This is a genomic window from Kaistella yonginensis, from assembly GCF_030409525.1.
Classification (GTDB): Bacteria; Bacteroidota; Bacteroidia; order Flavobacteriales; family Weeksellaceae; genus Kaistella; species Kaistella yonginensis.
The window spans coordinates 57,672-107,491 of record NZ_JAUFQB010000061.1 but is presented as its reverse complement, the minus strand read 5'-3'; the positions used below and the strand labels follow the sequence as shown (position 1 = coordinate 107,491).

Below are 49,820 nucleotides of genomic sequence, written 5' to 3'. Positions count from 1 at the left end.
ATTTACGGATAATATTCTATATATCAAACACTTAAATACATAAAAAAGTGCTTTTTTATGTATTTTATTTCTATTACATTTGGTTGTGCAACAAGCACAAGGTATTTCTACAAGCGGGTTTGAAGTTTTCATTGAAGATTTTTTTGTTTAATTAAGATTTTTGCAAGTAGAAAAATTTTGAATTTTTATCCCCGCTTGCAGAAATACCCAACCGTTAGCAGAAATCGTAACCAACTTTGCGCTTTAACTGACAGAAACATAATGTAACTTTGAAAATAAAGTTAACGATGAAAAATTATTTTTGAAGAGAAAACTTTCAAACAAAAATAAATAAATTTGTAAATAGCCAAATAAATGGAGGCAGTTCCTTTACAGTGCCATCTTCTATTTACAGGCCAAATTGGATTAAAATAAGAGGATATTTACAAGAAACTGAATCAATAACGTCGTTAGGATGTCATTAAAAGAATATATATCAAAGATTTGTTTTATTATATTTGGAATGCTTATAATATTTCCAATCACTCTAAATATTATAACAGTAATTATAAGCTTTTTTATTAATCCTTCATGGGATTTCTTTAAAAATATAATTATTTGGCCAATTGTCGGAACATTACAGTGGATTGCAGAATTATTAGATTTAAGGAAGTTATTATTAACACTATTGTTTTTAATTCCATTTGTTTTATCGACATACTACTTACAAAAGCTAAGGAATTTTTATTATATTTCATTCTATGTGCTTCTAATAAGTTTAATAATTTTTAGAAGAAGTATATATTATTATTTATTGAATCAAAACAATACAATCCATTTGGAACAGATCATAGCAGGCATAATTTCGATTTTTATTAATTCAATTATTTTTTATCGCTTGCTTAAAAAATATTTATGGGAATCTAAGTAAAACGCCTTCTGCTAATACCTAAGCTTTCGTTTTGTCTGAAAGACAAGAAACCCAAAGTGTTCAACGAAGGTAAATTTTGAATTGAATATTGCTCACTTCCAAAGTGAGTTTTCATCAAAGATTTTAGCGTTTAATTCAGTTTTTAGCAAGTTGAAAGCTTTGCCTTCTTTAGTCCGCAAACTCGCAAAGCCTGATAATAGTGGCTGCAAGCGTAACAAACAATCAGTTCAAAAATTATGGCACTATTTGACTTCCTTAAATTCCCAAAAAATAAAAATTCAATTTTTAATAATATTGGTGAATTTTCCTATATCGAATTTGATGGTACCAAAAAATTATAAAGGAATAATTATTTCAAGTATCAATGAAAATATTGAATGACTATTTCAAATTACAGGAAATGAAATTACCAATTAAAAAATTGGTTACTTTCAGAATATTGAAAATAACTGGAAATCATTAGTAAAACAATTAAAAAATCATAATTCTCAAATTAACTTTGAAAATTTTAAGGTCGTTCATATTGTGATTCAGGACTTCGGCTACCAGATGTAAAACAGATGCAATGAACACTGGAGCAATCGTTTTAAAAAAGAAGTTGATCTAACTTTTAATCAAACTTATGTAAAATTTGCGTGCATATGTTTGAAAGCTTCTCATCCTTTTTCTTCAAAAGAAATGTCTATATTTGTTAAGGGTTGGTATTTAATTATCGGCACAAAATAAAACCGGAACTCGCTGTAACAGCCCATAAAAATTCACACCAGCTTATATGGATCTTAAAAAAATATTTAGAAACAATCAAAACTGGGTGCAAGACAAATTAGATCTTGATGCTAATTATTTTAACAATCTATCAAAAGTTCAACACCCTGAAATTCTTTACATCGGCTGCTCAGATAGCAGGGTTCCGCCAGAAGATATAATGGGCGTTTCTTGCGGTGAAGCATTTGTTCTTCGGAACATTGCCAACGTGGTTCCTAACTCCGATTTAAGCTCCATGTCCGTCATTGATTACGCGGTTTCACATCTTAAGGTGAATCACATCGTTATTTGCGGGCATTACTACTGTGGCGCTGTGAAAGCTGCCATACAATCAACCGATTTAGGGGTTCTGAATCCGTGGTTAAAAAATATCCGCGATGTATATCTTCTTCACAAAATAGAATTAAATGCAATTAATGATGAGGAAAATCGCTATAAACGGTTAGTAGAACTTAATGTTTTAGAACAATGCGTAAATGTTATAAAAATTGGCGAAGTACAAAAAGCCTATCGCGATCGAGGAATGTCTGTTCACGGGTGGGTTTACGACATTCATTCGGGTCTTCTTATCGATTTGAAAATTGATGTCGCAAGTATTTTAAAACACGTTCGGGAAATATACCGATTTGAATAATTGATACAAGAGACCTCCAAAAGATCGGGCCCAATTTTTTAAGTTTCTCACTGTTCATCAAGTTGATAACAAATAGAAAGTTTTCGTATTTTTATCTCGGCTCCAGAAATATCAAACTGTGGTTTTCAACCAAAAGAAATTACAGTGTCGCGGATTAGCAATTCCTGACTCGAAATCTCCTATTTACAATCTTAAATTAGCCTAAAAACCTTGTCAAAGTTACTACCACTGTGCTTTAAAACTTTAACAAAATGAAAATTAATTTTTCGTCAATAAAAAAATTATCAAACCAAAAAAACATGCTCAAAACAACCCTCACTTTTATACTCCTAATTTTTTCCTTTTCATGCGTCTTTTCGCAAAATGCTGCGGACGTAAATGAAAATATTCCGCAGGAAATTTCGGATGGACCTTACATTTTTATTGAACCCAATAATCTGGTGGAGAAAACGATTGTTGATGGTAAAGTTGTTTCCAAAATTTTAGATAAAAATGCTTTTGATACTGTTTTTACAGCAGAAACCGAGACTTTTAAAAACGTGAAAAATATTGCTGCATTGAGTGATATTCACGGACAATATGATTTGGCGGTGGAACTTTTGAAAAATAATAAAATCATAGACAAAAACCTGAATTGGAATTTTGGAAAAGGTCATTTGGTGCTTGTGGGAGATATTTTTGATCGAGGAAGCAAGGTAAATGAGATGCTTTGGCTGCTCTATAAACTAGAAAATCAAGCGAAAAAGAAAGGTGGAAAAGTCCATTTTCTCCTCGGAAATCACGAATATATGGTGCTTCATCAAGATTTAAGATACATCAACGAAAAATACAAAACCACTTCCACTTTGCTGAATTTACCTTATGACAAATTGTACAGCAATAAAACCGTTCTAGGAAGATGGTTGCGCTCCAAACCCACGATGATAAAAATAAATAACAGTGTTTTCGTACACGGTGGGATTTCCAAAGATTTTCTGGCTCAAAAAAATTTCAATATCGATGAAATCAATGATACCATGAGAAAATCCATTGATAGAAGTAAAAAAGAAATGAAATCCACCAATTTCTACGATGAATATTATGGAAAAAAAAGTCTGATTTGGTACCGTGGTTATTTTAATGACAACTTGCAAGACACCGAAATTTCCGAGATTTTAAACCACATAAAATCCGAGCATATCATCGTTGGACATTGTTCGAATGAAGAGGTGGTTCAATTGTTTGATGGCAAAATTTACGGCGTAGATTCTAGCATCAAAAAAGGAAAATACGGCGAAATCTTGTTCATAGAAAATAACCAATATTCTCGTAGAATGTTAGACGGACAAAGAAAACCTTTCACTGGAAACGCTGCTTTGAAGGTTGACATTGATTAAGTTCTATATTTAATTTGCTTAGAAAAATTCTCATTTCCCAGTTTAAGACTTTTCCTATTTCCGTAGGAAGGAAAAAGTTACGGTGAAATCTTCTACTCTTTCAAAAATAATCCTATTTTTATCTGACAAAAAATTCAGTTTAAAATAAATTGAAAAAAAGAAAAATAGTTGCAATTTCCAAGAAAATATTTTTTGAAAACTGAAATGCCAAATACCAAAATCACTTTTATCATTCACGCCAAATTACGAAGAATTTCTTCGCTTAAGTCGGCGATTGAAACCATGTTTGCAACTGGTTATGAAGTAAATTTTAAAAGTACTACCAAAACTTTTGGAGCAAAAAATTCTGCCATTGAAGCGATTGAAGACGGATCAGAAATCATCATCATTTGTGGTGGCGATGGCAGCATTAATGAAACGGTAAATGGTTTTTTAGAAACCGGGCATTCTCACCACATCAATTTTGGGGTTTTACCGCTCGGAACAGGCAATGATTTTGCGAGATCATTAGGCGTCAATAAAAACATTGAGGCCTTGAAATTACTGATTGAAAATCGAAAATTCATCGATGTTTCTGTCTTTAGAATGAATTTTACCGATAAAAATACACAACAAAACAGTCGATATTATGTAAACATTGCCGACATTGGCTTGGGCGGCTTTGTGGTGAAAAACGTGAGTATGAGTTCTAAAATCCTGGGTGCCAGCGGAACTTATTTCACCGCCATTATTTCTTCTTTTCTACAATTTAAAAAACAGCCGGTGCAATTGACGAGCGATTCTTTGGAATGGACAGGAAATGTAATGAGTTTGTGTATGGCCAACGGAAAATACTTTGGCAACGGAATGTGCGTTTCTCCCGAGGCCAATATTACAGACGACCGACTGCAGCTAACCCTTCTGGGAAATGTAAGCATTTGGGACTACCTAAAAAATATGAGCAAGATAAAAAAAGGCAAAAAAATACCGCACCCAGAAATTTTGTATACCGCCGTTAAACAATGTAACATCATTTCAAAAGGAATTCCTTGCCCGATTGATATGGATGGTGAATTTATTGGCTTTACTCCCTTGGAAGTGAGGTTGGCGGATAAAAAGATTAGTTTTTATGGAAATGCGAATTCTGTTGCAGAAAATTGATTATTCAATAACTTTAGTTTTAGAAAATTCAGATGGAGTCTTTCCAAGATTTTTAAACTAATTTTGACTGAATTAAAAAGATGATAATTGTTGCACATCTCTTTGAGCTTGCGTGAACCGATATTATTTTATGCGCTCTAAAAATAAACACAGGTAGAAACTAACAAAAAATATTGGGTTGAAACTTTTTCCGATGGCACGCAGTCGAGATTATTTTATAAATGGACAAATCCTACTGCATTTGAATTGCAATTTATTGAAAGCACAAACCTTTCCAGAAAAAACTTCAGTAAAAAAGGCGATCAATACCATTACCAAATCATTAACAAAGAAAATAATTATTACTGTTTGATGGTTACAATTCCTGGGCAAGCAGAAATGCTAAAATTCAAATTATTTCAAGAATATTAAACCCAGAAAAGCCGGCTGAACAAAACATTTCAGAAATTTTCAACAGGCTTTTCTAAGTCTTGGGATCATCATTTTAAGTCTAGACTCGCCTTAATTATGATGATGCTCTGCCAAATAATTCGCAAGGACTTTATCCATCAATTCCTCTTTGGTCAAATGATGAAAGATGGTTTTAACTTGTTGCCTCACCTCCTCTGGAAGCTCGCGGTTGGGTTTTGTTTTAAAAACTTTTTTCGCCCAAACCAAGGTATTGTTCCATTCAATGGCTTCGGCATCTGCTTTTTTAACTTTTTTAAATTGTATTCCTAATTCTTCTTCAAACCCCGGAATTTCCTTCACTTCCTCTTGCTGAATAATCGTCATGGAAAGTCCATTCGCCCCTGCTCTACCCGTTCTACCACTGCGATGCACGTAAGCTTCAGGAGTATCTGGCAAATGGTAATTCACCACATACGCCAATTCTTTTACATCAATTCCTCTGGCTACTAAATCGGTTGCAACCAAAATATCGATATATCCTTCCCGAAATTGTTCCATAATACGATCCCGAATTGCTTGGGTCAAACTTCCGTGCAACGCTCCCGAAGAAATTTTACGAATCGCGAGATTTTTCGCAAGCTTATTTACGGCTGCTTTGGTTTTACAAAAGATAATTCCTCTTCCCCCTTCTTGCGAGTTTAAAAAATGCAAAAGGACATCTAATTTCTCAATCGGCTCTACTACAATAAACTGGTGATCAATCCCTTCATGTCCTATATTTGCGCGATCTGAATTGATGGAAACTGCGTTTTTCGACATATAATTATGAACGACCTCTTTCAATTCACCCGGCATAGTCGCACTGAATAAATAGGTTCGTCGATTTTTTGGCATGGCTTTCAAAATCGGCATCAAATCTTCTTTTAAGGCTTGAAACATTTCATCCGCTTCATCTAAGACCAGGTTTTTTAAAGAGCTAAGATCCAAGGCTTCTTTTTCTAACAAATCTAAAAACCGACCGGGCGTTGCCACAATAATATGAGCGGGAGATTTCAACGCTTCCATTTGTGATTTCACGGTATTTCCGCCGGTTAGCAAAACAATGGAAACCTCCGGAATATATTTGGCAAAATCTTTAAGATTATTAAAAATCTGCTGGCTCAGTTCCCGAGTGGGCGACAAAATAACCGTCTGTGTATTGCTGTTTTCTACCTCCACTAACTGAATCAGCGGCAAGCCGAAAGCGGCGGTTTTACCTGTTCCTGTTTTGGCAAGCGCCACTAAATCTTCCTTTTGATCAATGATAACAGGAATTACCTCTTCCTGAATTTCAGTGGCAACTGTTATTTCTAAATCATTTAAAGCTTTTTGAAGATGATGAATAATTCCTAAATCTGAGATGAGTCTGGACATGTTATTTTTTTGCAAAGATAACCACAGTTTTCGTGAATCGTTGGTTCTGTTCTAATAATTAGACTATTTATTAAAAATTCCAAAGGAATAAAGCAAGGTCTATTCTAGTTCAATCTAAAGCATGTGTTGCGTTTCTATACAAAATAAAAAAACATAATCCGCCGCTGTATTCTTGAAAAACACTGTAACTCTTTTAAAATTTATTATCTTTAATGCGAAAAAAGTCGGTGTTTCCTACGGATATTTAAAACGACTGAACTCCACCTTATTTATGCATTTGATTTACTATCTTTTATCATCGGTAGGTATTGTCGCCAGTTTGCTGCCATTGATTCCAAATCAGCACTGGTTTTTTCGGGTGTGGGAATTTGGCCGGATTCAGGTGGTTGCTTTTCAACTAGTCATTTTACTTTTGGGACTGGTTTTTTTCGATGAGAAAACGCTCCTATTTTGGGCAATTTCGGCAACGAGTTTAGGATTTATTATCAATCATGTCATCATTTTAATTCCATATACTTTTATCTACAAAAAAAACCGCTGCCCAATCTTGCGCATGTTGCCGATCCCATTTCGATTATTTCGGTCAATGTTTATCAGTTTAATGAAGATTATCATCAATTAATTTCCTTAGTAAAGGAGGTAAAACCTGATATTTTACTCACCATCGAATCAAATCAAGTCTGGGAAAATGCGTTGACTGAAATTGAAAGTGAGTATCCAAATTATAAAAAAGTAGCTTTAGAAAACACGTATGGAATTCATTTTTACACCAAACTTCAAGTTAAAAATATTAAAGTCCATTATTTTATAGCAGATGATTTACCGAGTATTGAAGCGTCTTTGCTCACTGAAAATGGCGAATCTTTCACGTTCTTCGGTGTTCACCCGCCACCACCAAGTCCCACAGAAGAAGAGACCTCGAAAGAGCGAGATGGCGAATTATTGGCGGTTGCTAAACAGGTAAAAAAAACCGCCGGTCCGATCATCGTCGTTGGTGATTTTAATAATGTGGCTTGGGCGCGTTCTTCTATTTTATTCCGGAAAACTTCAGAATTGATAGACCCGCGCATCGGCCGAGGATTTGTGGCAACTTTCCATGCAAACTATAAACTTCTTCGTTTCCCCATTGATTTGTTTTTCCATTCCGCTGATGTTTTCATTGAAGATTTTAAAACCTTGCGAAATATTGGCAGCGACCATTTACCACTCTATTGCTCATTTTTTATTAAGGAAAAGGAAGAAAAAAGGCAAAAAGAAGAATTAGAATCGCTCGAACATGAGGAGGAAAATGAAGTAGAAGAACTCATTGAAAAAGGCATTGCAGAAGAAGGTAATCGAAATTCCGTCGCCACTGAATGATTACAAGTTTTAATTACAGTCAAGTTTTATTATACTGAATAGTAGACTAAAACACGATATAAGATTGATGGTGACCGAATTAGCGAGTAACACCTTCGGGAAACTTCACGCGGTCTGGTGCTTGGTTCAATATGGGCAAGGCCAATTTTAAAATACGATTTCTGCGGCCAGTGGTATCTCTGGGTTCCACGGGATAAGATACAACCGCTTCCATCCAAGCATAAACATTATTTCTGAAATAAACAGCCGGCTCCCACTGCTTGTGTTTTTTCAGATCATATTTCGGATATTTTTCGCTGAAATCACGCTTTGCTGCATCCAGAAGGCATTCTTCTACGAATTGTAAATCGCTCGCATAGGCAATTTGAATGGCGGTTTCATTCCATATAAACGGAATTTGTGGTCCAGAATAATTAATGATTTCTTCCCTTAAAATCAAACTGTTGGGAAAGCGGATAGTTCTGCCACTTCGTCGGTCATTTCCCAAATAATCACCACTACACTCCAAAATAGAAGTGTCTAAATAATTGATTTCTACCACATCACCCCGAAAACCTTTAATCTGAATTCGGTCGCCTACCAAATAAGACCGTCTGAAGACCAAATAAATCCAGGCGATAAAAGAAGCAATTGGTGCTTGTAACGCAAATCCTAAGACCAGGGAAATTAAACCAAAACTCACCGCTGCGGCATATAGATTTTGAAATAAAAAAGATGCTGCGACAATTAAACTAAAGACGATGGCCAGAAACCGAACAATTCGCAACAGATTATAGCGGTCTCCTTCGATATGATTTTGACTGTAAATAAGCCGCTCTATCAATTTACTAAGGAGAAAAATAATGGAAATAAGAAATAAACTTAAGCTCAGTTTTCTAATAAATGGAATATATTGATTCCAAGATTTAAAAATATCTAAATTAATAAGATAGTAGATTGCGATCAGTACGACTGCCACGACAGAGTAAATGATGATCCATTTTTTATTATTGTAATTTTCCATAAATTGTTTGTTCAAAATAAATATCAAAATAATAGATGGTCTATTATTAGAGCGTTTAAAGTTAAAAAAAGATCTACAAAAAACAGTGTTGTCGCAAGTCTTTGTTGAAATAAATAAATCCCATCGGTGATCACACAAATTTTATTTTATAAAGACACTCCTCAGTTTTAAATAGAATCTGGCTGAATAATGTACGCAATTTTTAAAAAATCGTTTATCAATAAGGTTTCTACCTAAAATTTGACCTCCAATGTAGCCAAGGTTACAGTAGATTAAGGAAATCTTTGCTATTTTTAACCCAAATTACAGAATATGACTATTAAACAATTTGAATACAAACCCCTCGCCCATTATTCTTACGCAATTATAAGCGACGGAAAGATGGCGGTTATCGATCCTGAGCGAAATCCCGCGCAATATTATGACTTTGCAAAAGCCAACAATGCCAAAATTGTGGCGGTGCTGGAAACACATCCGCATGCAGATTTTGTGAGCTCGCATTTACAAATTCACAAAGAAACAGGAGCGACCATTTACAACAGTGAAAAATTGGGTGCCGATTACCCACATGAATTTTTTGATGATGGTGATACCATAGAATTAGGAAAGGTTATTTTGAAAGCCATCAACACCCCGGGTCATTCACCAGACAGCATTACCATTGTCGCTACAGATGGGAATGAAACCGCGCTTTTTACTGGCGACACCCTTTTTATTGGCGATGTAGGTCGGCCAGATTTGCGCGAAAAAGTTGGAAACATGCAAGCCAAAAGAGAAGAACTGGCGGAGATGATGTACGAAACCATGCAGCATAAATTCACCGATCTACCCGATGAAGCGATTGTTTATCCAGCACACGGTGCGGGTTCATTATGTGGAAAAAACTTGAGCGAAGCTGCCAGCAGCACTTTGGGTGATGAAAGAAAATTCAACTGGGCTTTTAAAGAAAAATCAAAAGAAAAATTCATCGAAACCATTTTAGATGGTCAACCTTTTATCCCGCATTATTTTGGGTTTAATGTTGACACCAATAAAGTGGGTGCGGCTAATTTACAACCTTCAATTGACCTCATTCCTTTTAGGGAAAACACATCAGCCGAAGGTTTAATCGTGGATATTCGTAACGAAGCTGACTTTAAAAAAGGTCATCTAGAAGGCAGTATTAATATCCAAATATTTACGGAAGATGCAAAATTTGAAACGTGGCTAGGATCGATTATTGAACCCAATGAACCTTTCACTTTGGTCATCGACAAAAAAGAAAATAAAGACGAAATTTTGCACCGCGTCGCAAAAATCGGATATGAAAAGCAGGTACGCCAAGTGATTACGCTAGCAGAGAAGCAGCATGTAACTTCAGACCGTTTAGATTTGGCCGATTTTAAAAATCATCCGGAAAAGTACACCATCGTCGACATCCGTAACCAAAGTGAAATTGATCAAGAAAAATTCTTTAAAAAAGCCTTGTCTCATCCACTTAACGAACTGCGTGAAACAGCGAAAAATATTCCGACCGATAAACCAATCGTAGTGCACTGTGCGGGTGGATATCGAAGTGCTTCTGGCAGCAGTGTTTTGGAAAAGGAATTGAAAAATGTTCCTGTTTATGATTTAAGTGAGGCTGTCAATGATTTTAAATAAACCCTTTAAGGATTACCTTTTCGTAACGATTCAAATATTGCTTTTTGCAGCGTACTTTTTAACAATACCGATCGCAACCGTTGAGTTTCCAGCGTGGCTGCGTTATTCAGGCTTGGGATTATTCGGTGCTTCATCGGTTTTTGCAGTGGTTGCACTTCTCCAATTAAGTACAAATCTTTCCCCTTTTCCCTCCCCAAAGGAATCGGGGCAATTGGTAACGAAAGGAGTATTTCGTATTTCAAGACATCCAATTTATACCGCCCTAATTTTTATGAGCATAGGTTTTGGCGTTGAGCAGGTTTCAATATTTAAAATTATTATAGGACTTTTACTTTTAACATTATTCTACTTTAAATCCAACTATGAAGAAAGTCTGCTCCTAAAAAAGTTCCCAGAATATAAAGATTACAAAAACAACACAAGAAGATTTATATAAAATTATGAAACAACAACCAGAAAATTTTTGGAATGAGAGATATGCCAGCGAAGCGTATGCCTATGGAATCTTACCCAACTCATTTTTTAAAAAACAGTTGGACCAATTAAAGCCAGGCAAGATTCTTTTACCTGCTGAAGGCGAAGGACGCAATGCAGTATATGCCGCGACCCAAAGTTGGAAAGCTCTTGCATTTGACATTAGTGACAGTGGCAGAAAAAAATCCTTGGATCTGGCTGATAAACATCAAGTTAATATTGAATATCTCGTCAGCGATGTGATGAATTTTCAGACCGAGAATCAGGTTGATGTTTTGGCTTTAATTTATGCGCATTTCCCGCCAAACATTCGGAAAGAAGCGCATCAACATTTATTAAAATTTTTAAAACCTGGTGGAACAATTATTTTTGAAGGTTTTGCAAAAGAGCAGATAGAAAACACTTCGGGCGGCCCTCAAAATATCGACATGTTATATTCCATTGATGAAATAAAAAAAGAGTTTCAAGACCTGCAATTTACTTTACTGGAAACGAAAAGCATCGATTTGCAAGAAGGAGAATTTCACCAAGGAAAAGCAGAAGTCATCCGCTTTGTTGGTAAAAAAAATTAAGGGGTTTTGTTCCTGAAAAAAGGAGAAAACCAGATGTTTTGTCCTTTTTATTTCTACACCAAGCGCACACTTTTTAAATGCTTTGGGCTAAACTTTGGATGTTTTCTTAAAAATTCCTTCATCACTTCCACCGCTTTTTTTGGATGTTCTTTTCGGTTTTTGCCATATTTTTTTGCCACGCCTTGCGTCGTAACAAAACTCACGGTATACGTTTTCTTCAATTCCAGATGCGAACCTTGATAATAAATTTCCTGAATGCGGTGTCCGTTTGGGTTTTCAATACGTATATTGATTTGCAAACCATAAATTCTTTTTACATAACCGCCCATCTGACCCATCGGATCACTGCAAAAAGTACGTTCCAGATTCTCTTCCAGCATTTCCTTAATTTCTAATCCAGTGAGTTCTACGGTAGAAACAGGCGGGTTCATTGGGGCAATATTGTACAAATCATTTTCGGTAATTTTCCCAATGCCAATGGGTGCACCGTAACGCCAACCGTTTGAAAATGCGATCTCTGTTTTGGTTGCGTAGGCAATCGCTTTAAGTAAAAATTGATCCATCGTAGAATTGATGGTGTTATAGCGGTGAAGAATTTCATCAGTTTCACCTAATTCAACGTTTAGAATTTTTTCATAAGGCGCCAAAATTTCTTGAACCAAATGATCAACTTGCGCGCTTTTCGCAAGCTTGCGATTGACTTTTATCAATTCATAATCGCAGGATTTAATTTTCTTATCTTCAACCGCAATTGTAAAATTACCAACAAAAGCACCGTGACAACCGCACTGCACAATTCGAGTACCATTCACTTCAATAGGTTCGTAGATTCGGTTATGGGTATGTGCGCTGAGACAAAAATCAATACCATTTACCTTTTTTAACAATGCTATATCCTGCGGAAAACCGTTATGGGAAAGCATTACGATTAAATCAGCACCTTCGCTTTTCAAAGTTTTAGTGTACTTTGCAACTTCCTCAATCCCAGAGGTAAACTTGAGGCCAGTACTCATTTTTGCCGGCATTACTTTATCTACAATCATTGCACTTATACCGATAACGCCAATTTTAACACCTTCCATTTCGAACATTGCCGTAGGTTGCAAAAAATGGGATCCATCTTTATTAAAAACATTACAGCCCAAAATTGGAAAGTTCAACTGCAAACCTATTTTCTTTAACTGATCTGGTCCATAAGCAAAGTCCCAATGCCCCACCAAAGCATCGGGTTTTAAAGTATTTAAAATAGGGATCAAGGATTCACCTTTAGAATCTACAACGGGTTTTGTCCCATGCAAAGTATCACCACCATCAAAAAGTAAAGTGTTAGGATTATCTTTTCGTAAGACTTCTACTAGGCCTTCAATATACGCGTAACCACCAGCAGTTTCAACAATTTCACCGCTTTCATCGTAAAACAATTCGGAATGTGGTGCGAGATAACCGTGAACATCATTTATAAATAAAAGGTTAAGTTTCATGAATTATTTGTTTTAAATTTTAGGTGATTTTGATAAAATTTACTGCAAACTTTTTAAGAATGCTTTAAATTTTTTATTGTCGTAATCAGCCATTCCCTTGTGGGTCAGTGCTAAATTTCCGGCCGCATCGATCACGTAGGTTGTGGGAATTGCAGAACTCTCATACATTGCTGGCAATGGGCTCGCAAGCGCATAGATAGGCAGATTGAAACCTTTACGTTTATTAAAAGCTTTGGCTTTTTCAAAATCATCATCTAAGGAAAGCATGACGAATGCAACTTCATCACCCATTTCTTCGTGTAGCTGAGCGATATTTGGCATTTCTGCAATACAAGGCGGACACCAAGTTGCCCAGAAATTTAGAAAAATTACTTTGCCTTTTAAATCTTCTAAGGAGACGACCTTCCCATCAATGTCTAACAGTTGCAAATTAAAATCTGCGGCTTGAATATTGGCCATCGGTTGATTTTGAGTGGCTTCTGTTGGACTAACAACTTCAACCTTTGGATTCATAATACCCGTCGCAAGCAAACCCCGTTGTATAAATCCTATAACTTCGGTATGAAGACCAGTCATATATAAGGTCATTACTACGACCGCAAGTACGCCATATTGTATCAATGATTTCTTTTTATTGTCTTCCATTTTATTTTTTAATAGTTTAAACTTCTAAATCTCTTTCTCTGAAATTGAAAATTAGGCAGAATTCTGTTTTTTGCAACTTTTATTGCGTTTGGACCTTTTGACTAATCAACTTTAAATCAATTTAAAGAAGCTAATATGAAAATAAAGTCCGACGAAACAATCACTTGCTTCGTAAAATAAATAGAGTAATCGTTATAAATTTCGCTCAATATTCAAAAGCGATAAGGACTGATTGCCATTTTCAATTCACAGAATAGCACAAACATAGTGCATTGCTTTCCCAATGATTGTAACATTGATTACACAAGTTAACCACTTGCGCTTTTCTTTCAGCGAATCATCTAGAAAAATCTTTACAAATACTATTCCTAAAGTAAAAAATCGAGATTTATTAGTGCAAGCTCTTATCTTTGCAAAAATATTTTCAGAAGGAATATATCGCAGTTTCAATGGTTTTAGAAAAGCAAAAGAATGGAAAACAAAACAATTTGCTGGACGGTTTGTACAGAATGCCAAGGACTTGGTAAAAGAAAACGCAGGATCAAAAAGAGTTTGCGACTTCGCTATGAAAACGAATTAGCCGCCTTTGAAAAAACAAACCGAGAAAATACCGGTCCTATTCCTCCTACAGCGCAATCATATCCCTGCTCATCTTGTGCAGGATCGGGCTTAGTTCTTTCTGAAAAAAATCTTGTTACCAACCCTATCAAGTACCCGCACGTGGCGATAATTGGTGGCGGAATTGGTGGCGTTGCCCTTGCAGTAGCTTGCTTACACCGTGGCATTCCGTTTACGCTTTATGAACGAGACCAAAGTTTCAACCAACGATCACAAGGCTACGGTTTAACGCTCCAGCAGGCAAGCAAAGCCATCGACGGATTCGGAATTTTAAATTTAGAAAACGGCGTGGTTTCTACCCGACATATAGTGCATACCACCGACGGAGCAGTCGTGGGTGAATGGGGCATGCGAAAATGGCTTGAGGCAGAAACTGGCCAGAAGTCTTCTGTAAAACGCACCAATATTCATATCGCCAGACAATCCTTACGACTAGCGCTACTCGACCAACTTGGTGGCACAAAGGCGGTTAAATGGGGACATCAACTCATCGATTTTAAAGAAAATAATACCGGAAAAATCGAGCTCCATTTTGAAGTCGACGGCGCAATAAAAACGACAAAAGCCGACCTCGTTGTTGGAGCTGATGGAATCAGAAGTGCGGTTCGACACCTATTGATTGGCGATGAAGTTTCGCCGTTGCGTTACCTCGATTGTATGGTGATTCTTGGAATCTGCCCTTTGTCTGCGATCGAAGTTCTAGACCAATCCTTGCTGGATTCGGCCACAGTCTTTCAAACCGCCAATGGAAATGAGCGAATTTACGTGATGCCATTTGAAACTGATTCGGTGATGTGGCAATTGAGTTTTCCCATATCAGAAGCAGAAGCAAAAGACCTGAGTACAAACGGCTCCGAAGCGCTCAAAGAAGAAGCGATTCGCCGAACACCTTGGCACACTCCTATTCCACAAATAATTGCAGCCACAAAAGAGGTGCAAATTTCCGGTTATCCGGTTTATGATCGGGCTTTACTTTCTTCAGAATTAATAAAGGAATTTGGCAACGCAACATTAATCGGTGACGCTGCACATCCGATGAGTCCGTTTAAAGGTCAAGGTGCCAACCAAGCTTTGTTGGATGCTTTATCTTTGGCTCGGGAAATTTCCAAAGGGTGCAAACCCTTTTCATCATGGCGAAAAAAAGGACTCAGAGCATCTGTTCTAGAAAGTTTTGAATCAAAAATGCTCACCCGCAGTGCTACAAAAGTTGAAGATTCTGCCGCAGCTGCGCAATTCTTACATTCTGAAATTGCTTTGTACAAAGGTGATGAACCGCGAGGACGGGTTTTAAAGAGGAAAAATATTTGATATTTCTCTCTTGCTTTTTCCTTCAATCCAAAATGATGCAAAACAGGAAGCGGTCTTTTTAATAATTCTACTAAAGAAGATTTTAAAAGCTTATTTTATCAATATATTTGTTCAAATTAATAGATATGCAATTGGTCAAAGTAGGTCTCTGCGCTTTTGGAATGAGCGGAAAAGTATTTCATGCACCTTTTTTAAAACAACATCCGGGATTTTTTATGGCGGCTGTGGTTGAAAGGTCTAAAAATGAATCCAAAGCCCAATATCCTAACACCATCATTCACCGTTCTGTAGAGCAAATGCTAGCGGAAGAAGAGATCACCTTGGTGATTGTCAATACACCGGTTCAAACGCATTTCGAATATGTAAAAAAAGCCTTGGAAGCGGGAAAGAATGTTATTGTTGAAAAGCCATTCACCGTAAACGCTTCTGAAGCAGAACAATTGGTTACGCTTGCAAAAAAGCAAAATCTATTTCTAAGTGTTTATCAAAACCGCAGATATGATCGCGATTACCTCCAGGTTCGAAATATTTTAGACAGTGGAATATTAGGAAAGATGAAAGAGGTTGAAATCCGTTTCGATCGCTTCCGAACCGAAGCCAGCGGAAAAGCGCACAAAGAAAATCCCGAGTTGAAAGGTTCTGGTGCGCTCCATGATTTGGGCTCCCACCTTATCGATCAAGCCACCGACCTGTTTGGTTTACCAGAAAAATTATCCGCCGATGTATTTTCGATGAAAGGTCCTGCCTTTGCTAATGATTATTTCGAAATAGTGCTGCAATATAAAACCAATTTGCGGGTTCGACTAAAATCATCAGTTTTCAGCAAAGAGGCAAATCAAGCCTACATCCTTCATGGCGACAAGGGTAGTTTTTTACAGGAAAGAACAGATGGCCAGGAAAATGAATTGGTTGCAGGAGCCACCCCAACCTATTATGAGGATTGGACTACCCCTTTAAAAGAACCCGACGGAATCCTTAATTATTTAAATGAAAAATTGGAAACGGAAAGACTGTTACTTTCCAGCCAACCTGGTAATTATATGAATTACTATCAAGACATTTATGAACATCTTGTTTTCGGAAAAGAATTACCCTCGCCTGGCGCAGCGATTATTCAGAATATGAAAATCATTGATGCTGCTTTAGAAAGTTCAAGAGAAGGAAAGGTGGTGATACTTTGACCAAAATCACAAAGTTGATTAATTAGAAACCGCCTACCGTTACAGTCTTTCTTGCTTCTTTTTCTGTCTTAAAACGTACAGATACAAACTCTCCACTTTGGTTCTTGCCCAATCTGTTTTGCGTAAAAACTTCAGCGAAGATTTAATACTCGGGTTATCCGTAAAACATTTGATATTGATCTGCTCACCGAGTTTTTCAAATCCCTCATAATATTCTACCAATTCTTCCAAAATCGCATCAAGGCGTTTTCCGTGTAAAGGATCTTTTGATTGCTGTTCCATAATTATCTGTAAAAATACGTTTTTTACTTTTTAGAATTGCGGTGCATGTCCTCATTTATCTCTAAAATTAAAGTCAGAAAAAATAATCTTTAAATAAATAAAAATTCAGAGACCAATTTTAAATCCTGTTTTTCTTCCTTACATTTGAGAGATGAAAGCGCACCTCTTTGAATTGCGATTTCAAAACGTCATTAAAAAAATAAAAAAGGTTTTTATGAAAATTCTACATACCGCCGATTGGCATTTGGGTAAACGATTAGACCGTTTTTCGCGCTTGGATGAGCAAGTTTTGGTATTGGATGAAATTGTTCAAATTGCCGAGCAACAAAAAGTTGATGTGATTTTGGTAGCCGGCGATTTATTCGATAATTTTAATCCAAGTGTGGAGGCAATTGAGCTTTTTTATAAGACTTTAAAGCGTCTATCATTGAACGGAAAAAGACCCGTCATCGCAATTTCCGGCAACCACGATTCCCCAAGTTTAATTGATGCCCCGGATCCTTTGGCGCGTGAATGTGGAATTATTTTAATCGGACATCCGAAAGCAAAGGTTCTTCCGTTTGAATTGGCTGATTTCAAAATATCGAAATCAGTGGAAGGAATGATTGAATTGAACTTAAAAAACCACGATTTTCCCCTTCGGATTTTGCATACTGCCTTTGCCAATGAAGTCAGGTTAAAAGAATATTTTGGTGAACATAAAGAAGATGCGCTCAACAAAATTTTAGCGGAAAACTGGAAAACAATTGTAGAAAAATTTTGTGATGAAAAAGGTGCCAATATTCTGATGACTCATCTCTACATGAACAAAAAAGGCGTACCTATTTTAGAAGAACCCGATGGTGAAAAACCACTGAAAATCGGAAATGCAGATTTAATTTATTCCGACACGATTCCTGCCCAAATTCAATATACGGCCTTGGGTCATTTACACGCTTTTCAAAATATCGGAACTGCCGAAAAACCCGTTGTTTACTCATCTTCTCCATTGTGTTACAGCTTTAGCGAAGCTGGGCAAACCAAATATGTTTCCATCATCGATGTGCAACCCAATCAACCTGTTTCGTTCGCAAAAATTGTTTTAAAAAGCGGAAAATCTTTGGTGCGAAAAAAATTTGATTCGGTAGAACAAACCCTTCGCTGGCTGACAGAAAACCCAGATACTTTGGTGGAATTAACCTTAGAAAGTGAAACCTACTTAAAAGCGGAAGATCGAAAACAAATCTACCAGGCGCATTCTGGAATTGTGCATCTTATTCCGAAAGTTAAAAACCAAGAATTACAGAAAAATCATTTAAAAGAAATTAATCTCCATCAAGATATTCAGACTTTATTTAAAGATTATTTTAAAACTAAAAATAATGCGCAGGAACCGAATGAGGAGCTTCTCGATTTGTTCAACGAAATTTTAAATCCGTAAACATGATTCCGATTCAATTAACGCTGGAAGGTCTATATTCTTATCAGGAACGCCAGACCATCAACTTTGAAACCCTTACAAAAGCAGGTCTTTTTGGGATTTTCGGTGCGGTCGGTTCTGGCAAATCTTCTATTTTGGAAGCCATTACTTTTGCGCTTTACGGCGAAACAGAACGCTTGAACGCCCGGGATAAACGAGCGTATAATATGATGAATTTGAAATCCAACCGTTCGTATATTGCGTTTGATTTCACGAATTTTGAAAATAAAAAATTTCGCGCCACCAGAGAATTTAAAAGAAACTCTAAAAATTTCGAAGAGGTAAAAGCTCCAAATGTTGTTTTCTACGAATGGAAAAATGACCATTGGATTCCCCTTGAAAGTATAAGACCCGAAGAAATTATTGGATTGAGTTATGCCAATTTCAAGCGAACCATCATTATTCCACAAGGACAATTTAAAGAATTTATAGAACTCGGTGCCACCGAACGGACCAATATGATGAAGGAGATTTTTAATCTTCAGCGTTTTGATTTACAAAATAATGTTTCAGCATTGGTCACTAAAAATAAGACTGAACTCGATCAGTTGGAAGGTCAGCTAAAAGGTTTTGAAGCGGTGACGGACGAACAGATTAAAGTTCAGCAGGAAATTGCAAAGCAGGAAAAAGAAAAATTCCTAAAGGTGGAAACTGAATTCAAGAAAGTTGAACTCAAATATCAGCAAGTCCTAAACGTAAAATCTGATTTTGAAATTCTCACAAAAAAGAAAGACGAATTAAAAATACTTGCGCAACGAAAGCCGGAAATTGATTCTTTAGAAGTGAAAATAGAATTATTTGAAAAGGCTTTTAGAATTTTTAATCCTTTGATTTTAGAGAAAAAGAAACTTCAAAAAGAACTTTCAGGTCAGAAAGAAGAACAAGTAAAGCAAGCTTCTATTTTAAAAACCACTGAAATCGAATTCGATCATATCAAAGAGCAGCTACAGCTGATTTTGCCAAAATTTGAAGTCTTAAACACCTCAAAAACCAAAGAAATAGATTTGGGTTTGATTGTACAAATGTTGAGATTTTCCGAGGAAATAAAAATATTAAAAGAACGTCGTAAACTGGGCTTCGAAAAAGTTAAACAAGTTGAAAATCTGCAAAAAGAAACCCAAGTAAAAATTAAAGCTTTAACTGAAAAAGCAGCATTACTAAAACCACAAAAATTAGATACTAACCTCTTAATTCAGGTTGGAAATTGGTTTTCTGAAAAGAGAAAATTGACTGAATATCAAAAAAATGGAGATAATAAAACGTCAGAAATTCAAAAAAAAATCATTGATGTTTCTCTTGTATTAAAGGATCTCGGAATTACTCTTGAAACTTTCAGCAATGATTTTCAAATTAAATTTGAAGGTTTAGAGCATCAGAAAAAAATACTTTCAGAAAAAAGAAATCATTTGGAAGTGCAACAAAAACTGGCTCATTTTGCCAATGAACTTCATGAGGGTAAATCTTGCCCACTTTGCGGTGCGCTGGAACATCCAAATATTGTTGCATTCGATGATTTGCACGCTGAGCTGCAAGAAGTTTTAATACAAATTAAAACCAATGAACAGCAGCAAAAAGACCTACAAAATACCTTTGCGGAAGTTGAGAAAATGATCGATCGTAAAAAAACTTTTGAAGAGCAGTTAAAATCGGAACAGGAAATCTTAGGTCCCATAAAAACGCATTTGGAACAACATCAGAACCGCTTTATTTGGAGCGATTTTAAATCCGAAAACGAAGGCGATTTTGAGGAAAAACGCAAAAACTCATTTGAAATAGAAAAACAAATTGAGGAATTGAATCAGGAAATTTCAAAGGAACAAAAGCATTTAGAAAAAGTACGGGAAAACTACGATAAATTCAACAAAGCTCTGGAGGAATTTAAGCTTGAAGAAGCTCAAAAAGAAACCCAAATAAAAACCAATCAAAGCAATTTAAAATTATTGAATTGGAATGATTACCAGGATAAACCAATACGTGAAATTGAAAACAGGAAGCAAGAAGCTGCAGAGGAAAATAAAAAAACTGAACAAAACCACCAGCAATTAACGGCAAAAGAAAAAGAATGCGCTCCAAAATTAGCCGCGCAAAAAGCACATGTTGAAAGTTTAGATCAACGAATTTTGGACTTAGAAAAAGAAATTATAGACAATGAAAATCTTCTCAAGCAATCTTTAATTCTGCGAAATTTTAAAACTTTAAATGAAGTAGATTTGATTTTAGCGCAAAACATCAATGTGGAGGAAACAAGAAATGAAATCAATAGATTTAAAATTGATTTTGGAACCGTGAAAAAAAATGTCGAAGAATTATCATTAAAACTAAAAAATTTCACTTTTGATGAAGCGGAATTTTCTACAGTTGAAAATCAATTTCAAGCATTGGAAAAGGATTTAAAAACCGCACATGAAACCGTTGTAAAAATCAACTCTGAAATTGAACGATTGGAAAAAGAATTTACGAAAAAAGAAGCTTTATTAAACGAGCTGGCGAAACTTCAAAAACGTGCGGATCAATTGAAAGTGATGTTCACGCTCTTTAAAGGTGCTGGCTTTGTACAGTTTGTTTCATCCATTTATCTGCGGCAATTATGTGATCATGCGAATATTCGCTTTCACCGGATGACGCGAAACCAGTTGAGTTTGCAGCTGAATGAAAATAATGATTTTGAGATTATTGATTATCTAAATGAAGGTCGCAGCCGTAGTGTGAAAACGCTTTCTGGCGGACAGGCTTTTCAGGTTTCCCTTAGTTTGGCCTTGGCTTTAGCGGAAAGTGTGCAGTCTAATGCCAGCGCAGAAAAGAATTTCTTTTTTATAGATGAAGGATTTGGAACGCAAGATTTAGACGCTGTTAATGTGGTTTTTGAAACATTAATGGGTCTTCAAAAAGAGAACAGAATCGTGGGAATCATCTCGCATGTAGAAGAACTGAAGGAAAAAATGCCACTATCACTCAATATCACAAAAGATGAGGAAAGAGGCAGCTTGATTGCGTTGATTTAATTGTTTTTACTACTTCAGAAAATGACCAAGAATATTTATTAAAATTATTTTTACTAAAGTAGACCCGCGGAAACAATTCCGCCTGTCTACTTATTTAGGTTATTATTTATCTCACCAAGGGCGCCACCTTTTGACCAAATAATTCTATAGATTTCATCATGATATCATTTTCTGGGGCGCCAACATCCATATGGCCAATAAATCGGGTAAGGCCGAACAGCTCTTTTGTATACGCGATTTTATCAGCAACTTCGTTGGTATTTCCCACAAACAAAGCTCCTTCTTTTGCTCTTCCACCATCATACTGCATTTTGGTGTACGGTGCCCAACCTCTGGTTGCACCAATTCGATCCATTTGGGCTTTATAGTTTTGAAAATATCCATCGATAGTCTCTTGATCCTCGCTAACAAAAGTGTGGGAGTGAATTGCAATTTGCATCTCAGACTCTTTATGGCCAGCTGCAAGGTATTCCTGTTTGTAAAAATCGATTAAATTTTTAAACTGACTTGGCATGCCACCAATAATGGCCACAATTAAAGGCATGCCAAGTTTGGCTGCACTTAGAACCGATTGTGGCGTTCCACCCACGGCCCTCCAAATCGGAATTTTACCGTTGTTTTTAGCCCTTGGATAGACGGTTTGGTTTTTCATTGGCGCACGAAGTTTTCCGGTCCATGAAACCTTTTCTTCCGAATTAATTTTCAATAATAAATCCAGTTTTTCATCGAAAAGCTGCTCGTAATCATTTAATGAGTAGCCATAAAGCGGAAATGACTCGGTGAAACTTCCACGACCTACAAATATTTCGGCTCTTCCGTCGGAAATTAAATCCAACGTAGCAAAATCTTCATATACTTTTACAGGTTCCGAAGAACTTAAAACCGTTACTCCACTTGCTAATTTTATATTCTTGGTAATGCTTGCTGCTGCAGCCAAAACCATTTCAGGTGACGAAACCGCATAATCTGGCCGATGATGTTCTCCCATGGCAAAAACATCGATCCCGACCTCATCCATCAATTTTATCTGACCTAAAATTTCGCGGATTTTACTTCCTGCATCTTTATATTTCCCGGTTTTTTGGTCAATGGCTAAATCACCAAACATTCCTATTCCTAATTCCATAATTTTATGATTTTATGATTTTTAATGGTACAAAATTACCTTAATTGAAAATTAAAAGCATTGATGAATGATAAGAAGCGATCCTATAAATAAATTTCAATTTTTTATTACTTTTGCATTGGTCAGAATAGATCTAAAAATAATCACCAAAAATAACTCATGGAAAAAATCATCAATACGTTACAATCCGGCGGAACAATTTTGTACCCAACAGATACGATTTGGGGAATCGGTTGTGATGCAACTAATATTGAAGCCATCAACAAAATTTTTGAAATTAAGAAGCGCGAGAAAAATAAGTCGATGATTATTCTGGTAGAATCTGCCAAACGTTTGCAAGATTTGGTTGATGTTCCCGAAATGGCTTGGGAAATAATGGATCTATCAGAAAAACCGGTGACTTTGATTTACGATAATCCAAAAGGGCTACCCAAAGAAATACTGGCCGAAGACGGAAGCATCGGAATTCGGTTAGTGAACGATTTGTTCCTAAAAAAAATCATTACCAAACTCAATAAACCCTTGGTTTCAACCTCCGCGAATTTTAGCGGACAAAAATCACCCCTGAAATTTTCAGATATCTCCCAGGAATTGATTGATTCGGTTGATTTTGTAGCTGAAGAGAACCATGATAAAGTCTCGGAATACTCGGGTTCTTCGGTGATTAGAATTTGGAATGATGGACGAATTAAAGTTCTTCGGGAATAAATTTTTTTTGAACCATAAATGCTATAAAAGTTGCATAATTTCTAAAGTGAAAATTATACTGTTTAAACGTTACAAAAGATAATGCGTGAATGTTTTTTTCACCAGAAAAGACCAATGTTTTTTATCATTTTAGATCGAAAATTGCCTATCTGGAAAATTCAAAAAAAATTCTGCTACTTCTTTTTAAATTCTTTCTCGTATAATTTAATCCAATCTTTTGGGGTTATTTTTTGACACAGCTCAGCGATCAAATCAAACGGAATATCGCCAGGATTTTTAAAGCGGATACAAGATTTTCCCATATCCAATTTCAGAGCAGAATGTTTCGGAAATTCCTCTACAAACCACCTGAGCAAATCAGGGTCAGCATAAATGCCCATATGATAAAGCGCGATGAAATTTTTCTGAGAGGCCAAATTGATGAAAGGCAAAGGCGTATTTGGCGTACAGTGATAACCGGCTGGATACCTGTTCAACGGAATACTCCAACCAATCATTCCATAGCTAAGGTCTACATGAAAGCCCTGCGGTAAATTGTGCATTATCGTTTCAAAAAGTCGCTGGAAAGAAGATTTCCTTTCCTCTGGAATTTGATTTAAATAATCTTCAACAGAGTTTGCCTCAATTTTCATCCCTTATTTTTTTAAATATTCATCGAAATAATCAGTTACTTTTTGCATTAAATGAACCCGGTCTTTTCCTAAAACGTTATGTTCGTGGCCGGGATAAACGAAATAATCCATTTGTACGCCGTGATCCACCGCAGCTTTTAAAAATTTCATCGAATGCTGCCAAACGACCACATTATCCTGCGCACCGTGAATCATTAATAAATGACCTTTTAGGTTTTGAACTTTATCTAAAAGATTGGCTTGCTTGTACCCTTCTGGATTGTTTTGTGGTGAATCCATGTATCTTTCGGTGTACATTATTTCATACATATTCCAGTCGATTACTGGTCCACCTGCAACGCCAACTTTGAAAACTTCCGGATTTTTCAGCATGAAACTCGTCGTCATAAATCCGCCATAACTCCAGCCATGGATCCCCATTCGGGCGGCATCTACATAAGGTAATGATTTTAAATAGGCGACTCCCTGCAATTGGTCTTTCATTTCGGTTTCGCCCGCCTTTCTAAAAATAGCTTGTTCAAATTTCAATCCACGGTTGGATGATCCTCTTCCATCCATGGAGAAAACGATGTATCCTTTTTGCGCCATAAATTCATACCACAAATTCCCTGAAGCGGGAAAACTATCGGTGACCAGTTGCGCGTGCGGACCATTGTATAAGTACACAATTACGGGATATTTTTTATTTGCATCGAAATCAGTTGGCAAAATAATTTTACCGTACAGGGGAGTTCCGTCTTCCGCTTTTAAAGTAACATTCTTGATTTCGGGTCTTTCGTAGTTTTTTAAAGTGTTCACTGAAGAAAGGATATTCTTCGTTTTTAAAGTCGTTGTATTAATCAGGTTAACACTTCTTGGGGTGATTGCATTGCTGTAGGTATCATAGAGATGCGTTCCATCTTTGCTCAAAACACCCGAGTGCATTCCGGTACCGTGATCTAATCTTTGGGTTTTAAAATTGCTCCAGTTGATTTTGTAAAGATGTCTTTCCAAGGGCGAATCCTGCGTAGAAATGTAGAATATTTCTTTCTTCTTTTCGTTAAAACCCAGGACCTCCGTTACGAGCCAATTGCCTTTGGTTAACTGTGCAACCAAACCACTGTCCACATTATAATGGAATAAATGATTGTATCCTGATCGCTGACTTTGCCAAATAAAATCGGTATTTGAGTTCGGAAAAAATAACAATGTTTGTTGTGGTTCTACATATTTATCAGATTGTTCTTGGAATAGGGTTTTCATAAAACTTCCGGTAGAAGCGTTATATTGGTTCATTTTTAAATCGTTTTGATCTCGGTTTAAGACGCCTACAAAAACCGATTTCGAATCCGGATTCCAGGTAATGACGGTTAAATATTGTTCTGGATCGCCTTCGATGTTCAGGATAGTGGTTTTATTTGTTTTAATATCATAAATCCCCAATTTCACATGGTGAGAAGGCGTTCCGGCCATGGGATATTTAATATTTTTGTTCGCTGCTGGTGTTATACTCCAATCGATAATCGGATAATCTGCCACCATGGATTGATCCATTTTATAAAATGCAATTTTAGAATTATCAGGCGAAATAAAAATTCCTTTGGTAATCCCAAACTCCCGTTGGTGAACTGCTTGACCATTTACAATATCTTCGTCGGAATCATTGGTTATTTGTGTTACTTTTCCATTTTTATTGAGGTAGAGGTTATTTTTGATGGTGTAAGCGAACCCATTATTATCACTAAACCCTTCTGTGTTTTCTGCATCTTTATCTAAAGTAATTCCTTCTTTAATTTTCCAATCCTTCCCAGAACGGTCGATCCAAAGCGTTTGAGAGCCTTGTCTGAAATAGCCTTTGTCCTTATTTATAAAAGTGATTCTCGGAAAAGATTTTAATTTCTTGTCTAAAGAGAGTCCACTGTTGAGCTGATGCAATGAAACTAAAGTATCTTGCTTGTGCGTTGCAAGATCAGTCATTAAATAACCGTTTTTGGTCGCTTGATAATATGCTTTACCATCATCAGCCCAAGAAAACTGCGAAATATTTTTCACGGCTAGATTGCTTCTCAAGCCGTTTACTGCTTCAGCTATGGTGTATTTTTGATTTTGTGCGAACAATAAACTTCCTGAAAAAAGGAATAATAAGGTAAATTTTGAAAATTTCATTTGTAAGTTTTGGATGGCTAAAAATAAGAAATATATTTGAACTGTTAAAATATGTTAAATTAAAAATCAATGGTTGCCCCAGCTACTTGAATCCCATAGAAATTTGAAGCAGTAATATTGAATTTATATTTTTTTTGCGTTGTTCCAATACCATTCTTAATTTTTTTAGTTACGGCATTCTTAACTACATTTTTTCCGATAAGATAGCCCAGTAGAATCGCAATGGGATAATCAGAAGCCCAGTGTACCCCACTTTGAATCATTTCGAAACTCATTATACCCATTAGCGCAAAGCCAAGTGGCTTGATCCATTTCTTTTCAGGATAATTTTCTGCTAAAATAACCCAAGCCGCGATTCCAGTCGTTAAATGACCAGAGGGCATTGCATCATATTTTGACGTATTTTTCTGATAGCCTGAAAACGAAGGCAGAAATGTCCACTCACTGTGTTTTCGTTGCTGCCGTAAGGTTTCAAAAGGACTTTCTCTTCCTGTTATTCTTTTTAAGGATTGTGAAAATACGCCACATAGCAGAATACTTTGTAGCAATTGCATCGACGTGCTTTGTGACCGGTAGTCATTGGTCATTAATCCATAAGTCGCCAATCCCGTCCCGATGAGGATAAATGTAGTGCCATTTCCCAGAAAATAAACAAAAGAACCTGCATCGCCCGGAATTATTTTTAAAGGCCCCAAATTAGAATAGGTATGATCAGCGTTAAAACCCACCTTTTCTCCTAACTTTCTAGCTTCTCTGATCAGTGTAGGGTCAGCCGGAAGTAAGGCTAAAGTTGATCCAAAGGCTGCAAGAGAATACCCGTACGTGTTTTTTGCAACAGTATTTTTTACCGTCCCTACAATGTTTTTTGGAATTTTCTTATAAATTTCAGAAATCCGGGGTTTTGGGTACACCAAAGTCGTCGTTTCCGAGACTTGGTATTCTTGTGTATTAATTTGCGCCGAATCAAAATTTTGGCTAAAAAAACTGAGTGAAACCAAGCCAGTTAAAACGATATAAAACTTTCTTATCTTAATAAATAATACCGACATAAGGATCTTTTTCAGATTTTGGTTTATTCCATTTATATTGATGGGTCCAGTAGGCAGCTTTCATGGATAAAATCCCTAACCCAGCGCCAAAGAGAACATCAGAAATATAGTGTTTGTTGTTGACCATTCTCATCACACCAACCGCAGATGCACCGGCATAGGCAACGTAAGGAACCCACTTGTGATGTTCCCCATATTCAATCGAAAGCATGGTGGCACCAGCAAATACATTAGCGGTATGCCCAGAAGGAAAGGAATATGCCGTACCATCCGGACGGGTTTCGTGCAATGATTTTTTTAAAATATAAACCAATCCCAAATTCAATATTTGACCTTTCATCAGAATTGCTGTTCTATTTTTCCAATCGGTTTTGGGTTTCATTCCGGCGATTTCAAAACCGTAAATTGCAACAAAAGGAAGAAATTGCGCATAGTCATCGAAATGATTTTCAAAGCCAAAAAGATGTTCATTTCGCTCCTCCACAATTTCATTTTTCAATGATTCTTTACCTTGTCCATCGGCAATTATTCCAGAAACCATTAATCCCACAGGTACGTAGAGCATTTTATATTGAAAATCCAAGCGGGTGTTTTTGAGGACTAAACTATCTTCTTGCATTTGCCCGAAACTCATGCAAGCCAGCATCGCGGTAAGAACAAACAGCACAAATTTTTTCATTTTGTAATTTTAACCAAATTTAGGATAATGAAAGCTATTTTTCATTATTACCCCTTAAAATTATTAAAATTAATTCTTTAGTAAAGTTTCTGCAACAAATCTCCTCAATTATTAATTTCTTATCTTACATCAATGCAAACGAAACTTTGGCATCCTATCTTTGCACTATCAAATATTAACAATAACAAAATACAAAAACATTATGGCTACAAAATGGAATTTAGACCCAACGCACAGTGAAATTACTTTTAGAGTAAGACACATGATGATTTCTAATGTTAAAGGTGAGTTCACCAATTTCAACGTAGAATTGGAAGCGGAAGACGATACGTTCAAAAACGTAAAGGTTAAAACAACGGTTCAAACCGATTCGATTAACACCAATAATACCGATAGAGATACGCATTTGAAAAGTGAGGATTTCTTCAATGCTACGGTAAATCCAGTAATTACTTTTGAATCTGATTCTTTGAATAACGAAGTTACAGGGAATTTAACCATCAATGGCGTGACCAAACCAATCACTTTAGCGGTTGACTTTGGAGGAATCAATGTTGACCCTTGGGGAAATACCAAAGCCGGCTTTTCTTTTGACGGTAAAATCAGTAGAAAAGATTTCGGCTTAAACTGGAATACAGTCTTGGAAACTGGTGGTGTAATGGTTTCTGATGAGGTGAAAATTGCAGGAGAATTGCAGTTCGTGAAAGCATAACTTGCTCTTTTTAAGATACAAAAAATCCACTTTTTTAAGTGGATTTTTTGCTGATAGGTGTAGATTATTCTACTTTAAAAATGCAAATTTGCGATCATCCTTTTAGAAGAAATACCAGAAATTTGCATCATAGTTTTTAATGATTCTTTTTTTGCAATTTTTTTGCGTGATCCTAAGTTCCACTTGGCTAATGGCTCTTTCAAGAGAAAACTCAAATTGTCCATTTTTTTGGTTTGATACTTTTTCACCTCCATCTTTATAGGTGGCAGTCCACTGGAAAGTCCAGTCACTTTCTGAAGTTTCTGGTTCAAAAGAGACTAAATTATCACTTAGTCTGACTTCTTTAAAAGATTCAATGTTAAAAATACATTTCTGAGAATTTAAAATAAAATCAGCAGATGTTGGCTCGATCACTTGAATCGTTTTCTGACATTTCAATATACTTTCCGGCATTTTAATTTCTAAAGATAAAATTGCAGGACCAATTACAGTGCCTTTTACAATGAGAGGATTATGATTGGTTTCGGTTTCTAAAATAATTTTTTGATCCTGATGAGTCCATTGATAACAATCTACACAAGATAAATCACTATTTAAAACAGAATAAGTTTGTTTTTCTCCAACTTGTATTTGATCTGCACCAGTGATGGTGCACTGCGCATTACTCATTACAAAAGTAACGAATGCAAATAGTACATAAATTTTTTTCATAATATAAGTGTTTTTTAATTTTCTAAACTTGGATCACCCCTAAGTTAAATTTTTCGGTGATCGGAGCATGATTCGCTGCTTCAATCCCCATGGAAATCCACTTTCGGGTATCAATTGGATTAATAATCGCATCAGTCCATAATCTTGCAGCGGCATAGGTTGGTTCGGTTTGTTTCTGATATTTTTTAGAAATAGTATCCAAAATTTCCTGATGCTCTTCATCTGAAATTTCTTTTCCCTGTTTTTTTAAAGTAGAAGTTTGAATTTGCGCCAAAACCTTCGCCGCCTGACTACCGCCCATTACGGCTAAATCAGCCCAAGGCCACGCCACAATTAATCTTGGATCATATGCTTTTCCACACATCGCGTAATTCCCCGCGCCATAAGAGTTCCCAGTAATAACCGTAAATTTAGGTACCACGGAATTTGCAACGGCATTCACCATTTTTGCTCCATCTTTGATAATTCCACCATGTTCTGATTTAGAACCAACCATAAAACCGGTTACATCCTGTAAAAATAATAAGGGAATTTTTCGTTGATTACAATTGGCAATAAATCGGGTTGCTTTATCCGCAGAGTCAGAATAAATTACGCCTCCAAACTGCATCTCCCCTTTTCCGCTTTTAACCAATTTACGTTGATTAGCGACAATCCCAACGCTCCAACCATCGATTCTGGCGGTGGCGCAAATAATGGTTTTACCGTAATCTGATTTATATTCTTCATATTCTGATTGATCTACCAAACATTTAATAATATTAATGGTGTCATACTGATCAGCCCGTGAGACCGGCATATGCCCAAAAATGTGTTCAATGTTTTCTTTTGGTGGGAAACTTTCGATTCGATTAAAACCTGCTTTTTCATAATCGCCAAGAGATTTCATGATATTCTTTATGCGATCCAGCGCATCTTTATCGTCTTTAGCTTTGTAATCGGTAACACCAGAAATTTCGCAATGCGTAGTTGCCCCGCCCAGCGTTTCATTATCAATATTTTCACCAATAGCCGCTTTCACCAAATAGCTTCCGGCTAAAAATATAGAACCTGTTTTATCAACAATCATGGCTTCATCACTCATAATGGGTAAGTACGCACCACCAGCAACACAACTTCCCATCACGGCAGAAATCTGCACAATTCCCATGGAACTCATCTTTGCATTGTTGCGGAATATTCTTCCGAAATGTTCTTTATCCGGAAAAATTTCATCTTGCATTGGTAAAAAAACACCCGCAGAATCGACCAAATAAATAATAGGTAGTCTATTCTCCATCGAGATTTCCTGCGCACGAAGATTCTTTTTAGCGGTAATGGGAAACCATGCGCCAGCTTTTACAGAAGCATCGTTGGCGACAACTAAGCATTGCCTTCCTGATACATAGCCCATCTTCACAACAACTCCTGCACTAGGGCAACCACCGTGTTCTTCATACATTTCATATCCAGCAAAAGCACCGATTTCAATAGAATCTGCGTTTTTATCAAGAAGATAATCAATTCGTTCACGTGCGGTTAATTTGCCCTCATCTCTTTGTTTCTGCAACCGTTTTTCACCGCCGCCTTTCTTAATTTCTGAGAGCAAACTGGTGATCGCACCGAGCTTTAATTTATTTTGATCTTCTCTTTTGTTAAATTCTAAATCCATCAATAAAAAAATTTTTTTAAAGATAAGATTTTTTAAGACAACTTTTTGTTTCATACTGGTTAGCGGTAATGATTTGAAAAACAGAAACCTATTTGGCAAAATGAAATAGAGCCGTTCAAAATAAAAAAACAAAAATCCCGTTATAAACCACAGGAAATATTCCTAGTTTATTTTTTTAGTAGTGTATTTTTTGAAGACCCTGAAAGTTGCTAAAATTTTCAGGGTTTTTTTTAAATAAATGAAGCGGAAATTATTCCAATAATCTAAATTGGATTTGTAGATTTGCAAAAGTAAAAACATTAAAATAGTGGTTAAAAATTCTGCCCTTTTTCGACTTCACATGATTGTATTTCTTTGGGGATTTACCGCCATTTTGGGAAAACTAATTACGGCCAATGCGCAAATACTTACGTTTTACAGGATGCTTTTCGCAGCCGTATTTTTATTTATATTTATTCGGTTTTTTAAAAAAGAGAGTATAAAAATTTCAAAGAAACTCTTTATCCAACTTTCAGTCATTGGTGGGTTTATGGCTTTTCACTGGCTTTGTTTTTTTTATTCCATTAAAGTTTCTAATGTTTCGATTGCGCTAAGCTGCCTGTCGTTATCAACCTTATTTGCTTCTATTTTAGAACCCATTATTTTTAAAAGAAAGATTGACATTTCAGAAGTCGTCATGGGCGTAGTCATCGTGATTTGCATGGGCTTAATTTTCAAAACCGAATTTCAATATAAAGAAGGAATTTTTTACGGTATTCTTACTGCACTGTTCGGAACGGTATTCTCCGTATTTAATGGGAAAATATTTGGAAAAACAAGTTCGGGCAATATTATATTTTACGAAATTTTTTCAGGCTTTCTCATTTTGACCGTATTTCTTCTTTTGACAGGCCAAATTTTTCAACTCAATGAAATAAGTACCCATGATTTGACGTTAGTTATCATATTAGCAAGTGTTTTTACGGCTTTCCCCATGTTGGAATCGGTGAATTTGATGAAATATATTTCTCCATTTACCTTAATTCTAACAGTGAATTTAGAGCCGGTTTATGGCATTATCCTGGCTTTTTTTATCTTTGGAGAATCTGAACAAATGAGTCCTATCTTTTATGTGGCCTCTTTGATTATGATCTTAGCCATTATCGTTAATGGTATTTTGAAATCCCGCAAAAATGCCCTTGCAAAAAAAGTACCCCATTGATGAGAAAATTATTCTTTGCCGCTTTTCTTAGTTCAGCCGTTTTTGCTGAAGCACAAATCGTACGGAAATACTCCAACGAATTTCTCAATATTGGTGCTGGTGCCAGAGGACTTGCGATGGGTGGTGCGGTAATTTCTAATCAAAATGATGTTTATGCGCCCATGTGGAACCCTGCAGGTTTATTAGGAATTGACCGCGATTGGCAAGGAGCCGCAATGCACGCAGAATATTTTGAATCTATTGCGAAATATGATTATATCGCTTTTGCAAAACCATTGGATAATAATGGAGGTGTTTTTGCGATTTCAATCGTTCGACTCGGAGTCGACAATATTTTAAATACCACGCAGTTAATTGATCCTGAGGGAAATATAGACTATGACAAAATCACCAGTTTCTCTCAATCTGATTATGCGGCTTTGTTTTCATTTGCTTTTAATCCGGGCGGAAACCAAAAACTAGATGTGGGAGTCAATGCAAAATTAGTCTACAGAAATGTGGGTAAATTTGCCAGTGGATATGGATTCGGGTTCGATTTAGGAGCAATTTATCATTCAGATAGTGGGTGGAATTATGGCGCAGTGATGAAGGATATTACGACCACGGTAAATTTTTGGACGGTAAATCAAAAAGAGCTTTCCACCATCGTCAATGGGGAGGAATTTAATCCTGCACCAAAAGATAAAATGGAACTAACCATGCCTAAATTGAATTTAGGAATGAGTAGAAATTTTGAAATTAATCGCGATTTAGAACTGATGCCAGAAGCGGGTATCAATGTCGATTTTGCAAAAACCGCCGCAGTAATTTCTACCGATTTTGCCAGCATTACGCCTTACGCAGGTGCAGAACTGAAATTTCAGGATATGATTTTTGTACGTGTTGGGCTCAACAGGTTTCAAACCGTGACCGACATTGAAAATTTAAAAAGAAAAGTATCATTCCAACCTAGTGCAGGAATTGGTATTAAGTACCAAGGTCTCACCTTGGATTACGCCATTACCAATTCGGGAGTTGGGGGATCCAACTTCTACTCGAATTTCTTTTCATTAAAATTGGATATGGGTGATTTTAGAAATTAATGTTATCACCAAATAAAATCATTTTCTAAGCTTAAATTAAAAAAATCGAGATTAAAATAAAGAAAAGCCACGAAATCAATCGTGGCTTTTGTCTTAATTATAATTAATGAACCTAGGCGCCATAAGGAATCCAGATATTCTTAATTTCATTGGCGTGTCTTAAAAACTCTTGACCTTCACCATGTGCTGGGTTAAGCCAATTTCTGTATTTACCAAAATTCACCCAAGAACGTTTCATAGAATCGGTGGAAAGCAATTCGATATTTTTACTTCCCTCTGTGGTTCCGAAATACCAGATCCCATCAACATTATAATGCTTGGCAAGTTCGCTTGCTAAAGTTTCTTTGGGTCCCGTAACAATATTCACCGTTCCGGCTGGAACGTCAGAGGTTTCTAAAATCTGATAGAAATCCGTCGCTGAAAACGGATGCTTTTCTGAGGGAACAACCACTACTCTATTTCCCATCGCAATTGCAGGAATTACGGTAGAAATAAATCCGAGCAATGGATTTTCATCCGGACAGATTACGCCCATCACGCCAACTGCTTCCGGCATCGCTAAAGTCACCATTCTTTGAACGGTTGAATGTGCAGCTCCGTCATATTTATCAGCATAAGCAGCGTAAGTGTAAATTCTTTCGATGGATTTCTCCACCTCATCTTGCGCAGATACTAAGGATTGGTTGGTCATTTCGACGATTCGTGCTGCAAATTCTTCTGAACGAATTGCTAAATTCTCGGCGATATAATAAAGCACTTGTGCTCTGGAATGACCAGTCATTCCGCCCCAAGATTTTTCGGCATGCGCAGCTTCTACTGCATTTCGGATATCTTTTCTACTTCCTTCGGAAACTTCGCCGATATATTCGCCAAAAGCATTTTTTATTTCGATACTGTAGCCCGCATCTGGGCGAGCTTGCTTGCCACCGATGTACATTTTTGTTGTACGATCGATTTCTGCTAAATTGTTTTTTGATTTTTGCGAAACTTTTGGTTTTTCAGTTTTCGGCACAAGTGGTTTTGAAGTAAATTCGGCTTCCACTTTCGGTTTCATATATTCATACAAACCTTCTTTCCCGCCTTCTCTACCGAAACCACTTTCTCTATACCCTCCGAATCCTGCAGCTGCATCGAATTGATTGGTACAATTGATCCAAACACTTCCGGCTTTTATTTTTGGTGCAACATCTAAGGCTAAATTTATGTTTTCTGTCCAAACACTTGATGCTAAACCGTATCTTGTATTATTCGCCAAAGCAACCGCTTCGGAATGCGAACGGAAAGTCATCGCGACTAAAACCGGCCCGAAAATTTCTTCCTGTGCAATGACAGCACTTGTGGGAACATCGGTAAATAAAGTCGGTGGGTAGAACCAACCATTTTTGGGAACTCCATTTTTGGATTGGTACATGGTACAACCTTCCTTAATTCCAATTTGAACCATATCGTCGATGGTTTTTAACTGAACTTTATCAATGATTGAACCCATATCAACTGCCTTATCCAGAGGGTCACCAATCCGAAGCGTATCCATACGTGTCCGAAGTTTTTTGTAGAATACTTCTGACACCGATTCTTGAATCAAAAGTCGGGAACCTGCGCAACAAACCTGTCCTTGATTGAACCAGATCGCATCTACAATTCCTTCAATGGCAGAATCTAAATCTGCGTCTTCAAATACAATGAACGGCGATTTACCGCCAAGTTCTAAGGATATTTTCTTACCGGTTCCGGCGATATTGGTTCTCAAAATTTTACCCACTTTGGTTGAACCTGTGAACGCAACTTTCTGAATATCTGGATGATTGACCAACGCAGTCCCGGCCACGGTTCCTTTTCCCGTTATCACATTAACCACCCCTTTAGGCAAGCCAATTTTTTCACAGATTTCTGCAAAAAGCAGTGCGGTTAATGAAGTTAATTCAGCGGGTTTTAATACCACTGTATTCCCCATTGCTAAAGCGGGTGCCACTTTCCAGGAAAGCATCATCAATGGAAAATTCCAGGGAATAATTTGTCCGACCACTCCAACTTCCTGATAATCTCGGAATTCGGTATCCATCAATTTTGCCCAACCTGCGTGGTGGTAGAAATGTCTGGCCACGATTGGAATATCTATATCACGGGTTTCTCGGATCGGTTTTCCATTATCTAAAGTCTCTAAAACCGCAAATAATCTGGAATGTTTCTGAATTTGTCTTGCGAGTGCGTACAAATATTTTGCGCGTTCGAATCCACCGATCGCCACCCATTCTGGTAAGGCTTTGTTGGCTGCTTTCACTGCGTTGTCTACATCGGTTTTGTCGGCTTCGGCAATTTTTGCTAGAAACTCTTTGTTGGAAGGGTTGTTTGAATCGGCATATTTTTTCGAGTTGGGTTTTACCCATTCTCCACCGATAAACAGTTCAAAGTTTCGGTGATGATTTTCTAAAAATTCCACAGCGGAACTTGCACTTTCTGGAGCGGGACCGTAAACCATGTTGTCGTATATTTCTTTGATTTCCATTTTATTTTAATGTGATAATTTGATAATGAATTCCTTAGTCAATTATTTTTAGTTTATAAATACTCCTTACTTCTTTACTATCGGTAATTTTAAGGATATAAATGCCTTTAACAATACCACGGATTGTATATTTATCGGAAGGAGTATATTCTTTTATGAGCTTGCCATCTAAAGAATAAAGCTGAACTTGTTTTACATCTTTAGTATTAATAGAAAAATAATCTTTAGAAGGGTTTGGAAAGATTTGCAGTGCAGATTGATGCGTATCTGAAACGGAAAGTGGGATACAAGGCGGTGTAATTTGGACTGGTATATTTCTGTCCGTTAAAGTACCATCACCTAACTGCCCATTAAAATTAAAACCCCAACTCCATAAGGAGCCATTTTTTTTTACAGCTAATGTATGTTCTAATCCAGAAAAGATATTTTTCCATTCAGTGCTACTGCCAAGTTGGGTCGGTGTATTTTTGTCAATATTGGTTCCATCACCTAATTGCCCGTTATTATTCATTCCCCACACCCAAAGTGAACCGTCATTTTTTATTGCTTTTGTACTGTTAATACCTACAGAAACGCTTTCCCAATTAGTGCTATTTCCAACTTTTATTGGTATTTTACGCTGAATATTCGTACCATCACCTAACTCTCCTTTTCCATTTTCACCCCATGCCCAAAGTGAATTATCATTTTTTAAAGCCATCGAATGAGAACCAGTTGAAGCAATACTTTTCCAGTCACTATCATCACCAAAAATTTCAGGGGTTGCTGTTTCAAATTGGCTATAAAAATTACCCCATTTCCAAATGACACCATCATCTATAGCCAAAGTATTCATTGCATTGGCTTCAACCATTGTCCAATTAATATCAATAAAAGTAGGAATATTTTTACTAATCCGAGTACCATCACCCAATTGCCCTTCTCTATTTTCTCCCCATCCCCAAAGTGTACCGTTATTTTTTATCGCCATTGTATGATGTGAACCTGCTGATACACTTTTCCAATTATTTTCAGTACCAACTCTTTGTGGTTCATAATATTCACTAACAGAAGTACCAAGCCCCAATTGTCCTTGTCTGTTATTACCCCAAGTCCAAAGAGAACCATCTTTTTTGATTGCTACTGTATGATAATATCCTGCAGAAACACTACTCCAATTTGATTCAGTTCCAATCTTTGTAGGCATTAATTTATAAGGGGTATTTCCAGCACCCAATTCTCCGTTACTATTACTGCCCCAACCCCACAGAGTACCATCATCTTTTATCGCAATGCTAAACATGTGTCCACCATCCATAGTTTTCCAGCATTGAGCTTGAATTTGGAAAGTGAAAAGCATTAGTAATAATGCCAGTGTAATTTTATTTATCATTTTGTTTATTTAAAGTGATATCAATTTAAATTCACCCTTTACGGATTAGGGATTAGGGTTCTCATCCGAGTTCGTTGGTATTGCTATTAAATCTATTGTACTGCTCTATCAAAGTTAAAGATTTCGCCCTTTCAGGGCTTTACTATCTTTTAGTTATTTTTTTTTCATTGGGCTTCGCCAAATGCTATTGATTTTGCCCTTTCAGGGCTTTTCAATTTTAATCATCAAATTCATTGAGCGTGTAAATCATCAAAATTTCAAAGCAAAATTATTGAATTTTCAAATGCTCAAACACTCAACAACTCAATCACTCAACAACTCCTCTAAAACTAACGAAACTCTAAAATACTCAATAATTCTTGCAAAATTATTGAATCTTCAAATGCTCAACAACTCAATCACTCCTCTACGCCATCGGATGACGGAATCCTGCGCTATACCGTCCTGTTACGTAATGCTCTAATTGTCGCTCGATGTCGCCCAATAAAGAGCTTGCACCGAATCTGAATAAATCCGGAGTGAGCCAATCGTTTCCTAATTCTTCTTTGAGTAAAATTAAATAATCCAATGCCTGTTTCGCTTTCTGAATTCCGCCAGCTGGTTTGTAGCCAACTTTCACACCTGTTAATTCGTAATAATCACGGATGCAGCGAATCATGACCAAACTTACGGCCAGTGTAGCGTTTTCGGATTCTTTTCCAGTGGAGGTTTTGATAAAATCTGATCCCGCCATCATGGCTACCCAAGATGCTTTCGCTACTTTGGTGTATGTTGGGATTTCGCCCGTTGCGAGAATCGTTTTCATGTGTGCATCGCCACAAGCGGCGCGACATAATTTGATTTCGTCGTAGAGTTCTTTCCATTTTGATTCTAAAACCAAATCTCGGGAAATAACGATATCAATTTCTTTTGCTCCGGCTGCAACAGATTTTTTGATTTCGGAAATTTTATCTTCCAGGGAAATTTTTCCGGCGGGAAAGCCTGTTGATACTGCAGCAATAGGAATTGAAGTTCCTTGTAAAGCTTCTTTGGCAAAAGGAATTAAATTATGATACACACAAACCGCACCAGTGGTGAGCTTTGCATCTTGCATGCCTAATTGCGCGAGAAGATCTTCTCTAACTGGGTTTTTTGCTTTTTCACAGAGGCGCAAAACATTTCCGCGGGTGTCGTCGCCTGCCAAGGTGGTAAGATCGATCATCGAAATGGCTTTGAGCAACCACGCAGCTTGAAATTCTTTTTTAACACTTCTTCGGCCGGTTAGCGTGGCGACTCTTTTTTCTACCGCACTGCGGTTGATATTGATTGCATCAAAAAACTTGGTGTTAAATGGCAGTCCTTCATTTCGCGCGTCAATATGATTTTCCATAGGAATCGTATGATTTTTTTCTAATGTTTTTTGCATAAAAAATGGGATTTAATTAGAAAATATTTTAATTAAATTAAGGATTGTAAAATTAGCCAATTATCTGCAAATGCGCCGACTATTTTTAGGGAATTGTTAAAAATTGTCTGCAACAGAAAAATACACCTCATTGGAAGTGTATTTTTTTATAATGATTGCCTAGGCGGTAATTTATTAAACCTTTAATTGTCTGTTAATACTTTGTTCAAGGGAAATAAATGTTTCTGTTCTGGTCACCCCTTTAAGTTTTTGAATTTTATTTAAAATCTCCATCAAATGGTCATTATCTCGGCATAAAACTTTCAGGAAAATGGTATAGTTTCCGGTGGTATAATGGGCTTCTACCACTTCATTGATTTCCTTTAAGGCTTTTATGGCATCCTGATAATGGCTTGGCTGCTCCAGAAAAACGCCAATATAGGAAACGACTTTATAACCGATTTTGCGTGGATTTAAGAAGGAAATGGAGTTTTCCATTACGCCAGCATTTTCTAATTTCTTAATTCTTTGATGAACCGCAGTGGTTGAAATTCCCACGTTTTTAGAAATTTGAGCGAGTGATGTTTTGGCATTGTCCATCAACATATAGATGATTTCTTTATCGATTTTATCTAAATGATATTCGGCATTAATTGCATTTTTCATTTGGAATTATTTTTTAAATTAATTATTGATTTACTTGTTAACTAACAATGCGGTCAAAATAGGAAAGTGATCGCTATAACCACCCAAATATCTTGTCCCTGCATAGGTTCTAAAAGGTCTCCCAGCAAATTTACGATTCCAATTGCTCAGTTTTTCGTGATTGAAAACTTTGGCTTCTTTGAATAAAAGAGGATAATTGGAATTAAAAAAATCTTTGGACAGAATCATTTGGTCAAAAAGTAAGCCATTTTTGTAATGAAACGTAGAAAATTTTTCGTTTTTGAATAATTCCTCCGATGGATTTACCAGAATTTTATTGAAATCGCTATCATAATTAAAATTAAGAATCATTTCTTCATCCGGGTTTTCGTTGAAATCACCCATGATGATTACCGCTTCCTGCGTAGTGGATTTTATGGTCAAAACCTTTTCATGAAGATCCTTAAGAATATAATCGCGTTTGGGTTTATTAATGTCTTTCTCTCTTTTTGAAGGCAAGTGAAGAACAAAAACGTTTATGATCGTTTCCAAAAACTTTACCTTACAAAATAAAACGTCGCGGGTGGTATCGTAATATTCTGATTCTTTGTTTTCTACCGCAAAAAGATAAGAAATAGGTTGCGAAGAAAGGAGTTCAATTTTGGTTTTATCGTAGAGAAGTGCTACATCTACGCCTCGTTCGTCCATGGATTCATAATGGGCGATTTCGTACTTAGAATTAAAAGGTTCTAATTTCACCAAATCTTCCAAGGGCTTTCTACCCTGAACTTCAGACAACCCAATCACAAGAGGCAAAGCCTTTTCACTTTCCAAAATCAACTGAAAAACGTGTGCAATTTTAAATAATTTGTTTTGGTATTTTCTTTCGTCCCAATTTAGCAATCCTGATGCTGTTGGATCTAATTGATGTACGCGTGGAATATCTGGGCAAAACAAGTTTTCTACATTATAGAACGCAATTAACTCCGTATCCTTATTGTTTTCCATTCTGTTCATTAACTGATGTTATCATTTGCATAAGCAACATATAAATAGTAGATTTTTTTTAGAATTATTCCAATATATCAGGTCTTTTCTCTAAGGTAATTTTAAGCGCTTGCTCATGCTGCCATTCCTCAATTTTTTTTAAGTTTCCACTGAGTAGAATATCAGGAACTTTTAAACCTTTGTAATCTGCAGGTCGTGTATAAATGGGTGGAGCTAATAGGTTATCCTGAAAACTATCTGTTAAAGCAGATTGTTCATCATTCAATACGCCTGGCAATAGTCGAATCACAGAATCGGCTAAAACACAAGCTGCAAGTTCTCCACCTGTAAGCACGTAGTCACCAATAGAAATTTCTTTGGTGATATGAAGCTCCCGAACCCGTTGATCGATACCTTTGTAATGACCACAGAGGAAAATTAAATTTTCTTTAATAGAAAGCGTGTTGGCTATTTTTTGGGTCAAAGTTTCCCCATCCGGGGTAAGGTAGATGACTTCATCATATGCACGTTGCGACTTCAGCTCAGAAATACATTTATCGATGGGTTCAATCATCATAATCATTCCTGCGCCACCGCCATAAGGTTCATCATCGATTTGGCGGTGTTTCCCAAGGCTCCAATCTCTAAGCTGATGAAAGTGAACTTCTGCTAAACCCTTCTGCATGGCTCTTTTCAGAATTGAAGTTTGGAATGGGCTTTCCATTAATTCTGGCAGAACACTTATAATATCTATTCTCATTGTTCGGTATCGTTCTTTTTATTTGGGATAATGATTAACCTTAAAGATGAATCTTTATTAATATAACTCCACATCCAATTGAAGAAAATGGCCAATTTGTTTCGAACACTTAAAATAAGCATCAAGTGTAAGAACATCCAAAAATACCAGGCCAAAAAACCTTGAAATTTTAAATGAGGCAAATCAACTACGGCACGATGTTTACCGATGGTTGCTAAACTGCCTTGATCTGTATATTCGTATTCTACCCAATCTTGTTCTGATTTTTTAAGAAAGTTTTTTCCTACATTTTTCCCTTGATTAATGGCGACATTTGCAACTTGTGGATGTCCTTGGGGATATTTTGGAGTTTCCATGTAGGCAATATCTCCGATTGCAAATATATTGTCGTAACCTTTAATTCGGTTAAAACGATCGGTTTTAAATCTATTCCTCACAATTACTTCCGGTTCTAAACCATCGATAATATTACCGGTAACACCTGCGGCCCAAATTACATTATTTGAGGGAATAGATTTTCCACTTTTCATGTAAACCTTATCACCATCATAATCAGTCACCATTTCACCCCGCATAAAATCAACACCCAACTCTTTTAGATACTGATCCGATTTTTCCTGCGCTTCATCACTCATCACCGCTAAAGGCATTTCTGTAGAACTGATCAAAATAATTTTTAAATCATCGAAATTCATGTGCGGATAATCGCGTGGCAGAATATCTTTTTTCATTTCGGCAAAAGCGCCGGCTAACTCTACGCCAGTTGGTCCACTTCCTACGATGACGATATTCCAATTGCCATCATCGCTGCGTTTTCTTTCAATAATTAATTTCTCAAAAGTCAACAGTACATGGTTTCTTATGGCGATTGCCTCTTGGGTATTTTTCATTCCAAAGGTCAAGTGTTCCATTTTAGCATTGCCAAAAAAATTGGTTTTACAGCCGGAGGCTATTACTAATTTGTCATAAGTAAACTCTGCTTCTTCTGTAATAATTTTATTTTGTTCGGGAACAATACTTTGCACTTCCGTTAATCGAAACTGCACGTTTCGCGAGCGTTGGAAAATTTTTCTAAAGGGAAAAGAAATATTACTTGGCTCAATACGACCACAAGCAACTTGGTAGAAAAGTGGCTGAAACATATGGTGGTTAACTTTATCGATGACCATCACTTTTTTTCTTTTGTTATTGAGGGATTTCGCTAATTGAAGCCCAGCAAAACCACCACCAATAATTACTATTTTTTCACGTGCTTCCATTGGCGCAAAATTACGGAATTTTTTATCAATCTATTTTAATTCTAAATAACAAAAATGAGATCAAAAAAAATCCTTGAAGATTTTCAAGGATTGTAATTTATTGTTTTACGATTTGAGTAACTTTCTGAGTATTGTCACTTAAAACATATCTCATCAGGTATTTTCCTGGTCGAAGTTTATCTAAACGAATTTCTTCTGAATTTTTATTAATCTGATATTCTGCCACTTGCATCCCTAAAATGGAATAAAAAGTAACCGATTTTATTTTCAATGAGGCATCTTTTGACTTTACAATGATAAAATCACGCGCAGGGTTAGGATAGGCAACCATTACCCCATCATCAGATTTCTGATTGGATATCATCGAAACGCGATCAACGGTTTGTGCGGAAATTTTTTCCGAAAACACTGTTAAACTGCCGACTAATATTACAAAAAATAATAATTTTTTCACTGATAATGATTTTATTTTAACTATATCCTTACAAAAGTAGGGAATTCTATTTGAATTGCAATAGTTTTTTTTAACAAAACTATAATTAAATTTGCAACCGTAAATCAAATACCATTCCAGAAAATGATCATCCATTCAAGAAACCGTAGACTTAGAACAAATGCCGCCATCAGAGCGCTGGTTCAAGAAACCACCCTTACCACTAATGATTTTGTAATGCCAATTTTCGTAATGGAAGGCGTTAACAAGCAGGAACCGATTTCCTCCATGCCAGGAATTTTTAGGAGGACGATGGATTTGACGGTAAAAGAATGCCAAGAATTATTTTCATTGGGTGTAAAAGCCGTGAATTTATACATGAAAGTGTCTGATAATTTGAAAGACAATACGGGCAAAGAATCCTGGAATCCGAACGGGCTTATGCAAAATACCATTAAAGCAATTAAAGATGCTGTGCCCGGAATGATCATCATGCCCGATGTCGCCTTGGATCCTTACTCCATGTACGGGCACGACGGAATCATCACCAACGGAAAAATTGATAATGATGCGACCAATGATTCATTGGTTAGAATGTCGGTTTCGTTGGCAGAAGCCGGCGCAGACATCGTAGCACCGAGCGATATGATGGATGGAAGAATTGCTGCCATTCGTACTGGTTTAGAAGAAGGCGGGTTTACTGATGTCGGAATATTGAGTTATGCCGCAAAATATGCCAGCTCCTTTTATGGCCCTTTTAGAAACGCTTTAGATTCGGCTCCGAAAGAAAATGCAGAAATTCCTAACGATAAAAAAACCTATCAAATGGATTTTCATAATTCCAGAGAAGCACTTGATGAAGTTTTAAAAGACGTTGCGGAAGGCGCAGACATTATTATGATTAAACCGGGAATGCCTTACCTGGACATTGTTGCTAAAGTTCGTGAAGCTATTGATTTACCAATTGCCGTATACAACGTGAGCGGCGAGTATGCGATGTTAAAAGCTGCGGCACAAAATGGCTGGTTGGATAATGACAAAGCTATTATTGAAAGTTTGACATGCATTAAAAGAGCTGGAGCAGATATGATTTTCACCTACGCAGCAAAAGAAGCTGCAATTTTATTGAATCAATAGATGACCCTAAATACAACAAGAAGAACTTCTAAAATTTAGAAGTTCTTCTTGCTTTAAAACCAACCTTTCTTATTTTGGACATACGTTCGATCAAACTGTTCGTCACTCATCGTCAAATAGATAATTCCTTCTACAATTCCTATAATACTTGCGACGCCACAGGTTACAAAAGTTAATGCCAGCTGAATAATTCCTTCTTTGGTGTAACCTAGATAAAATTTATGAATCGCAAATCCATTTAGTAAAATTGCTAAAATTCCTGCCGCTAATTTTTTCTCTGAGCGATAGTTTCCATTGCTGAAATTATTGTTTGATGTTGATTCTGGATGGTTGTAACCGTGTGTTTCCATTATTTTTATTTGTTAAATGTTTTACTATAAGTACGCAAAAAAGTGGTGATGTTACAACTAACTTACACTTTACCTAAATAAAACAAACCGATACATTTTTGATGGTCTTCTAACCCAAGAAATTCACCCAAGTGATAAATCACCTGATGCGAACTCCAGTAACAGCCGATTTCATGAGCAGTTGCGGTAAGATACATGTTTTGAACAGCCATGGCAGTCGCTGCAATTTCTTCCCACTCGGGAACCAATCCACTAAAATTAACACTTATCGAAACCACTGTATTTGATTTTGCTGCTTTATCGGCAATATCTAAAAATTTTTTTTCCAGAAAGACTTCTGGCCTCGTGGTTTGTTTGTAGAGCTCTGCTAATTGAGCTCCCAACTGATTTTTTTCTTCCCCACGGAAAACTTTAAACCTCCATGGTTTTGTTTTTTTGTGATTGGGGGCAAAGTTTGCAGCATTTATAATTTCGGCTAAAACCTCATCCTTAATTTCTTCTGTCGAATAGGATTTTGGATAAATACTTTTTCTTGCTTCGATGATATTTTTTAAAACTTCCGTTTTCTCCATTTTTAAATTTTATTGAAAGACTACCAAACTTGTTCGATCACCTGATTGATAGTATTGAGGGTAAAAGAATCGCCTACCTGCTTACCGAACATTATTTTAGCCATCGGACTTTCTTCAGAAATAGCATAAAAACGATCTCCTTCAAAGAAAAACTCTCCTAAAGAAACCGAAATATAAAAACGTGCTTTATTGGTAAATACAATAGAACCCAATTGAATTCTGCCTGATGTTTTATCAACTATTTTAGCTAAATTCCTTTGTAAATCCTTTAATGATGCCAATTGTTTTTGCATCTGATATATTTCTTCCTGCATTTCTTCGCGAATGGAATCATATTTAGAAGTCTTTTTCACCTCGCGACTTGCCTCCAAGGTAAACTCCATAAACTTTTCGAGTTTTTGAATCTTTAGCACAATGATTTCTTTGATATAGGCGCGAACATCACTTTTCACAATCGTGTTCTTTTGCATATTGCTTCTATTTTTTTTTAAAGATAAAAATTCTTTTTTAATAGAATAACGCCAAACAGAAACTAAATTCAGATCAAAAACTACATTTTCAATCGTTGACGGGTTGCTTCATAAAGAATGGCACCGCAAGCTACAGAAACATTTAAAGATTGAGTTTTTCCTTCCATTGGAAGTTTTATTTTTTCATCCGAATGGTGCAGAACCTCTTTAGAAATACCTGTCTCTTCATTTCCCATGACAATCGCACACGGTTGTGTAAAATCAACATCATAATATAATTTCTGTGCTTTTTCTGTGGCAGAAAACACCTGTACCCCCGATTGTTGAAGGAAATCTACTGTATGACCAAGATTTTTTTCCTTACAAATAATTATATTATACATCGCACCAGCAGAAGTTTTAATGGCATCAGAATTCATGGGTGCTCCACCTTTCTCCGGAATTATCACGGCATCAACTCCGGCACATTCTGCAGTTCTGCAAATTGCTCCAAAATTTCTAACATCGGTTAATCGGTCTAAAATTAAAAGAAAGGGTGTTTTCCCAGCTTCGAAAAGTTCAGGTAAAATATTTTCAATGGAATGAAAAGGAACATCAGAAATAAAAGCCACAACCCCTTGGTGATTCTTTCTGGTAAAACGATTCAGTTTTTCAACAGGAACAAAATTCGGTCTGATTTTGTATTTCGCCAGAAGATCTTTTAATTCATAATAAATATCACCTTGTAAACCGTTCTGCAAAAATACTTTATCCACCGTTTTTCCGGCTTCAATTGCTTCTATTACTGGTCTCAATCCAAATATAAAATCGTCTTTCATAAGTTTTGTAAAAAATTAGTTGTGTAAGGTTATATTTTGGTTCCTCACCTTGAACTTGGAACGCCTATTTTAAAATTGTTCGCCAAGAATTGCTCGTCTCTGAGCCATTGTGTAACCTAAATGAATACTTTCATGCATATTATTAAAAATAATTGCATCCTGTATGCTCTTCAGATCCAAGCCGAAACTTGTGGTGTAAGAGGTGTAATCCGGGAAAAAATCATCGTCGTAATCTTTCATTAAAACCTTTGACGTTTCCGTAAGTAGAAAAGCCAAATCATCAACTTCAGATTGCTGCACGTTCAAATTAGGAAGGGTTCCTTTTTTGTAGGTTTCAATCCAGTATTGATCAATACGAAAAGCATTTCCACTTAAATAATAATGCAAAAGCTGCTGCGTAGCCACCGTATGCGCGATGTTCCAGTAAATATTATTATTGAACCCATCAGGAATCAATAATAAATCTTTGGTAGACGTATTCTGCAAAATTTCTAAAAGATTTCGCCGAACTTGACGATGCGCCTGAAAATGATAATTCATTTCGCTATTAATTTAAGGCTCAAAAATAGGTTAATTAACTGAAAATGACAAGAATTTCGCTGAGTTTCATTTTACTAGCCCTCGACTTTAGCGCTGAAAATCCTAGAAATTAATCCCATTTTAAATTTTGTTTTTTAGGCCTTTTTCTTGAAATGAAAATCAGCTCCGAAAAAGGAATACCAAATAAGCCTAAATGTTTAACAAACTTTAACGTAGAATTGGCATTCATTATGTTGATTGGTATTCCTATTTATTGGAAATTTACACTTTAAATTCTACAAACACTATGTCAGAACTCAATCAAGCAGAAGATATAAGACAATTAACCGAAAAAGTAAGAGAACAGAATTACTTTTTTTCACTTTTAAAACAAGAAATCAACAAAGCAATTATCGGACAAGAATACATGGTAGACCGTTTACTCATCGGTCTTCTAGGAAATGGCCACGTCTTGCTGGAAGGTGTTCCGGGATTGGCAAAAACTTTAGCGATAAAAACTTTAGCCGACGCTGTTCACGGTGCTTTTTCACGAATCCAATTTACTCCGGATTTACTGCCCGCAGATGTGGTTGGAACCATGATTTACAGTATTAAAGACAATGATTTTTCCATAAAAAAAGGCCCAATTTTCGCCAATTTTGTTTTGGCTGATGAGATCAACCGTGCACCCTCAAAAGTACAGTCGGCTTTATTGGAAGCGATGCAGGAAAAGCAAGTAACGATCGGTGATGAAACAATGCCGCTGCCGAAACCATTCTTAGTATTGGCAACTCAAAACCCGATTGACCAGGAAGGAACTTATCTTTTACCAGAAGCGCAAAGCGACCGTTTTATGCTGAAATGTACGATCACGTATCCTGATTTTGAGGATGAACGAAAAATCATGAATATGGTTGCCAGCGGTCATTCACCAGAAATTCGTCCGGTTATTACTTTAGAAAATGTAACAGAAGCAAAAAAACTAATCAATCAAATTTACCTTGACGAAAAAATCGAAAAGTATATCTTGGATATGGTTTTCGCCACTCGTTTACCAGAGAAATATGGACTTCCTGATTTAAAAAGTTATATCAGTTTCGGAGCTTCACCAAGAGCTTCCATCAATTTATCAATTGCCGCAAGAGCGATGGCCTTCTTAAAGAATCGCGCATTCGTGATTCCAGAAGATGTAAAAGAAATTGCGAAAGATGTTCTGCGTCATCGTATCGGTTTAAGTTTCGAAGCAGAAGCAGAAGAAATAACTTCTGATGATATTATTGATAAAATCTTGAGTAAAATTCAAGCACCATAAAATAAGACAACAATAAAGTTTTGTAACAGTTGCTCAAAAAAGAATTTCGTATCATCGATTCTCGATATACAGTTCCATATCTTTATTAATAAATGAAAGACATGCAATTAAAAGACATCATCAAAAAAGTAAAGCAGATTGAAATCCGGACTCGAAAGAAGACGGAGGCAACTTTGATGGGTCAATATCACAGCGCATTCAAAGGGCAAGGAATGACCTTTTCCGAAGTTCGCCCTTATCAGTTTGGTGATGAAATCCGCCGGATCGACTGGAATAAAACCGCCCGATTTCGGGAACCCTTTGTAAAAGTGATGGAAGAAGAACGGGAATTAACCATGATGCTTCTGGTCGATATTTCTGCTTCGATGGATTACGGAACACAAACCCAACTTAAAAGAGAATTCGTGGCCGAAATTGCAGCCACGTTAGGTTTTTCGGCTGCCGGAAACAATGATAAAGTCGGTCTCATTTTATTTGCCGACAAAGTATATAAAGTAATTCCACCGCAAAAAGGAAGAAAACACATCTTGGCAATTATCAGCACCATTTTATCCGCTGATTATATTCCCGCTGAAGCGAAAATCGATAAAGCATTCGAATACATGATGAGTGTTTTCAAAAAGAAATCACTGGTTTTTATGTTCTCAGATTTCGAAGATGCCTATGATGTAAAAATGTTACGGGTTGCCGCGCAAAAGCATCAGGTTTTGGGTTTAAGAGTTTTTGACCAAAAAGACAACGAAATTCCCGATGTGGGTTATGCGCTCTTTACCGATGCAGAAACCGGGAAACAGATTTGGGCAAACACGAGCAATGCAAGATGGCGCTATCAATTTGCAGAACAGCAAAAGCAAAAAGTAAGAAACGTAACCGAAGATTTTGAAAGTTCTTCGGCTGGATTTATCAATATTAATACAGCAGAAGATTACTCTAAATTTTTGTATCAATATTTTAGAAAAAGATAAATTTTGAAAAAAACACCAATCCTCCTATTTTTACTGATCAGTACGTTTGCTTTTTCGCAAATCCTTAGTTCAAAACTCGACAAGCAGACTTTGGCTTTAGGTGAACCGGGAATTTTACATATACACATTTCCAATTTGCAAGCCAAAGATGTTTTAGCTGCGCCGAAAAATGAACTGCTACCTTTTCACTTTGAAGAGATCAAAGATAGCATCAGCAAGCAAGCCGACACTTACGATCGGATTATTGAATTTGCCGTTTTCGATGAAGGAAAATTTACTATTCCAGCACTCGATTTTAGAATAAATGGCAAACTGCTCAAAACCGTTCCTTATGATATCGAGGTTATTAATACCGCACAGAAAGGCGATCAGATTAATGACATTATGAAAAACAAAGAGGTAGAATTGGGCGTTCAAGATTACTGGCAGCTCTACAAATGGTATATTTTAGGTGTCTTGATTCTCTTAGCAACAATCTTTATTATTTATCAACTCATTAAATATGGACAACGAAAGAAATCTGATCCTGTTGTAATGACCAACCAAACTTTACGGGAACTCGACCAATTAAAAAAGAAAAATTATATCGAAAACGGAAACTATCGGTTATTTTATGTGGAACTTTTAGATATTACCCGAAATTTCATTACCAAACAATATAGAATTCCGGCAGATGTTTTATTGAGCGATGATTTAATCGATGTCATCAAATTAAATAATACAATTTCGCCAGAAAATGAAAAAGCCATCGAAGAACTATTTTTACGAGGAGATTTGGTAAAATTTGCTAAAGTTTTCCCAGGTCAACAGGATATGCAAGGAGATTTCGATCAGATGAAATCTTTCGTAAAAAACTCTTCCAAAGATTTGGAAGCCGAACAATTAAGAACTGGAGTGTAAAAAAAATGATGACCTTGGATTTTTTAAATTTCGAATTATATAGCCCCTGGTTTCTACTGCTATTTATGGCGTTTATTCCATT

General features: G+C 36.5%; 45 protein-coding genes (1 of these 45 only partly in view). 20 read left to right on the top strand and 25 right to left on the bottom strand.

The features are described 5' to 3' along the window. Positions 1–1,682: 1,682 nt before the first annotated feature. From QWY78_RS13565 to QWY78_RS13555, 3 genes are all read left to right on the top strand, one after another. Positions 1,683–2,309, top strand: a complete 627-nt coding sequence (locus QWY78_RS13565; RefSeq protein ID WP_290220696.1) for a carbonic anhydrase — start codon at positions 1,683–1,685, stop codon at positions 2,307–2,309. A 299-nt stretch (positions 2,310–2,608) separates the two neighbouring features. After that, the gene (locus QWY78_RS13560; protein WP_290220694.1) at positions 2,609–3,685 is read left to right on the top strand and encodes a metallophosphoesterase; all 1,077 of its coding nucleotides are present in this window, start codon (positions 2,609–2,611) and stop codon (positions 3,683–3,685) included. A 204-nt stretch (positions 3,686–3,889) separates the two neighbouring features. Further along, on the top strand, positions 3,890–4,825 hold the full coding sequence (locus QWY78_RS13555) for a diacylglycerol/lipid kinase family protein (protein ID WP_290220692.1): 936 nt from the start codon (positions 3,890–3,892) through the stop codon (positions 4,823–4,825). 501 nt (positions 4,826–5,326) lie between these two features. Here the strand turns inward: QWY78_RS13555 and QWY78_RS13550 are convergent. After that, a complete protein-coding gene (locus QWY78_RS13550; RefSeq protein ID WP_290220690.1) occupies positions 5,327–6,628 on the bottom strand; it encodes a DEAD/DEAH box helicase in 1,302 nt (433 codons plus the stop codon). A gap of 450 nt (positions 6,629–7,078) precedes the next feature. On the opposite strand from QWY78_RS13550, the gene QWY78_RS13545 reads away from it, so the two are divergent. Continuing rightward, the gene (locus tag QWY78_RS13545; RefSeq protein ID WP_290220688.1) at positions 7,079–7,987 is read left to right on the top strand and encodes an endonuclease/exonuclease/phosphatase family protein; all 909 of its coding nucleotides are present in this window, start codon (positions 7,079–7,081) and stop codon (positions 7,985–7,987) included. A gap of 79 nt (positions 7,988–8,066) precedes the next feature. Here QWY78_RS13545 and QWY78_RS13540 read toward each other — a convergent pair whose 3' ends face one another. After that, positions 8,067–8,990, bottom strand: coding sequence for a mechanosensitive ion channel family protein (locus QWY78_RS13540; RefSeq protein ID WP_290220686.1), 924 nt, complete (start codon positions 8,988–8,990; stop codon positions 8,067–8,069). A 312-nt stretch (positions 8,991–9,302) separates the two neighbouring features. Between QWY78_RS13540 and QWY78_RS13535 the strand changes: the two genes are divergently transcribed. From QWY78_RS13535 to QWY78_RS13525, 3 genes are read left to right on the top strand one after another with little or no spacing between them, the layout of a single operon-like run. After that, positions 9,303–10,631 carry an MBL fold metallo-hydrolase gene (locus tag QWY78_RS13535; RefSeq protein WP_290220683.1) on the top strand — a complete coding sequence of 443 codons (1,329 nt, stop codon included), beginning with the start codon at positions 9,303–9,305 and terminating at the stop codon, positions 10,629–10,631. Further along, complete coding sequence (locus QWY78_RS13530; protein ID WP_290220681.1) at positions 10,618–11,067, top strand: methyltransferase family protein; 450 nt, start codon at positions 10,618–10,620, stop codon at positions 11,065–11,067. Before QWY78_RS13535 ends, QWY78_RS13530 begins: the two co-directional genes overlap by 14 nt. Positions 11,068–11,071: 4 nt before the next feature. Beyond that, positions 11,072–11,677 (top strand): class I SAM-dependent methyltransferase, encoded by a 606-nt coding sequence (locus tag QWY78_RS13525; RefSeq protein ID WP_290220678.1) that lies wholly within the window; start codon positions 11,072–11,074, stop codon positions 11,675–11,677. Between the two features lie 53 nt (positions 11,678–11,730). Here QWY78_RS13525 and QWY78_RS13520 read toward each other — a convergent pair whose 3' ends face one another. Continuing rightward, positions 11,731–13,158 (bottom strand): bifunctional metallophosphatase/5'-nucleotidase, encoded by a 1,428-nt coding sequence (locus tag QWY78_RS13520; RefSeq protein WP_290220677.1) that lies wholly within the window; start codon positions 13,156–13,158, stop codon positions 11,731–11,733. A 39-nt stretch (positions 13,159–13,197) separates the two neighbouring features. Further along, on the bottom strand, positions 13,198–13,803 hold the full coding sequence (locus QWY78_RS13515) for a TlpA family protein disulfide reductase (protein ID WP_290220676.1): 606 nt from the start codon (positions 13,801–13,803) through the stop codon (positions 13,198–13,200). 471 nt (positions 13,804–14,274) lie between these two features. Here QWY78_RS13515 and QWY78_RS13510 point away from each other — a divergent pair, with 471 nt between their 5' ends. Both QWY78_RS13510 and QWY78_RS13505 read left to right on the top strand, forming a co-directional pair. Further along, the gene (locus QWY78_RS13510; protein WP_290220674.1) at positions 14,275–15,729 is read left to right on the top strand and encodes an FAD-dependent oxidoreductase; all 1,455 of its coding nucleotides are present in this window, start codon (positions 14,275–14,277) and stop codon (positions 15,727–15,729) included. 125 nt (positions 15,730–15,854) lie between these two features. Next, entirely contained in the window at positions 15,855–16,910 is a 1,056-nt protein-coding gene (locus tag QWY78_RS13505) for a Gfo/Idh/MocA family oxidoreductase (protein WP_290220673.1), read from the top strand. 39 nt (positions 16,911–16,949) lie between these two features. Here QWY78_RS13505 and QWY78_RS13500 read toward each other — a convergent pair whose 3' ends face one another. Next, the gene (locus QWY78_RS13500) at positions 16,950–17,192 is read right to left on the bottom strand and encodes a VF530 family protein (RefSeq protein ID WP_290220672.1); all 243 of its coding nucleotides are present in this window, start codon (positions 17,190–17,192) and stop codon (positions 16,950–16,952) included. A gap of 214 nt (positions 17,193–17,406) precedes the next feature. Here QWY78_RS13500 and QWY78_RS13495 point away from each other — a divergent pair, with 214 nt between their 5' ends. Beyond that, on the top strand, positions 17,407–18,612 hold the full coding sequence (locus tag QWY78_RS13495; RefSeq protein WP_290220671.1) for a metallophosphoesterase family protein: 1,206 nt from the start codon (positions 17,407–17,409) through the stop codon (positions 18,610–18,612). Between the two features lie 2 nt (positions 18,613–18,614). Next, positions 18,615–21,653: an AAA family ATPase gene (locus QWY78_RS13490; RefSeq protein WP_290220670.1), complete on the top strand. Its 3,039-nt coding sequence runs from the start codon at positions 18,615–18,617 to the stop codon at positions 21,651–21,653. A gap of 106 nt (positions 21,654–21,759) precedes the next feature. On the opposite strand, the gene QWY78_RS13485 is transcribed toward QWY78_RS13490, so the two are convergent. After that, positions 21,760–22,779, bottom strand: coding sequence for an LLM class flavin-dependent oxidoreductase (locus tag QWY78_RS13485; protein ID WP_290220669.1), 1,020 nt, complete (start codon positions 22,777–22,779; stop codon positions 21,760–21,762). A gap of 159 nt (positions 22,780–22,938) precedes the next feature. Here QWY78_RS13485 and QWY78_RS13480 point away from each other — a divergent pair, with 159 nt between their 5' ends. Further along, positions 22,939–23,487 carry an L-threonylcarbamoyladenylate synthase gene (locus QWY78_RS13480; protein WP_290220668.1) on the top strand — a complete coding sequence of 183 codons (549 nt, stop codon included), beginning with the start codon at positions 22,939–22,941 and terminating at the stop codon, positions 23,485–23,487. Positions 23,488–23,660: 173 nt separating this feature from the next. On the opposite strand, the gene QWY78_RS13475 is transcribed toward QWY78_RS13480, so the two are convergent. The 4 genes from QWY78_RS13475 to QWY78_RS13460 are packed head-to-tail and all read right to left on the bottom strand — an operon-like array spanning position 23,661 to position 27,992. Beyond that, on the bottom strand, positions 23,661–24,119 hold the full coding sequence (locus QWY78_RS13475; RefSeq protein ID WP_290220666.1) for a DUF1801 domain-containing protein: 459 nt from the start codon (positions 24,117–24,119) through the stop codon (positions 23,661–23,663). 3 nt (positions 24,120–24,122) lie between these two features. Next, a complete protein-coding gene (locus QWY78_RS13470; RefSeq protein WP_290220665.1) occupies positions 24,123–26,264 on the bottom strand; it encodes a S9 family peptidase in 2,142 nt (713 codons plus the stop codon). 59 nt (positions 26,265–26,323) lie between these two features. Beyond that, positions 26,324–27,313: a phosphatase PAP2 family protein gene (locus QWY78_RS13465; protein ID WP_290220664.1), complete on the bottom strand. Its 990-nt coding sequence runs from the start codon at positions 27,311–27,313 to the stop codon at positions 26,324–26,326. Next, entirely contained in the window at positions 27,294–27,992 is a 699-nt protein-coding gene (locus QWY78_RS13460; protein WP_290220663.1) for a phosphatase PAP2 family protein, read from the bottom strand. Before QWY78_RS13460 ends, QWY78_RS13465 begins: the two co-directional genes overlap by 20 nt. A 202-nt stretch (positions 27,993–28,194) precedes the next feature. Between QWY78_RS13460 and QWY78_RS13455 the strand changes: the two genes are divergently transcribed. Further along, complete coding sequence (locus QWY78_RS13455) at positions 28,195–28,704, top strand: YceI family protein (RefSeq protein WP_290220662.1); 510 nt, start codon at positions 28,195–28,197, stop codon at positions 28,702–28,704. A 102-nt stretch (positions 28,705–28,806) separates the two neighbouring features. Here QWY78_RS13455 and QWY78_RS13450 read toward each other — a convergent pair whose 3' ends face one another. Together QWY78_RS13450 and QWY78_RS13445 are read right to left on the bottom strand one after the other, a co-directional pair. Then, complete coding sequence (locus tag QWY78_RS13450; protein ID WP_290220661.1) at positions 28,807–29,415, bottom strand: hypothetical protein; 609 nt, start codon at positions 29,413–29,415, stop codon at positions 28,807–28,809. Between the two features lie 22 nt (positions 29,416–29,437). Continuing rightward, positions 29,438–31,066 carry an acyl-CoA carboxylase subunit beta gene (locus QWY78_RS13445; protein ID WP_290220660.1) on the bottom strand — a complete coding sequence of 543 codons (1,629 nt, stop codon included), beginning with the start codon at positions 31,064–31,066 and terminating at the stop codon, positions 29,438–29,440. Positions 31,067–31,406: 340 nt separating this feature from the next. On the opposite strand from QWY78_RS13445, the gene QWY78_RS13440 reads away from it, so the two are divergent. Next, on the top strand, positions 31,407–32,267 hold the full coding sequence (locus QWY78_RS13440; RefSeq protein ID WP_290220703.1) for a DMT family transporter: 861 nt from the start codon (positions 31,407–31,409) through the stop codon (positions 32,265–32,267). Next, positions 32,267–33,349: a putative type IX sorting system protein PorV2 gene (locus QWY78_RS13435; protein WP_290220659.1), complete on the top strand. Its 1,083-nt coding sequence runs from the start codon at positions 32,267–32,269 to the stop codon at positions 33,347–33,349. The genes QWY78_RS13440 and QWY78_RS13435 overlap by 1 nt, the downstream gene beginning before the upstream one ends. 112 nt (positions 33,350–33,461) lie before the next feature. On the opposite strand, the gene QWY78_RS13430 is transcribed toward QWY78_RS13435, so the two are convergent. The 8 genes from QWY78_RS13430 to QWY78_RS13395 all read right to left on the bottom strand — a co-directional run bounded on the left by QWY78_RS13430 (position 33,462) and on the right by QWY78_RS13395 (position 42,716). Continuing rightward, positions 33,462–35,855 (bottom strand): aldehyde dehydrogenase family protein, encoded by a 2,394-nt coding sequence (locus tag QWY78_RS13430; protein WP_290220658.1) that lies wholly within the window; start codon positions 35,853–35,855, stop codon positions 33,462–33,464. A gap of 34 nt (positions 35,856–35,889) precedes the next feature. Next, a complete protein-coding gene (locus QWY78_RS13425; protein ID WP_290220657.1) occupies positions 35,890–37,227 on the bottom strand; it encodes a T9SS type A sorting domain-containing protein in 1,338 nt (445 codons plus the stop codon). A gap of 406 nt (positions 37,228–37,633) precedes the next feature. Continuing rightward, positions 37,634–38,632 (bottom strand): deoxyribose-phosphate aldolase, encoded by a 999-nt coding sequence (gene deoC / locus QWY78_RS13420; protein WP_290220656.1) that lies wholly within the window; start codon positions 38,630–38,632, stop codon positions 37,634–37,636. A 174-nt stretch (positions 38,633–38,806) separates the two neighbouring features. Then, positions 38,807–39,277 (bottom strand): Lrp/AsnC ligand binding domain-containing protein, encoded by a 471-nt coding sequence (locus tag QWY78_RS13415; RefSeq protein WP_290220655.1) that lies wholly within the window; start codon positions 39,275–39,277, stop codon positions 38,807–38,809. 30 nt (positions 39,278–39,307) lie between these two features. Further along, the gene (locus tag QWY78_RS13410) at positions 39,308–40,264 is read right to left on the bottom strand and encodes an endonuclease/exonuclease/phosphatase family protein (protein ID WP_290220654.1); all 957 of its coding nucleotides are present in this window, start codon (positions 40,262–40,264) and stop codon (positions 39,308–39,310) included. A gap of 64 nt (positions 40,265–40,328) precedes the next feature. Next, positions 40,329–41,003 carry a tRNA (guanosine(37)-N1)-methyltransferase TrmD gene (gene trmD, locus QWY78_RS13405; protein WP_290220653.1) on the bottom strand — a complete coding sequence of 225 codons (675 nt, stop codon included), beginning with the start codon at positions 41,001–41,003 and terminating at the stop codon, positions 40,329–40,331. Continuing rightward, positions 41,000–42,262 carry an NAD(P)/FAD-dependent oxidoreductase gene (locus QWY78_RS13400; protein ID WP_290220652.1) on the bottom strand — a complete coding sequence of 421 codons (1,263 nt, stop codon included), beginning with the start codon at positions 42,260–42,262 and terminating at the stop codon, positions 41,000–41,002. The genes trmD and QWY78_RS13400 overlap by 4 nt, the downstream gene beginning before the upstream one ends. A 97-nt stretch (positions 42,263–42,359) precedes the next feature. Next, positions 42,360–42,716: a T9SS type A sorting domain-containing protein gene (locus tag QWY78_RS13395; protein ID WP_290220651.1), complete on the bottom strand. Its 357-nt coding sequence runs from the start codon at positions 42,714–42,716 to the stop codon at positions 42,360–42,362. A gap of 123 nt (positions 42,717–42,839) precedes the next feature. Between QWY78_RS13395 and hemB the strand changes: the two genes are divergently transcribed. Beyond that, positions 42,840–43,832, top strand: coding sequence for a porphobilinogen synthase (gene hemB / locus QWY78_RS13390; protein WP_290220650.1), 993 nt, complete (start codon positions 42,840–42,842; stop codon positions 43,830–43,832). Between the two features lie 53 nt (positions 43,833–43,885). On the opposite strand, the gene QWY78_RS13385 is transcribed toward hemB, so the two are convergent. The 5 genes from QWY78_RS13385 to QWY78_RS13365 form a co-directional block, all read right to left on the bottom strand. Next, entirely contained in the window at positions 43,886–44,182 is a 297-nt protein-coding gene (locus QWY78_RS13385; RefSeq protein WP_290220648.1) for a TM2 domain-containing protein, read from the bottom strand. 62 nt (positions 44,183–44,244) lie between these two features. After that, the gene (locus QWY78_RS13380) at positions 44,245–44,754 is read right to left on the bottom strand and encodes a nitroreductase family protein (protein ID WP_290220647.1); all 510 of its coding nucleotides are present in this window, start codon (positions 44,752–44,754) and stop codon (positions 44,245–44,247) included. Positions 44,755–44,774: 20 nt separating this feature from the next. Further along, positions 44,775–45,224 (bottom strand): hypothetical protein, encoded by a 450-nt coding sequence (locus QWY78_RS13375; protein ID WP_290220646.1) that lies wholly within the window; start codon positions 45,222–45,224, stop codon positions 44,775–44,777. Between the two features lie 80 nt (positions 45,225–45,304). After that, positions 45,305–46,042, bottom strand: coding sequence for a 23S rRNA (guanosine(2251)-2'-O)-methyltransferase RlmB (rlmB, locus tag QWY78_RS13370; RefSeq protein WP_290220645.1), 738 nt, complete (start codon positions 46,040–46,042; stop codon positions 45,305–45,307). 69 nt (positions 46,043–46,111) lie between these two features. Further along, positions 46,112–46,582, bottom strand: coding sequence for a DinB family protein (locus QWY78_RS13365; RefSeq protein WP_290220643.1), 471 nt, complete (start codon positions 46,580–46,582; stop codon positions 46,112–46,114). A gap of 286 nt (positions 46,583–46,868) precedes the next feature. On the opposite strand from QWY78_RS13365, the gene QWY78_RS13360 reads away from it, so the two are divergent. The 4 genes from QWY78_RS13360 to QWY78_RS13345 all read left to right on the top strand — a co-directional run. After that, positions 46,869–47,873, top strand: a complete 1,005-nt coding sequence (locus tag QWY78_RS13360; protein ID WP_290220642.1) for an AAA family ATPase — start codon at positions 46,869–46,871, stop codon at positions 47,871–47,873. Between the two features lie 101 nt (positions 47,874–47,974). Further along, complete coding sequence (locus QWY78_RS13355) at positions 47,975–48,838, top strand: DUF58 domain-containing protein (protein ID WP_290220701.1); 864 nt, start codon at positions 47,975–47,977, stop codon at positions 48,836–48,838. 3 nt (positions 48,839–48,841) lie between these two features. Further along, a complete protein-coding gene (locus QWY78_RS13350) occupies positions 48,842–49,738 on the top strand; it encodes a hypothetical protein (protein WP_290220641.1) in 897 nt (298 codons plus the stop codon). Positions 49,739–49,743: 5 nt separating this feature from the next. Further along, positions 49,744–49,820, top strand: the start of a protein-coding gene (locus QWY78_RS13345) for a vWA domain-containing protein (protein WP_435389075.1). 931 nt of this gene lie beyond the right edge of the window; only the first 77 of its 1,008 coding nucleotides appear in the window; its start codon is at positions 49,744–49,746; the stop codon falls past the right edge of the window.

Bases quoted from the DNA above. Each gene is read 5' to 3' on its own strand.
- QWY78_RS13540 (WP_290220686.1), bottom strand. From the start codon at position 8,990: ATGGAAAATTACAATAATAAAAAATGGATCATCATTTACTCTGTCGTG.
- QWY78_RS13480 (WP_290220668.1), top strand. From the start codon at position 22,939: ATGGAAAAAATCATCAATACGTTACAATCCGGCGGAACAATTTTGTAC.
- QWY78_RS13555 (WP_290220692.1), top strand. From the start codon at position 3,890: ATGCCAAATACCAAAATCACTTTTATCATTCACGCCAAATTACGAAGA.
- QWY78_RS13485 (WP_290220669.1), bottom strand. From the start codon at position 22,779: ATGGAATTAGGAATAGGAATGTTTGGTGATTTAGCCATTGACCAAAAA.
- QWY78_RS13385 (WP_290220648.1), bottom strand. From the start codon at position 44,182: ATGGAAACACACGGTTACAACCATCCAGAATCAACATCAAACAATAAT.
- QWY78_RS13355 (WP_290220701.1), top strand. From the start codon at position 47,975: ATGCAATTAAAAGACATCATCAAAAAAGTAAAGCAGATTGAAATCCGG.
- QWY78_RS13425 (WP_290220657.1), bottom strand. From the start codon at position 37,227: ATGATAAATAAAATTACACTGGCATTATTACTAATGCTTTTCACTTTC.
- QWY78_RS13475 (WP_290220666.1), bottom strand. From the start codon at position 24,119: ATGAAAATTGAGGCAAACTCTGTTGAAGATTATTTAAATCAAATTCCA.
- QWY78_RS13515 (WP_290220676.1), bottom strand. From the start codon at position 13,803: ATGGAAGACAATAAAAAGAAATCATTGATACAATATGGCGTACTTGCG.
- QWY78_RS13460 (WP_290220663.1), bottom strand. From the start codon at position 27,992: ATGAAAAAATTTGTGCTGTTTGTTCTTACCGCGATGCTGGCTTGCATG.
- QWY78_RS13400 (WP_290220652.1), bottom strand. From the start codon at position 42,262: ATGGAAGCACGTGAAAAAATAGTAATTATTGGTGGTGGTTTTGCTGGG.
- QWY78_RS13565 (WP_290220696.1), top strand. From the start codon at position 1,683: ATGGATCTTAAAAAAATATTTAGAAACAATCAAAACTGGGTGCAAGAC.
- QWY78_RS13495 (WP_290220671.1), top strand. From the start codon at position 17,407: ATGAAAATTCTACATACCGCCGATTGGCATTTGGGTAAACGATTAGAC.
- QWY78_RS13550 (WP_290220690.1), bottom strand. From the start codon at position 6,628: ATGTCCAGACTCATCTCAGATTTAGGAATTATTCATCATCTTCAAAAA.
- hemB (WP_290220650.1), top strand. From the start codon at position 42,840: ATGATCATCCATTCAAGAAACCGTAGACTTAGAACAAATGCCGCCATC.
- QWY78_RS13450 (WP_290220661.1), bottom strand. From the start codon at position 29,415: ATGAAAAAAATTTATGTACTATTTGCATTCGTTACTTTTGTAATGAGT.
- QWY78_RS13380 (WP_290220647.1), bottom strand. From the start codon at position 44,754: ATGGAGAAAACGGAAGTTTTAAAAAATATCATCGAAGCAAGAAAAAGT.
- QWY78_RS13505 (WP_290220673.1), top strand. From the start codon at position 15,855: ATGCAATTGGTCAAAGTAGGTCTCTGCGCTTTTGGAATGAGCGGAAAA.
- QWY78_RS13490 (WP_290220670.1), top strand. From the start codon at position 18,615: ATGATTCCGATTCAATTAACGCTGGAAGGTCTATATTCTTATCAGGAA.
- QWY78_RS13445 (WP_290220660.1), bottom strand. From the start codon at position 31,066: ATGGATTTAGAATTTAACAAAAGAGAAGATCAAAATAAATTAAAGCTC.
- QWY78_RS13360 (WP_290220642.1), top strand. From the start codon at position 46,869: ATGTCAGAACTCAATCAAGCAGAAGATATAAGACAATTAACCGAAAAA.
- QWY78_RS13500 (WP_290220672.1), bottom strand. From the start codon at position 17,192: ATGGAACAGCAATCAAAAGATCCTTTACACGGAAAACGCCTTGATGCG.
- QWY78_RS13535 (WP_290220683.1), top strand. From the start codon at position 9,303: ATGACTATTAAACAATTTGAATACAAACCCCTCGCCCATTATTCTTAC.
- QWY78_RS13435 (WP_290220659.1), top strand. From the start codon at position 32,267: ATGAGAAAATTATTCTTTGCCGCTTTTCTTAGTTCAGCCGTTTTTGCT.
- QWY78_RS13510 (WP_290220674.1), top strand. From the start codon at position 14,275: ATGGAAAACAAAACAATTTGCTGGACGGTTTGTACAGAATGCCAAGGA.
- rlmB (WP_290220645.1), bottom strand. From the start codon at position 46,042: ATGAAAGACGATTTTATATTTGGATTGAGACCAGTAATAGAAGCAATT.
- QWY78_RS13525 (WP_290220678.1), top strand. From the start codon at position 11,072: ATGAAACAACAACCAGAAAATTTTTGGAATGAGAGATATGCCAGCGAA.
- QWY78_RS13520 (WP_290220677.1), bottom strand. From the start codon at position 13,158: ATGAAACTTAACCTTTTATTTATAAATGATGTTCACGGTTATCTCGCA.
- QWY78_RS13465 (WP_290220664.1), bottom strand. From the start codon at position 27,313: ATGTCGGTATTATTTATTAAGATAAGAAAGTTTTATATCGTTTTAACT.
- QWY78_RS13530 (WP_290220681.1), top strand. From the start codon at position 10,618: ATGATTTTAAATAAACCCTTTAAGGATTACCTTTTCGTAACGATTCAA.
- QWY78_RS13365 (WP_290220643.1), bottom strand. From the start codon at position 46,582: ATGAATTATCATTTTCAGGCGCATCGTCAAGTTCGGCGAAATCTTTTA.
- QWY78_RS13455 (WP_290220662.1), top strand. From the start codon at position 28,195: ATGGCTACAAAATGGAATTTAGACCCAACGCACAGTGAAATTACTTTT.
- QWY78_RS13410 (WP_290220654.1), bottom strand. From the start codon at position 40,264: ATGGAAAACAATAAGGATACGGAGTTAATTGCGTTCTATAATGTAGAA.
- QWY78_RS13470 (WP_290220665.1), bottom strand. From the start codon at position 26,264: ATGAAATTTTCAAAATTTACCTTATTATTCCTTTTTTCAGGAAGTTTA.
- deoC (WP_290220656.1), bottom strand. From the start codon at position 38,632: ATGCAAAAAACATTAGAAAAAAATCATACGATTCCTATGGAAAATCAT.
- QWY78_RS13430 (WP_290220658.1), bottom strand. From the start codon at position 35,855: ATGGAAATCAAAGAAATATACGACAACATGGTTTACGGTCCCGCTCCA.
- trmD (WP_290220653.1), bottom strand. From the start codon at position 41,003: ATGAGAATAGATATTATAAGTGTTCTGCCAGAATTAATGGAAAGCCCA.
- QWY78_RS13440 (WP_290220703.1), top strand. From the start codon at position 31,407: ATGATTGTATTTCTTTGGGGATTTACCGCCATTTTGGGAAAACTAATT.
- QWY78_RS13375 (WP_290220646.1), bottom strand. From the start codon at position 45,224: ATGCAAAAGAACACGATTGTGAAAAGTGATGTTCGCGCCTATATCAAA.
- QWY78_RS13560 (WP_290220694.1), top strand. From the start codon at position 2,609: ATGCTCAAAACAACCCTCACTTTTATACTCCTAATTTTTTCCTTTTCA.
- QWY78_RS13415 (WP_290220655.1), bottom strand. From the start codon at position 39,277: ATGAAAAATGCAATTAATGCCGAATATCATTTAGATAAAATCGATAAA.